At 55.4% G+C, this 57,671-nt stretch carries 44 protein-coding genes, 2 tRNA genes, 1 pseudogene, 1 CRISPR repeat array and 1 riboswitch (2 of these 49 cut by a window edge); of the genes and pseudogenes, 17 read left to right on the top strand and 30 right to left on the bottom strand.

Translation table 11 applies throughout. From position 1 onward, the window contains the following. Both ACYVB2_RS07270 and ACYVB2_RS07265 read right to left on the bottom strand, forming a co-directional pair. On the bottom strand, window positions 1-49 hold the start of the coding sequence (locus ACYVB2_RS07270) for a M14 family metallopeptidase (RefSeq protein WP_382430049.1). It extends 1,649 nt beyond the left edge of the window; the window shows 49 of its 1,698 coding nt (coding positions 1-49); its start codon is at window positions 47-49; its stop codon lies off the left edge, out of view. A gap of 99 nt (window positions 50-148) precedes the next feature. Then, complete coding sequence (locus tag ACYVB2_RS07265) at window positions 149-1,870, bottom strand: DEAD/DEAH box helicase (protein ID WP_382430051.1); 1,722 nt, start codon at window positions 1,868-1,870, stop codon at window positions 149-151. A 245-nt stretch (window positions 1,871-2,115) separates the two neighbouring features. Between ACYVB2_RS07265 and ettA the strand changes: the two genes are divergently transcribed. The 4 genes from ettA to ACYVB2_RS07245 all read left to right on the top strand — a co-directional run bounded on the left by ettA (window position 2,116) and on the right by ACYVB2_RS07245 (window position 7,891). Further along, window positions 2,116-3,777: an energy-dependent translational throttle protein EttA gene (gene ettA / locus ACYVB2_RS07260; RefSeq protein WP_382430053.1), complete on the top strand. Its 1,662-nt coding sequence runs from the start codon at window positions 2,116-2,118 to the stop codon at window positions 3,775-3,777. A gap of 49 nt (window positions 3,778-3,826) precedes the next feature. Continuing rightward, window positions 3,827-5,926, top strand: coding sequence for a DUF1631 family protein (locus tag ACYVB2_RS07255; protein ID WP_382430055.1), 2,100 nt, complete (start codon window positions 3,827-3,829; stop codon window positions 5,924-5,926). A gap of 181 nt (window positions 5,927-6,107) precedes the next feature. Further along, window positions 6,108-6,656, top strand: coding sequence for a phasin family protein (locus ACYVB2_RS07250; protein ID WP_382430057.1), 549 nt, complete (start codon window positions 6,108-6,110; stop codon window positions 6,654-6,656). A 182-nt stretch (window positions 6,657-6,838) separates the two neighbouring features. Beyond that, window positions 6,839-7,891, top strand: a complete 1,053-nt coding sequence (locus tag ACYVB2_RS07245; RefSeq protein ID WP_382430059.1) for an extracellular solute-binding protein — start codon at window positions 6,839-6,841, stop codon at window positions 7,889-7,891. Window positions 7,892-8,151: 260 nt separating this feature from the next. Here ACYVB2_RS07245 and ACYVB2_RS07240 read toward each other — a convergent pair. Then, window positions 8,152-8,606, bottom strand: a pseudogene (locus tag ACYVB2_RS07240) (transposase); the annotation flags it as partial. 157 nt (window positions 8,607-8,763) lie between these two features. Here ACYVB2_RS07240 and ACYVB2_RS07235 point away from each other — a divergent pair. Then, window positions 8,764-10,917 carry an NHL repeat-containing protein gene (locus tag ACYVB2_RS07235; protein WP_382430061.1) on the top strand — a complete coding sequence of 718 codons (2,154 nt, stop codon included), beginning with the start codon at window positions 8,764-8,766 and terminating at the stop codon, window positions 10,915-10,917. Between the two features lie 451 nt (window positions 10,918-11,368). Beyond that, a CRISPR array of direct repeats spans window positions 11,369-18,077; the repeat unit is 28 nt; unit sequence TTTCTAAGCTGCCTGTGCGGCAGAAAAC. Window positions 18,078-18,206: 129 nt separating this feature from the next. Here ACYVB2_RS07235 and cas6f read toward each other — a convergent pair. The 6 genes from cas6f to cas1f form a co-directional block, all read right to left on the bottom strand. After that, complete coding sequence (cas6f, locus tag ACYVB2_RS07230; RefSeq protein ID WP_382430063.1) at window positions 18,207-18,782, bottom strand: type I-F CRISPR-associated endoribonuclease Cas6/Csy4; 576 nt, start codon at window positions 18,780-18,782, stop codon at window positions 18,207-18,209. A 13-nt stretch (window positions 18,783-18,795) separates the two neighbouring features. Further along, window positions 18,796-19,824 carry a type I-F CRISPR-associated protein Csy3 gene (gene csy3, locus ACYVB2_RS07225; RefSeq protein WP_382430065.1) on the bottom strand — a complete coding sequence of 343 codons (1,029 nt, stop codon included), beginning with the start codon at window positions 19,822-19,824 and terminating at the stop codon, window positions 18,796-18,798. Window positions 19,825-19,882: 58 nt separating this feature from the next. Next, the gene (csy2, locus tag ACYVB2_RS07220) at window positions 19,883-20,965 is read right to left on the bottom strand and encodes a type I-F CRISPR-associated protein Csy2 (RefSeq protein WP_382430067.1); all 1,083 of its coding nucleotides are present in this window, start codon (window positions 20,963-20,965) and stop codon (window positions 19,883-19,885) included. Further along, window positions 20,962-22,371, bottom strand: coding sequence for a type I-F CRISPR-associated protein Csy1 (gene csy1, locus ACYVB2_RS07215; RefSeq protein ID WP_382430069.1), 1,410 nt, complete (start codon window positions 22,369-22,371; stop codon window positions 20,962-20,964). The genes csy2 and csy1 overlap by 4 nt, the downstream gene beginning before the upstream one ends. A gap of 168 nt (window positions 22,372-22,539) precedes the next feature. Further along, the gene (gene cas3f / locus ACYVB2_RS07210; RefSeq protein ID WP_382430071.1) at window positions 22,540-26,034 is read right to left on the bottom strand and encodes a type I-F CRISPR-associated helicase Cas3f; all 3,495 of its coding nucleotides are present in this window, start codon (window positions 26,032-26,034) and stop codon (window positions 22,540-22,542) included. After that, window positions 26,031-27,053, bottom strand: coding sequence for a type I-F CRISPR-associated endonuclease Cas1f (cas1f, locus tag ACYVB2_RS07205; RefSeq protein WP_382430073.1), 1,023 nt, complete (start codon window positions 27,051-27,053; stop codon window positions 26,031-26,033). The genes cas3f and cas1f overlap by 4 nt, the downstream gene beginning before the upstream one ends. A gap of 62 nt (window positions 27,054-27,115) precedes the next feature. Here cas1f and ACYVB2_RS07200 point away from each other — a divergent pair, with 62 nt between their 5' ends. From ACYVB2_RS07200 to ACYVB2_RS07165, 8 genes are read left to right on the top strand one after another with little or no spacing between them, the layout of a single operon-like run. Continuing rightward, complete coding sequence (locus ACYVB2_RS07200) at window positions 27,116-30,040, top strand: monovalent cation/H+ antiporter subunit A (protein ID WP_382430075.1); 2,925 nt, start codon at window positions 27,116-27,118, stop codon at window positions 30,038-30,040. Further along, window positions 30,040-30,408 carry a Na+/H+ antiporter subunit C gene (locus ACYVB2_RS07195; protein WP_382430077.1) on the top strand — a complete coding sequence of 123 codons (369 nt, stop codon included), beginning with the start codon at window positions 30,040-30,042 and terminating at the stop codon, window positions 30,406-30,408. The genes ACYVB2_RS07200 and ACYVB2_RS07195 overlap by 1 nt, the downstream gene beginning before the upstream one ends. After that, window positions 30,408-32,138, top strand: a complete 1,731-nt coding sequence (locus ACYVB2_RS07190) for a monovalent cation/H+ antiporter subunit D (RefSeq protein ID WP_382430079.1) — start codon at window positions 30,408-30,410, stop codon at window positions 32,136-32,138. The genes ACYVB2_RS07195 and ACYVB2_RS07190 overlap by 1 nt, the downstream gene beginning before the upstream one ends. Then, window positions 32,135-32,626 (top strand): Na+/H+ antiporter subunit E, encoded by a 492-nt coding sequence (locus ACYVB2_RS07185; RefSeq protein WP_382430081.1) that lies wholly within the window; start codon window positions 32,135-32,137, stop codon window positions 32,624-32,626. Before ACYVB2_RS07190 ends, ACYVB2_RS07185 begins: the two co-directional genes overlap by 4 nt. Then, entirely contained in the window at window positions 32,623-32,907 is a 285-nt protein-coding gene (locus ACYVB2_RS07180) for a K+/H+ antiporter subunit F (protein WP_382430083.1), read from the top strand. The genes ACYVB2_RS07185 and ACYVB2_RS07180 overlap by 4 nt, the downstream gene beginning before the upstream one ends. Further along, complete coding sequence (mnhG, locus tag ACYVB2_RS07175) at window positions 32,904-33,281, top strand: monovalent cation/H(+) antiporter subunit G (protein ID WP_382430085.1); 378 nt, start codon at window positions 32,904-32,906, stop codon at window positions 33,279-33,281. The genes ACYVB2_RS07180 and mnhG overlap by 4 nt, the downstream gene beginning before the upstream one ends. 13 nt (window positions 33,282-33,294) lie before the next feature. Continuing rightward, entirely contained in the window at window positions 33,295-33,684 is a 390-nt protein-coding gene (gene crcB / locus ACYVB2_RS07170) for a fluoride efflux transporter CrcB (RefSeq protein WP_382430087.1), read from the top strand. Window positions 33,685-33,727: 43 nt separating this feature from the next. Beyond that, window positions 33,728-34,597 carry an LOG family protein gene (locus ACYVB2_RS07165; RefSeq protein WP_382430089.1) on the top strand — a complete coding sequence of 290 codons (870 nt, stop codon included), beginning with the start codon at window positions 33,728-33,730 and terminating at the stop codon, window positions 34,595-34,597. A gap of 132 nt (window positions 34,598-34,729) precedes the next feature. On the opposite strand, the gene ACYVB2_RS07160 is transcribed toward ACYVB2_RS07165, so the two are convergent. The 19 genes from ACYVB2_RS07160 to ACYVB2_RS07070 all read right to left on the bottom strand — a co-directional run bounded on the left by ACYVB2_RS07160 (window position 34,730) and on the right by ACYVB2_RS07070 (window position 52,429). After that, on the bottom strand, window positions 34,730-35,365 hold the full coding sequence (locus ACYVB2_RS07160; protein WP_460535877.1) for a DUF2238 domain-containing protein: 636 nt from the start codon (window positions 35,363-35,365) through the stop codon (window positions 34,730-34,732). A 31-nt stretch (window positions 35,366-35,396) separates the two neighbouring features. Continuing rightward, window positions 35,397-36,077, bottom strand: coding sequence for an ABC transporter ATP-binding protein (locus ACYVB2_RS07155; protein ID WP_382430093.1), 681 nt, complete (start codon window positions 36,075-36,077; stop codon window positions 35,397-35,399). Beyond that, window positions 36,070-37,170, bottom strand: coding sequence for an ABC transporter permease (locus ACYVB2_RS07150; RefSeq protein ID WP_382430095.1), 1,101 nt, complete (start codon window positions 37,168-37,170; stop codon window positions 36,070-36,072). Before ACYVB2_RS07150 ends, ACYVB2_RS07155 begins: the two co-directional genes overlap by 8 nt. Before the next feature lie 39 nt (window positions 37,171-37,209). After that, window positions 37,210-38,556, bottom strand: coding sequence for a flagellar basal-body rod protein FlgG (locus ACYVB2_RS07145; protein ID WP_382430097.1), 1,347 nt, complete (start codon window positions 38,554-38,556; stop codon window positions 37,210-37,212). Window positions 38,557-39,128: 572 nt separating this feature from the next. Then, window positions 39,129-39,204: transfer RNA gene (locus tag ACYVB2_RS07140), tRNA-His, on the bottom strand. Window positions 39,205-39,256: 52 nt separating this feature from the next. Then, a complete protein-coding gene (locus ACYVB2_RS07135; RefSeq protein ID WP_382430099.1) occupies window positions 39,257-41,176 on the bottom strand; it encodes a SurA N-terminal domain-containing protein in 1,920 nt (639 codons plus the stop codon). A 514-nt stretch (window positions 41,177-41,690) separates the two neighbouring features. Further along, window positions 41,691-41,861, bottom strand: a complete 171-nt coding sequence (locus tag ACYVB2_RS07130) for a hypothetical protein (protein ID WP_382430101.1) — start codon at window positions 41,859-41,861, stop codon at window positions 41,691-41,693. Window positions 41,862-41,872: 11 nt separating this feature from the next. Continuing rightward, window positions 41,873-41,948 (bottom strand) — tRNA-Val (locus tag ACYVB2_RS07125). Window positions 41,949-41,959: 11 nt separating this feature from the next. Next, window positions 41,960-42,232 (bottom strand): HU family DNA-binding protein, encoded by a 273-nt coding sequence (locus ACYVB2_RS07120; protein WP_382430103.1) that lies wholly within the window; start codon window positions 42,230-42,232, stop codon window positions 41,960-41,962. A gap of 211 nt (window positions 42,233-42,443) precedes the next feature. Beyond that, window positions 42,444-43,502 (bottom strand): aminotransferase class I/II-fold pyridoxal phosphate-dependent enzyme, encoded by a 1,059-nt coding sequence (locus tag ACYVB2_RS07115; RefSeq protein WP_382430105.1) that lies wholly within the window; start codon window positions 43,500-43,502, stop codon window positions 42,444-42,446. Window positions 43,503-43,518: 16 nt separating this feature from the next. Continuing rightward, window positions 43,519-44,532, bottom strand: coding sequence for an adenosylcobinamide-phosphate synthase CbiB (gene cbiB / locus ACYVB2_RS07110; RefSeq protein WP_382430107.1), 1,014 nt, complete (start codon window positions 44,530-44,532; stop codon window positions 43,519-43,521). Continuing rightward, window positions 44,525-45,238: a 5,6-dimethylbenzimidazole synthase gene (gene bluB / locus ACYVB2_RS07105; protein WP_382430109.1), complete on the bottom strand. Its 714-nt coding sequence runs from the start codon at window positions 45,236-45,238 to the stop codon at window positions 44,525-44,527. Before bluB ends, cbiB begins: the two co-directional genes overlap by 8 nt. 4 nt (window positions 45,239-45,242) lie before the next feature. Then, window positions 45,243-45,812: a cob(I)yrinic acid a,c-diamide adenosyltransferase gene (cobO, locus tag ACYVB2_RS07100; protein ID WP_382430111.1), complete on the bottom strand. Its 570-nt coding sequence runs from the start codon at window positions 45,810-45,812 to the stop codon at window positions 45,243-45,245. A 22-nt stretch (window positions 45,813-45,834) separates the two neighbouring features. After that, a complete protein-coding gene (locus ACYVB2_RS07095) occupies window positions 45,835-46,632 on the bottom strand; it encodes an ABC transporter ATP-binding protein (protein ID WP_382430113.1) in 798 nt (265 codons plus the stop codon). Further along, a complete protein-coding gene (locus tag ACYVB2_RS07090; protein WP_382430115.1) occupies window positions 46,629-47,696 on the bottom strand; it encodes a FecCD family ABC transporter permease in 1,068 nt (355 codons plus the stop codon). The genes ACYVB2_RS07095 and ACYVB2_RS07090 overlap by 4 nt, the downstream gene beginning before the upstream one ends. Next, window positions 47,693-48,580, bottom strand: coding sequence for an ABC transporter substrate-binding protein (locus ACYVB2_RS07085; RefSeq protein ID WP_382430117.1), 888 nt, complete (start codon window positions 48,578-48,580; stop codon window positions 47,693-47,695). The genes ACYVB2_RS07090 and ACYVB2_RS07085 overlap by 4 nt, the downstream gene beginning before the upstream one ends. Further along, the gene (locus ACYVB2_RS07080) at window positions 48,556-49,161 is read right to left on the bottom strand and encodes a bifunctional adenosylcobinamide kinase/adenosylcobinamide-phosphate guanylyltransferase (RefSeq protein ID WP_382430119.1); all 606 of its coding nucleotides are present in this window, start codon (window positions 49,159-49,161) and stop codon (window positions 48,556-48,558) included. Before ACYVB2_RS07080 ends, ACYVB2_RS07085 begins: the two co-directional genes overlap by 25 nt. Further along, window positions 49,158-50,507: a cobyrinate a,c-diamide synthase gene (locus ACYVB2_RS07075; protein ID WP_382430121.1), complete on the bottom strand. Its 1,350-nt coding sequence runs from the start codon at window positions 50,505-50,507 to the stop codon at window positions 49,158-49,160. The genes ACYVB2_RS07080 and ACYVB2_RS07075 overlap by 4 nt, the downstream gene beginning before the upstream one ends. Next, window positions 50,504-52,429 carry a TonB-dependent receptor domain-containing protein gene (locus ACYVB2_RS07070; RefSeq protein ID WP_382430123.1) on the bottom strand — a complete coding sequence of 642 codons (1,926 nt, stop codon included), beginning with the start codon at window positions 52,427-52,429 and terminating at the stop codon, window positions 50,504-50,506. Before ACYVB2_RS07070 ends, ACYVB2_RS07075 begins: the two co-directional genes overlap by 4 nt. A gap of 79 nt (window positions 52,430-52,508) precedes the next feature. Next, a riboswitch (cobalamin riboswitch) is annotated at window positions 52,509-52,748 on the bottom strand. Window positions 52,749-52,783: 35 nt separating this feature from the next. Between ACYVB2_RS07070 and ACYVB2_RS07065 the strand changes: the two genes are divergently transcribed. The 3 genes from ACYVB2_RS07065 (at window position 52,784) to ACYVB2_RS07055 (ending at window position 55,029) form a co-directional block, all read left to right on the top strand. After that, the gene (locus tag ACYVB2_RS07065; RefSeq protein ID WP_382430125.1) at window positions 52,784-53,491 is read left to right on the top strand and encodes a hypothetical protein; all 708 of its coding nucleotides are present in this window, start codon (window positions 52,784-52,786) and stop codon (window positions 53,489-53,491) included. 2 nt (window positions 53,492-53,493) lie between these two features. Beyond that, window positions 53,494-53,880, top strand: a complete 387-nt coding sequence (locus ACYVB2_RS07060) for a cell division protein ZapA (protein ID WP_382430502.1) — start codon at window positions 53,494-53,496, stop codon at window positions 53,878-53,880. 333 nt (window positions 53,881-54,213) lie between these two features. Further along, a complete protein-coding gene (locus ACYVB2_RS07055) occupies window positions 54,214-55,029 on the top strand; it encodes a sulfite exporter TauE/SafE family protein (RefSeq protein ID WP_382430127.1) in 816 nt (271 codons plus the stop codon). Window positions 55,030-55,042: 13 nt separating this feature from the next. Here the strand turns inward: ACYVB2_RS07055 and ACYVB2_RS07050 are convergent, their stop codons facing one another. Continuing rightward, window positions 55,043-55,756: a sulfite exporter TauE/SafE family protein gene (locus ACYVB2_RS07050; RefSeq protein ID WP_382430504.1), complete on the bottom strand. Its 714-nt coding sequence runs from the start codon at window positions 55,754-55,756 to the stop codon at window positions 55,043-55,045. A 5-nt stretch (window positions 55,757-55,761) separates the two neighbouring features. Beyond that, window positions 55,762-57,144, bottom strand: a complete 1,383-nt coding sequence (gene hemN, locus ACYVB2_RS07045) for an oxygen-independent coproporphyrinogen III oxidase (protein WP_382430129.1) — start codon at window positions 57,142-57,144, stop codon at window positions 55,762-55,764. Window positions 57,145-57,368: 224 nt separating this feature from the next. Here hemN and fnr point away from each other — a divergent pair, with 224 nt between their 5' ends. After that, on the top strand, window positions 57,369-57,671 hold the 5' end (the start) of the coding sequence (gene fnr, locus ACYVB2_RS07040) for a fumarate/nitrate reduction transcriptional regulator Fnr (protein ID WP_382430131.1). 420 nt of this gene lie beyond the right edge of the window; only the first 303 of its 723 coding nucleotides appear in the window; its start codon is at window positions 57,369-57,371; its stop codon lies beyond the right edge, outside the window.

The following is a 57,671-nucleotide window of genomic DNA, read 5'->3' as shown; positions in this document are numbered from 1 at the left end:
CCGCCAACAGGGTTGCCAGCCACAGGGCTTGTGCTCGCAGTAGGATCATGGTGTGTACAAAGTGGAGCCAGAAAGGGCCTTGTGATATTACTACCGCTTGATGATGGCAATACCCAAGAGGCCGCGTCCTGACCCCTGTGCGAGCACCTCAGCGGTTGAAAGAGCCACCGCGCGAACCACCGCCACCACCACTGCGGGAGCCACCGCGCCCGCCACCACCACCGTAGCCGCCACCATTGCGGAAACCACCGCCACGGCGACCGCGCTCTAGCATGCTGTCCACACTGGTACGCATGGGGTCTGGCTGGCCCGATGGCCCAGAACCACGGCTAGAGGGCATGCTGTGACCACCGTGCGTGCCCAAATGGGCATTCTCTCGTGGCGGCTGGGCATCGCTGTTGAAACGATTGCCACCACCAGTACGGCCACGTCCGGGTGCGGGGCCGCGCCCGCCAGTGTTGGGCTGATGCCCTGCGGCTGGTGCATTGCGTGGCGCCCCACGGCCACCACCGCCTGCATTGCTACGTGGGCCATTGTGGTTGCTATTTCCCGCCTTGCTGCCGCCAGTGCGTTCGCCTTGGGCTACTTTGCTGGCACGCATGCGCTCCATCATCTCCCCTCGGGCTGCCTTGGCTGCCGCCTGCATGACCTCACGGCTTGGTGGTTTGCCTGCTCCTCCCCAAATCGTTTGGCGCCCCATGGCGATGGGTTCAGCTTTCTCGCCCTCTTCGGGGCCAAAGCCCTCTATCACTTGCACCGGAATGGTTTGCTTGGTAAAGCGTTCAATGTCCATCATGAAGCCTTCTTCGTCCATGCAAACCAGGCTCACTGCTTCGCCACTGGCACCAGCACGGCCCGTACGGCCAATGCGGTGAACGTAGTCTTCGGCAACATTCGGAATTTCGTAATTGACTACATGCGGCAAGTCATCAATATCAATGCCGCGTGCTGCAATATCTGTGGCTACCAAGGCTCGGATCTCGCCGCTCTTGAACCCGGCCAGTGCCTGTGTGCGCGCACTTTGGCTTTTATTGCCGTGCAACGCCATCGCACTGACGTTGTGTTTGGTCAGAAACTCTGCCACATTGTTGGCACCGAACTTAGTGCGGGTGAACACCAACACTTGGCTCCAATTGTTCTGTTGGATGATGTGCAACAGCGCCTGCTTTTTCTTGCCGCGTCCTACAGGATGGATCACTTGGGAGATGCGCTGTACGGTGGTGTTGCGCGGCGTGACCTGAATGCTTTGTGGGTCTTTCAGCAACGTTGCTGCCAGCTCGCGGATTTCATCGCTGAAGGTGGCGGAGAACAGCAAACTTTGCTTTTCTTTGGGTACCAACGCCAAAATCTTCTTCACATCGTGGATAAAGCCCATGTCGAGCATTCGATCGGCTTCGTCCAGTACCAACACTTCCACGGTGGACAAATCCAGAAAGCCCTGCTGCTGCAAGTCCAGCAGCCGCCCTGGGGTGGCCACCAACACATCCACACCACGGCGGATACGGTCAATTTGTGGGTTCATGCCCACGCCACCAAACACTACTGTGGAGCTTAAATCCAGGTACTTGCCATACTCGCGCACCGATTCTTCTACTTGCGCGGCCAGCTCGCGGGTGGGTGTCAGTACCAGGGCACGCAGCCCTTTGTTACCAAACTTGCTTTTGGGTGCGCCACCCTGTGCAAGGCGGTGCAATAAGGGCAAAGTGAAGGCTGCTGTTTTGCCAGTGCCCGTTTGGGCACCCGCCAACAAGTCATGTCCTGCCAGTACGGCCGGGATAGCTTGGGCCTGAATAGGCGTGGGGGTATCGTAGCCTTGCTCGTGTACGGCCTTCAGAATGGCCGGGGCCAGGTTCAAATCGTCAAATGTCATGGATGTCAGACGCGCCCATCCGGGCGCCGGGTATCGACCTGTCGTGGCAACCTAAAAGCTGCCGAGCCAGTATCAGGCCGATGAGGTTCAAGGGTGGGAGCCGGCAATGGCTTGCGTCGTCCCCAGCAAACTGCTGATATTGCTCACAACTGGAGTGCGCAACGGCAGCTATTGTCGCATGGGCCGATAATGGAGGTCTGTTCGCAGAAGCTTCTGCGCTTTCTTTTCAGGTTGAACAAGTACCGATGGCCCAATACGTCTATTCCATGAATCATGTCAGCAAGACCGTGCCGCCTAAGCGGCAGATCTTGAAAGACATCTCTCTGTCCTTCTTCCCCGGTGCCAAAATTGGTGTGCTGGGCCTTAACGGGTCGGGCAAATCAACGCTGCTCAAGATCATGGCAGGCGTGGACAAGGAAATCGAAGGCGAAGCTATCCCTATGGCCGGCCTGAAGATTGGTTATCTGCCCCAAGAGCCCCAGCTCAACCCAGAGCACACGGTGCGTGAAAGTGTGGAAGAGGCCATGGGCGAAGTCTTTGCTGCCAAAGCCAAGCTCGAAGAGGTCTACGCCGCCTACGGCGAAGAAGATGCTGATTTTGATGCCTTGGCCGCCGAACAAGCCCGCCTAGAGGCCATCATTGCTACGGCAGGCACCGATTCTGAACACCAACTCGAAATTGCCGCCGATGCCCTGCGCTTGCCACCGTGGGATGCTAAGGTGGGAGTGCTCTCTGGTGGTGAAAAACGCCGCATTGCCCTGTGTCGCCTGTTGTTGTCCAAGCCCGACATGCTGCTGTTGGATGAGCCTACCAACCATTTGGATGCTGAATCGGTGGATTGGTTGGAGCAATTCCTGCAACGCTTCTCAGGCACCGTGGTGGCTATTACCCACGACCGCTACTTCTTAGACAACGCTGCCGAGTGGATTTTGGAACTGGACCGGGGCCACGGCATCCCTTACAAAGGCAACTATTCTGACTGGCTGTTGCAAAAGCAGAACCGCTTGGAAGCCGAACAAAAGGGAGAAGAAGCCCGTGCCAAGGCACTCAAGAAAGAGCTGGAATGGGTGCGCCAAAACGCCAAGGGCCGCCAAGCCAAGAGCAAGGCACGTATTGCGCGCTTTGAAGAACTGAGCGATTACGAATACCAACGCCGCAATGAAACCCAAGAGATCTTCATTCCGGTGGCGGATCGTTTGGGTACACAGGTGTTTGAGTTCAAGAACGTCAGCAAGTCGTTTGGTGACCGTTTGCTGATTGACAACCTGAGCTTCAACATTCCTGCGGGTGCCATCGTAGGCATCATCGGCCCCAATGGCGCTGGTAAGTCCACACTGTTCAAATTGCTGGCGGGCAAAGAGCAACCCGACAGCGGCGAGGTGGTGGTCGGTGCCACCGTCAAAATGGCTTTTGTTGACCAACACCGCGATGCGCTAGCCAATGACAAGACGGTTTGGGAAGACGTCTCCGGCGGCTTGGACATGATCAACATTGGCAAGTTCCAGATGGCTAGCCGGGCCTATTGCGGCCGTTTCAACTTCAATGGGGGTGACCAGCAGAAGAAGGTTGGCATGCTCTCGGGTGGTGAGCGTGGTCGTTTGCACCTTGCCAAGACGCTCATTCAGGGCGGCAACGTGTTGCTGCTAGACGAACCATCCAATGACTTGGACGTTGAAACCCTGCGTGCGCTAGAAGATGCCTTGTTGGAATATGCAGGCACCGTGCTGGTTATCAGCCATGATCGCTGGTTCCTAGACCGTATTGCCACACATATCCTGGCCGCTGAAGGTGACTCCCAGTGGGTATTCTTTGATGGCAATTACCAAGAGTACGAAGCTGACAAAAAGAAACGTCTGGGCGAAGAGGCTGCCCGTCCCCATCGCATGCGTTTCAAGGCATTGAAGTAAAACCCTCTTGCTGCATGTCGGAGTCGTGACTGGAAGTTTGTTACATACCATGTCGGTTCCCGTTTCTAACGCCCAGTCGATTTTGCAAGACTGTGTCATCAAGGCCGTTCGTGAAGGCGAAACCTTGATGGCGCAATTGCTGGCGGCAGCCAGCCAGAGTCTGAACGACCAAGCACAAAGCAGCACACAAGGCCCACAAGAGCGGCAACAGGCGGCTGACGCCTTGCGCTTGCTCTTGCTCCAAGAGTCAGCTTTGCTCAGAGCCTACCCTCTTGCGCTGCTGGAGTGTTTTGCCCAAGACCGCAATGCAGGCAACGACCTGCCCTCACCGCCAAAGGCATCGGGGATCGATTTCGGTAGTCTGTCCTTGGTGGATGAAAAAGAGCAAGAGGCTCAGGTTGAACGGGTGCGTGCCCAACAACAGGTCAGCCATGTGGCGGAGGCTGTGCTGTCAGAACTCAATGCTTTGGTCAGTGCAGCCCAAGGGCTGCACCGCGTACAAGCAGAGCGCAATCCTTTGCGTCCAGAAAACTACATTCGTGCCCTGCAACAGGCGTTGAACCAGCGTGTAGAGGTGCCCGACGCGGTTCGTGCTACTTGGATGCAGCATCTGTTGCCAGTTTTGGGGGCTGCACTGATTCCGGGATACCAACAGGCCGTCCAGACGCTGCGCCAACAAGGCATCGAACCTGTGGGGTATGGTGTGGTGTCGAGCCGACCCTCTCACCTGTCTGCGCACCACAGTGGGATGGCGGCCATGACCCAGAGCCACTACGGTGCTGGACTTGCCTCGGGGCAGGGCCATTTGCACACTGACTGGCCACAGGCTACCGCAACCCATGCGGAGGCTCAAGAAGATGCACTGACGGCCAGCATTCTCCACCAGTTGCTCCAGGGTGGGGTCGATCCCTACAGCGGTCTGCAAGTAGGTTGGGAACCAGCGCCTCCTCCAGCCACCGATGATGGTCTGATGCCTGCCCCTGATGTTGCTTGGCAAGCAGGGGATGTGGTGGCGCGGATGATGGACAACATTGCACAAGACGCCCGTTTGTTGCCTACGGTACGAAAAACGTTGCAAGACATGGGGCCAGCCATCGGTCAATTGGCAGGCCATGACGCTGCGTTCTTTAGCAATCCCCTTCATCCAGCCCGGCGTTTGTTGGACGAAATCACCGAGCGTAGCCTGACCTTTACCACGGAAAACCAGACGGGGTTCAGTCGCTTTATTGGGTTGCTGCATCAACTCAACCACCATCTTCTTCAACAAGATACACGCCAAGCGGCGCCGTTTGCCACCGCACTTCAGCGCCTAGAAACTGTCTGGGCGCAATGGCAACAACAGGAGCAACAGCAGCGCCAAGCGGCAGCCCAGGTGGCAGAGCAGGCTAATTCCCACCAGCATCTGACCTCGGAAATCGCCAGCAATATCCGTAAGCTGCCTGACACTGGACATGTTCCCACCGAAGTGATGGGCTTTGCAACCGGGCTCTGGACTCAAGTGATTGCTCAGGCGCAACTGGAACAGCCAGACAGCGGGGATGGTGATCCGCATGGCTATTTGGCATTGATTCCGCTATTGTTCTGGAGTGTGCGGCCCAACATGCCTCCCGATGAGCGCGAGCAAATTGCCCAAGCTGTGCCACAGATGATCAGTACCCTGCAAAAAGGCTTGCAGGATATTGGGCGGCCACGCATGGAAACAGAGCGTTTTCTTGCCAGATTGCAGCGTTTACACCAGCAAACGCTGGCGGTTGCTCGGCCCGTCTCGGCACCCGTTGCCTCTTCTAGGCCCGCTCTTGCTGCCCATACACAACATCACGAACCTCTTGGTAAACCCGATATTGATTTGGATGCAGGGCCAGATATTGATATCGAACTCGATTCGGTTTATGGCACACCAGCGGAGCTGATGGATGCTACTGCACCCGCCACCACCCCTGTGCTGGCCCATGATGACTTTCCTACGGGTACTTGGGTAGAACTGCATGGCAACCGGAAGGTGGTGCGCACCCAGCTGACTTGGGCTAGCCCAAAAGGCACTCTGTTTTTGTTTACTGCCGCAGATGGCAGCACCCAATCCATGACCCGACGCATGCGCGACCGTTTACTCACAGAAGGTGCAATGCGCATACTGACCGCTGGCCCGTGAATTGGCAATACACCATCAGGACAGACCTATCGCTCTGCTAAATGCCATCTAAAAATAGCACTTGCATTTGCGATCACCTTGCCTAAAATGACCTAGATGCTGCACTGCAACATGGTAGTCAAGCCACATCAGCGCAGATTCATATATTCTTGGCCTTCTGGCCGTCACTATTGGAGACCCTATGTCGCTGACCAACGAACAAATCCTGGCCGCTCATAAAGCCAACATCGAGACCTTGTTTGGCCTTACTAGCAAAGCCTTTGAAGGCGTAGAGAAGCTCGTAGAACTCAATGTCACGGCTTCTCGTGCTGCTCTGAGTGAGGCCGCCAACCACTCCCAAGCCCTGCTCAGCGTGAAAGACGCACAAGAGTTGTTGGCACTGCAAGCGGGGTTGTTCCAGCCGTTGGCAGAAAAGGCTGCTGCCTACAGTCGTCACCTGTATGACATTGCCTCGGGCACCAGTGCAGAATTCACCAAGACTTTTGAGGCCAAGACCGCAGAAGCGCAACTGAACTTTGTGAGCCTGCTTGACAATGCAAGCAAGAATGCGCCTGCCGGTTCTGAACCAGCAGTGGCTGTGATGAAAAATGCTGTTTCTGCCGCGAGCAGTGCTTTTGAATCGGTGCAAAAAGCCGTCAAACAAGCTTCGGAAGCAGCAGAAGCCAATTTCAATGCGGTGACGGCTTCTGCCATTGATGCTGCCAAGTCGGCAGCTCCGCGTAAACGCTAATCTGCACCTGCCCTGCTTTAGGCAGGGCATGGTGGTTGTGGTTGTCTCCTTGGATCTCCTCGAATCCGTTTCAGGAGTCCTTTCAAGCCCGGTCGATGTGCCGGGCTTCTTTTTTGCCCTATCTGATTGCGAATGGTTCGCGTTTGATCTATGATGTGGAATTATCTATCTACAAGATCCCTATGCGACACATTCTCTCTGTTGTAGCGACGGCTTGCTCTGTCTTGCTGACCACCGGCATCGCACAAGCCCAGGAACAGGTTGTCAACCTGTATTCAGCCCGCCACTACAGCACGGACGAGGCGCTGTACAGTGGCTTTACCAAAACTACAGGTATCAAGATCAACCGGGTAGATGCCGACGATACGGGCATCTTGGCACGCCTCAAGGCCGAAGGCGGTGCCTCGCCTGCAGATGTTATTTTGTTGGTGGATGCCGCACGGCTGTACAAAGGTGAGGTAGACGGCCTGTTTAAGCCGATTAAATCCAAGGTGCTGGATGAGCGCATCCCCGCCACCTTGCGCAGTCAGCCTGCAGCCGATGGCAGTACTGCTTGGTTTGGTTTGTCCACCCGTGCTCGTGTGATTGTTTATAACAAGATCAAAGTACAAAAATCTGATATAGATACCTACGAAGAATTGGCCGATCCTAAACACAAAGGAAAGCTGTGTATTCGTTCTGGTTCACACCCCTACAATTTGAGCTTGTTCGGTTCGGTGGTTGAACATTTGGGTGAACAGGCTACAGAAAACTGGCTCAAAGGCTTGGTGGCTAATTTGGCTCGCCCCCCCAAGGGAGGGGATACAGACCAGATCAAGGCGGTAGCATCTGGAGAGTGTGATATTGCTGTCACCAACAGCTATTATCTGGCCCGTTTGCTGCGTTCGAGCAAGCCAGAAGATGTGGCAGTGGCCAACAAAGTGGGAGTGGTTTTTCCTAACCAAAAATCTTGGGGCACACACCTGAACATTGCTGGGGGGGCTGTTGCCCGTCACAGTAAGAATCAGGCCAATGCCATCAAATTTCTGGAATATCTGACCAGTGCTGAAGCGCAGAATTATTTTGCTAATGGTAACAATGAGTGGCCTGCAGCCAAAGATGTGCATGTAGAAAACCCAGCCCTGAAGGCCATGACAGGGGGTATGGCGTTCAAGAGCGAGACTATTCCGATCAGTGCAGTGGGGGCAAACATGCCTAAGGTGCAGCAAATGTTGGATCGAGTTGGTTTTCCTTAATACGTTTGTATTGAAAATGTTTGTTGAAGCCCGATAAATCCGGGCTTTTTAATGATGTATGCACGGTTAAGAATTCAGATAATTTAGAGTTTTGCTTTTTATTGTATTTAATAATTATTATTGTGTTTTTATGTAATTTTTTGAAGATTGCTAATTAATAATTGGTGCTAGACAATATTCGTTTCGCAAATTCATGCCAGCTAACATAACTTATCCACGAAGCGAGAGCAGATGATGGTAGCGGCCAAGTTCAGTAGCGTTTAGTGAATATAAAGTTGCCGCTCGAATCGGATGCGTAACTTGCCAAAGCCCGCAATCCATGCATGCCTACGCTCGACCACCCAGCAGTATTTACCCAGCCGATCACTGCTCTCTATTCCTCTGCGTGCTATGCGGCTGGTAATGCCCCACGCCTTCAAATAATCGCGACAATGGCGTACGTCATACCCTTTGTCGGCATGCAACTTCCGGGGCTTTCGGCGTACTCGGCCCTTCAACCCTCGCACTGCTGGGATGGCTCCAAGCACTGCTCAAACAGTGTCGAACCATGTGTATTGGCATCACTGACCTGCGCTACCAGAGGAACGCCACGCGCATCTACAACGATGTGCCTTTTCGAGCCGCGTTTGCCTCTGTCGGTCGGATTTGGGCCTGTCTCTTACCCCTAGGAGCTAGCCACCGTTGCGCTATCCACACTGGCACGCTCCCAATCGATTTACCTGTGTTCACAGTTGTGTACTGATGGGGCGCGTCTAGCCATAGTGACTAAAGCATAACGCTTGGCGGCCTCCCAACACAAGTTGTGTTAGCCAATCTAAACGTGTAAAGTGTTTCATAGACCAATAAATTCGGATTCTATAAAAGATTTATCCATGAAAATTTATAAAATAAATAAGCCTCTTCAATACATCAGCCTGATTACCACGTTGATTGTTCCCATGCTCACCGCTTGTGGGGGAGATTCGAAGAGTTCAACAGAACTACAACCACCAGTTTCTTCTGCCAATTTGTCACTGTTAGCGGGTTATACCCTCGGTGAGGGCAATCAGGATGGACTGACCAGTACGACTGCCAGTCTCAGCACTAGAGTGGCTGGGATGGCCTTGACCAGTTCGGGGGAAGTAGTTATTGCTGACACTAACAATAACCTGATACGTAAGCTCAGTGCTAACTATGATCAAATTAGTACATTGGCTGGGGGCTTGGTGCCTTCGGGTGCCGTTTCTGGCGCCTTATCCAGCTATTCGGATGGTAATCGCCTTGAGGCACGGTTTTATCGCCCCACTGGAGTTGCCGTAGATGTAGCAGGAAACACCTATGTGGCAGATACTGCAAATCACCTGGTACGTAAAATAAGTGCTACAGGAGCGGTGACTACCTTGGCTGGTCAGCCAGGGGTATGTGCCAACCAAGATGGTATGGGTAGTACGGCTATTCTATGTAACCCCAGCAGCATTGCCGTAGATAAGGCCGGAATTATCTATGTGTCTGAAGCCAATCTCTCTGGTAAAAACGAAACAGGTCGAATCCGCAAGATCACTACCGATGGTGTAGTTAGTACAATCGCTAGCCAAACCAGAGGGAAAAACCCAATTTTAGCCATTGATTCTGCTGGTACGCTCTATGTTGCAGATTCTGGCCTAATCCTGAAGTATGCTGTGAACGGCCAACCCACTGTAGTATCCGGCACCGATGGACAGCTCGGGAACACAATTGTGGCTATCACATTTGACTCGGCAGATCGCCTGTTCGTGTTGGATAAAGAGGTGAACTACTCCCTAATGTTAGGCCCCCCTTCCATACGTTATCTTCGGCTTGGTATTCGTCATGTTGGCAGGGATGGAAGCGTTACGACTCTAATCAGCGCCCCCTCCGATTGTCACAACTACAGCGGTTTGAGCAACGATGATTTATGTCAGGCTATCAGTATGGTAGCTGGAGCCGATGGCCAGTTCTTGGTGGCCGAAGGTAATTACGACACGCGCGAGGGAGTCCAGTTGCGCAACTACACACGTCAGGGTACATACGCTGTGGTTGCAGGGCCTGTCCATCCCAAAGGCTTGAAAGATGGGCAAGGCAATCTAGCTCGCTTTCATAATCCCTCCGCACTAGCATTTGATCCTTCCGGGGCACTATATGTGCGCGATAAAGGCAACCAGACCATCCGTACGGTACAAGCGGATGGTCAAGTAGGCACCTTGGGGCAGCCCGGAGGGCATTGTGTTTCGCTCACAGGCCTAGGCAAGGAAATGCTTTCAAGTGGAATTTTCGGGATTCCCGGATCGGCTTTGGCCACCGATGGAGCTGGCAACCTTTACACCTATATCGATTCACGCATCCTGAAGATGAGCAACTGTGAAGTTGTAGTTTTAGCAGATATAAACCCTTTGCTTGATGTATCAGTCAACAACCCAGTCACCGGTATTGCTGCAGACATTTTAGGTAACGTCTATGCGTCTACATACCAGGGTGTCATCTTCAAAATAGATACCCAAGGAATACCGACACTGTTCGCAGGCAGAGAAGGGACGTGGGGGCACAGGGATGGTCAAGGTGAAACCGCTTTATTTTCTTGGTTGGGCAATATGACTACCGATACAGCAGGTAACCTCTATGTGGTCGACAGTCTTAATTATTTTGAGAGATTAGGCCCAACCATTCGAAAAATCACGCCATCTGGACTCGTTAGCACTTTGGCAGGTAACCCCAACGCTCCTCCTGGCTATGCAGATGGCTCTGGAACCAACGCACTGTTTTCGGTGGATTGGCCAGAGGAGCTAAAGACTGCCAGTCTTGCAGTGGATAAAAAAGGCAACGTGTATGTATCGGATCCAGCAAATAGCGTGATTCGCAAGATTAAACCTGACGGTCAGGTGAGCACCATAGTGGGACAGATGGGGCATCGGGGATTTGTCGCAGGTGATCTACCAGGGAGCATTAACCGTCCCGCAGGCATTGCAATTCGTGATTCCATGCTGTATGTCAGCATTTCGCATGCTGTGATTCAGGTGAAGCTCCCCGATTGATCTCAAGTGCAGATATAGCTGCACCAAGATCAGATGGCAATTTTTTGCCAAATTGGCCCCATGTACGATCAGGCTTGTGGCAGCGCGCTGTGTTGTTTTTCTTTGGAGACTGCCTGCTTCTGGCCAGTTAGGCATGGCTACCCCAATTTTCTCCTCGATAAGGAATGCTTATCCCACTTTTGACTAAAAAATAGGCAGGTTTCAGTAGATTTAGCAGGGGTCACAATGTTGTGGCTCTGCACCATCGGTGGAATCTTTACTACTGATAGTGGGCAAGTTGTGCGCTGTACGGATTCGATAGATGCCGTCCGTCCACACTTGGTGGTTAGAGCGACTAACACAACCCATAAAAATCAGGCTTGCGGTCGAGATGAGGCGTAAGTCAGTGATGAGGCATCGCGGTTGGTGCGGCAGAAAACATTCCGCAAAAAATGCAGGAATCACCATACAATTTCTAAGCTGCCTGTGCGGCAGAAAACGCGGTGAAGGTCGAGGCGCTTCGGGATGAGCTTTTCTAAGCTGCCTGTGCGGCAGAAAACGTGTTGATGGATACGGTAAAGAGTTTCATGGCTTTCTAAGCTGCCTGTGCGGCAGAAAACAATCACGTAGCGGATTGGCTACAGCTTTCCCTTTTCTAAGCTGCCTGTGCGGCAGAAAACGCCATAAGAGAACCCCTACGGCCCTGCGGAAATTTCTAAGCTGCCTGTGCGGCAGAAAACAAGGCGCGGGCTGTGGTTGTGTTTTGCTTGACTTTCTAAGCTGCCTGTGCGGCAGAAAACGTCCGCATGACGCCCAAAACCCTGTTTGTTTTTTTCTAAGCTGCCTGTGCGGCAGAAAACAGGGGTTCTCTTATGGCACGGCGACGAACTAATTTCTAAGCTGCCTGTGCGGCAGAAAACACCGGCGGATTTCCGGGCCATCGTGTCCGAACTTTCTAAGCTGCCTGTGCGGCAGAAAACTGCCAGCGCAGGCGAGTCGCGAGAGCGTGCCTTTTCTAAGCTGCCTGTGCGGCAGAAAACAGGGCGCTTGGCCTGCGGGCGATAAGGCACCATTTCTAAGCTGCCTGTGCGGCAGAAAACGTGGGCCAGTATCAGCCACAACAACGCGCTGCTTTTCTAAGCTGCCTGTGCGGCAGAAAACTTTTCAGCCAACGCGAACAAGAACTCCAACAATTTCTAAGCTGCCTGTGCGGCAGAAAACTGTGTCTCTGCGCGATGAACCTCCGCACCAACTTTCTAAGCTGCCTGTGCGGCAGAAAACGCGTGCCAATGCGGTACGTGCCGCCTCATACGTTTCTAAGCTGCCTGTGCGGCAGAAAACAAATGAAACCAAAATCGTTGGCGGTGTCCGAGTTTTCTAAGCTGCCTGTGCGGCAGAAAACAGCAAGCAACAGTTTTGGCGCAACGCCAGCAATTTCTAAGCTGCCTGTGCGGCAGAAAACAAACATTTGACAGCGTTTCTTCGCTCGGTGCTTTTCTAAGCTGCCTGTGCGGCAGAAAACGGCTGATGCTGAATTTGCACGTGAGCAAGGATTTTCTAAGCTGCCTGTGCGGCAGAAAACATTGAAAACAACATTGTCACTAACGCTGTTGATTTCTAAGCTGCCTGTGCGGCAGAAAACAGAGGCTGAGTTTGATCCAACCGCCTACGCATTTTCTAAGCTGCCTGTGCGGCAGAAAACTTCCAGGGGGCTTTGACTCAGATAAAAACATCTTTCTAAGCTGCCTGTGCGGCAGAAAACTAAATGACTCCCCATAAACGCAATTCACCACGTTTCTAAGCTGCCTGTGCGGCAGAAAACATCAAAGCAAACTCACCGCCAATAGCGGCAGGTTTTCTAAGCTGCCTGTGCGGCAGAAAACATGCCAGAAGCCGTGATATGATTCGCGTCGAATTTCTAAGCTGCCTGTGCGGCAGAAAACAAAGCCAGCACGGTATTTTCCCGTGCGTTTGGCTTTCTAAGCTGCCTGTGCGGCAGAAAACTCTGAGAAAAATCGCATTAGTGATGATGCTCATTTCTAAGCTGCCTGTGCGGCAGAAAACATTATTGTAATATTCCAGAGGTTACTATTCCGTTTCTAAGCTGCCTGTGCGGCAGAAAACAACCGGCGGGTGCTGTTGGTGTTAGTTCTGGTTTTCTAAGCTGCCTGTGCGGCAGAAAACGTTATTCACGCTGATTTTCAAAAACGGCAGGATTTCTAAGCTGCCTGTGCGGCAGAAAACTGACTTGGAGCCGTAGTAAATGTTTTTTGTAATTTCTAAGCTGCCTGTGCGGCAGAAAACGCACAATTAAGCCGATGGCCCGCTCAGTATCATTTCTAAGCTGCCTGTGCGGCAGAAAACTGACCTACGGCGGACAAACTGTGCGAGTCCGTTTTCTAAGCTGCCTGTGCGGCAGAAAACCAATAGCCTGAGCTGTGCGTAAAGCACTCATTTTTCTAAGCTGCCTGTGCGGCAGAAAACTTGCTGCCACTGCCAGCCAAGTTCACATTCCACTTTCTAAGCTGCCTGTGCGGCAGAAAACTTCTCCACGGCCATTCGTTGCGTTTGCGGTGCTTTCTAAGCTGCCTGTGCGGCAGAAAACAAAGAGGTGCAGCGACTGCACGGATTGGTACATTTCTAAGCTGCCTGTGCGGCAGAAAACCTGGGTCTGTACCGGGCGGTGGCGGCGGTGGTTTTCTAAGCTGCCTGTGCGGCAGAAAACCTATTCAGGCCATTTGAGAAAGACCATTGCTATTTCTAAGCTGCCTGTGCGGCAGAAAACGGCCAGCATCGTTCCAACTGTGATAATCCATATTTCTAAGCTGCCTGTGCGGCAGAAAACGATCCGGCGACAAACCCCGGAGGCGGCGCTTTTTTCTAAGCTGCCTGTGCGGCAGAAAACAGATTGTGTCATTGCTACCGGCGCGTCCCGAATTTCTAAGCTGCCTGTGCGGCAGAAAACTTGCACAAAAAGTGCTATAGGAAGGAGTGCCATTTTCTAAGCTGCCTGTGCGGCAGAAAACGATGGTCAAACCGAGATTGGGTTTATCGTTCATTTCTAAGCTGCCTGTGCGGCAGAAAACTCTAGCGGTGGAACGGCGCTATCGCACGCCTTTTTCTAAGCTGCCTGTGCGGCAGAAAACATCACTTTCAATGCTGGCGCTGCTGTCAAGAATTTCTAAGCTGCCTGTGCGGCAGAAAACTGCCGCGAAACAATGCGCCACTGGGCACAGCATTTCTAAGCTGCCTGTGCGGCAGAAAACGTACCCAGCTGATCTTGCATTTTTTTGTTAGATTTCTAAGCTGCCTGTGCGGCAGAAAACGGGTACTCACGCGATGAAGGATGAACATCAGGTTTCTAAGCTGCCTGTGCGGCAGAAAACCATTCGATGCCACTGGCTATGGCGCCGTGACCTTTCTAAGCTGCCTGTGCGGCAGAAAACCTTGGCATCAAATGGCAGCTGGCTCCCGTCGCTTTCTAAGCTGCCTGTGCGGCAGAAAACGCTGTTGGCACCAACTACGTTCCACGCGATATTTTCTAAGCTGCCTGTGCGGCAGAAAACATGGCAGATGCTTGCGCGTTAATAGCTGAAATGTTTCTAAGCTGCCTGTGCGGCAGAAAACATACCAAATCGCCGCATCTCAAGAGATTGACAATTTCTAAGCTGCCTGTGCGGCAGAAAACATCCGTGGAGTAGCGTGCGAGGCGAGTTATGATTTCTAAGCTGCCTGTGCGGCAGAAAACGCTTGATACTCGACTGACATTGCTCGCATTCTTTTCTAAGCTGCCTGTGCGGCAGAAAACTGGCGACAGCACGGCCCCGGTTAGACCATTGATTTTCTAAGCTGCCTGTGCGGCAGAAAACAGAATGCGATCAACGCTCTCGATGACGCTCCCTTTCTAAGCTGCCTGTGCGGCAGAAAACCGGCAGCCGCATGAAAGGCCTCTCGTTCCCGTTTTCTAAGCTGCCTGTGCGGCAGAAAACATTGACGCGCTAGAGTCAGGCATGACAGAAGCTTTTCTAAGCTGCCTGTGCGGCAGAAAACCGGGGTATTGGGTGGTGCCGTGGCCCACTGTAGTTTCTAAGCTGCCTGTGCGGCAGAAAACTCGACATGAACGTCAAAGGAATGATTTAATATTTTCTAAGCTGCCTGTGCGGCAGAAAACGCAGAGCTATCTTGGGCTGTGATGCTATTCTGTTTCTAAGCTGCCTGTGCGGCAGAAAACGAGGGATGGAGTAGCCAAGCGCCAAGCGGCATTTTCTAAGCTGCCTGTGCGGCAGAAAACGTGTTAGGCATTTGTTATGATAAGCGTCATTGTTTTTCTAAGCTGCCTGTGCGGCAGAAAACGGTGTTATTGCATTGGGCAAGCGCCGTGATCTTTTCTAAGCTGCCTGTGCGGCAGAAAACACGTCTAAGCTCTGCAAGTGTTATACGCAGCATTTCTAAGCTGCCTGTGCGGCAGAAAACTGGTCATATCCAAAAGAAGCTTTTGGTAAAAATTTCTAAGCTGCCTGTGCGGCAGAAAACGGGTAGAGTTGCACCCCAGCGCAGACCAATCATTTCTAAGCTGCCTGTGCGGTAGAAAACAATGTACCGCAACCCAGAGACGGGCGAAACATGGTTTCTAAGCTGCCTGTGCGGCAGAAAACGATAGGGTTTCATCTGGGCTGCCGCCCCTCATTTTCTAAGCTGCCTGTGCGGCAGAAAACTCCTGGGTATCGGTTATTAGACGGCATTATGTTTCTAAGCTGCCTGTGCGGCAGAAAACAAATTCGTCAACGCCATTGCTCTCTATGGGTTTTTCTAAGCTGCCTGTGCGGCAGAAAACTCTGTTTGTGCGCTGTGATGGTGAAACCGTCTTTTCTAAGCTGCCTGTGCGGCAGAAAACTCGCTAGGTTCCGCTATATCACAACAAGCAGCTTTCTAAGCTGCCTGTGCGGCAGAAAACAAAAATTACGGATGCAACAAAGCCCCATCGCTTTTCTAAGCTGCCTGTGCGGCAGAAAACGCAGCACGTCATTTGCAGGGATAACAGTAAATTTTCTAAGCTGCCTGTGCGGCAGAAAACAAATACTTTAATGATCACAACGTCCGTGACGTTTTCTAAGCTGCCTGTGCGGCAGAAAACGCAGGTGAGCAAGGCGCTCACAGCCCACGCAATTTTCTAAGCTGCCTGTGCGGCAGAAAACGTTGAGGTCATCTATCAGGAAAAAGCCAGCTCTTTCTAAGCTGCCTGTGCGGCAGAAAACGTCAAGTTGATATTGACTGGCAGCCACACCAATTTCTAAGCTGCCTGTGCGGCAGAAAACGATGCGGTTTGGGCGCTTCTGAAGGAGCTGATTTTCTAAGCTGCCTGTGCGGCAGAAAACTCAATACCGTCATCGGCTATCGGTGCTACTCATTTCTAAGCTGCCTGTGCGGCAGAAAACCCGCCCTGACACCGCACCCGGCAAGCCTATGTTTTCTAAGCTGCCTGTGCGGCAGAAAACACAAAAACCGTAATCTAGGAGAGAACAGCACAGATTTCTAAGCTGCCTGTGCGGCAGAAAACCAGCTCGCTCAAAAGTTTGCTGAAGGCCTGATTTTCTAAGCTGCCTGTGCGGCAGAAAACGCTATCGCAGCGACGCCTATCGCCCCGTCCCCTTTCTAAGCTGCCTGTGCGGCAGAAAACTGACCGAGCGCGATTCGCACTTGGTAGTTGCTTTTCTAAGCTGCCTGTGCGGCAGAAAACGCATCAGCAAACAAGCGTTAGATGCTGCACTACTTTCTAAGCTGCCTGTGCGGCAGAAAACTAGCCCATAAACCGGCCTTAACAGCCTGAATATTTCTAAGCTGCCTGTGCGGCAGAAAACATGCAGACTGACCCATCTAAAGTTTCTAATAAATTTCTAAGCTGCCTGTGCGGCAGAAAACTACTGAAGATTATGTTCTGGCTCGTTTGCCACTTTCTAAGCTGCCTGTGCGGCAGAAAACGTGAAACTCATTGGAATGTTGTTCGCGCTTTTTTTCTAAGCTGCCTGTGCGGCAGAAAACCCATTGATTTTTCGCCATTTTTCGCTCCTTGATTTCTAAGCTGCCTGTGCGGCAGAAAACCTGCTGTTGGTTCTATCTCGCTGCCTGAGCGATTTCTAAGCTGCCTGTGCGGCAGAAAACGTGAAACTCATTGGAATGTTGTTCGCGCTTTTTTTCTAAGCTGCCTGTGCGGCAGAAAACGCTTACATTGCAACAGTAACAGCATAATCTACTTTCTAAGCTGCCTGTGCGGCAGAAAACTACTGAAGATTATGTTCTGGCTCGTTTGCCACTTTCTAAGCTGCCTGTGCGGCAGAAAACATCCATCCGGTAGTCCTGAGCGCCGTTTGGCCCTTTCTAAGCTGCCTGTGCGGCAGAAAACCGAAGAAGGCCGCACTGCGATAGCGCAGCATCTTTCTAAGCTGCCTGTGCGGCAGAAAACAACAGCAACACCAGCTGGATTGCCATCGCCTCTTTCTAAGCTGCCTGTGCGGCAGAAAACCTCGGAATCTTGGAATCCGGTGACTTCAAAAATTTCTAAGCTGCCTGTGCGGCAGAAAACGGGCTGTTCATGATTCAGGTGTTGGGTGCTGTTTTCTAAGCTGCCTGTGCGGCAGAAAACACCTTGGAAACCGCCCAGCTGGTGATTTCTTCTTTCTAAGCTGCCTGTGCGGCAGAAAACGCCAGTCCAATGGCAAACCGAGCAGAAAAATCTTTCTAAGCTGCCTGTGCGGCAGAAAACCCGTAGGCGTGGCGGCTGTTGGTTTTTTTACATTTCTAAGCTGCCTGTGCGGCAGAAAACTCACCGGCTTTGCATTGCGGCAAAAGCTGGGCTTTCTAAGCTGCCTGTGCGGCAGAAAACACACCCGGAGGGTGGGGGTGAAAAACGCATGGTTTCTAAGCTGCCTGTGCGGCAGAAAACCGCGCGCTGCTGGCATGGGGGAAGGTCTACGAGTTTCTAAGCTGCCTGTGCGGCAGAAAACGCCCGCAAGGACGCATCCAAGGCCGTGGAGAATTTCTAAGCTGCCTGTGCGGCAGAAAACCGGCCAGCCCCCCAGGTCTTCGATTACTGCATTTTCTAAGCTGCCTGTGCGGCAGAAAACAATCCGTCAAGCAATGCGGAATTACTGCCTCTTTTCTAAGCTGCCTGTGCGGCAGAAAACTGGAAAAATCCCAGTGTAAGTCTCAGTTTTTAAAGAACATCCTAGCATAACCCTCTATCAACCCCTTTTTTAGCACTCCAATGTAACTTATTGATTTGTATGGAGTTGATGGAGGAGCGCAAAAAAGGGTCAAAACCAAGGGATGCTGGCTCCTCTATCCGCTTGGCCTAGGCCGTAGGTGTTGAAGCTGCCCGGAACAGGGGTTTCGTGTAAAGGGCCGAGCTCAATCCAAAGATAAAACGATTGGCCGCTGCTGTTGCTACGCAGTTGCACATAGGGCAACCTAGGATTGCGTTCTACATGCGACGGAATGGCTATAGCGGCTTGCTCGGCGGTTTCGCCTTTGCGCTGCATTCGGCGGCGGCGTAACCGTTCGGCGCTGGTCTTGAATTGCCGACGCTGCACGATGCGGTGTTGGGCTTGCGAAGGAACCAAGCCGACAGGCGTGATGTCCACATGGTCATACATCCCTTTGAGCCAATCAGTAGCCATAAATTGCTCTAAAGGGGTTGCGTGACCGTGCAAACGCAGCACTTGCCCTAGACTTTGGGAGCGCAACTGGTACTGCGGAAAACTGACCCCAACAGATGAAATGGCTTGTTGTACCAAGGCCCGATGCAGTTTGGCATACAAGGCCCGCCAAAGATGGGCAGGGCTAAACTCTGGGTCGGGTAGTAACCGAATGTCAATGTAATGTGTAGTCATGGCTTAGGCTAAATTAGCTGGCATCACCAAAAACACCACCGCGAATCAGCACGGCCATCAAAAAATGTTGTTGCTCTTCGGTCGGGGTTTTATCATTCAGCAACCAATTGTCTAATAGGGTATAAAAATCCTGTTTTTGTTTAGGTTGGCGATAGGCTTTACCCTGTGTGGTTACAGAGCCATAGGGTTCTACAGCAATTGGGCCTAACTCTTCAGCACCTTCGTACCAATCATCAATAGTGCGGATGGCATTGCCAATTTTTTGCGAGTGAATGGCGGCAATTTCATGGCCTTTTTCGCCTACTTGGTACAGGGTTTTGCTTTTCTTCGTCTTATCCTTGTCTAAAATCAATTCTTGCGATGGAAAAACTTCTTGCCCGGCCCCCATGCGCACAAAGGCAGTGATTTGTAGCAGTACATGGGATACTCCGGCCAAGCCATCGGCCATCAAAGCCGCTAAAGATTGCACTACATCATCTTCGGTATGGGCCGAGCGTAAATGGTATGACAGTGCATCAAAAGTCCATGTGGTTTCAGCTTTGCCGTTTTTCAGCTGGCTGACTTGCACTTGCACGCTTTCTGCACCCACACGGTTACGCCACAAGAAGCGGCCATTCGCTAAGTTGGCGGCATAACGCTGCGCTAATACCGTAAAACCATACTGCTCTACATAACCTTGAATGGTTTGGGCCAATTTAGCTTGGTAGTCGGCATTATTGCAGGCTGATGGTTTGCCAGCACCAGCTAAAACCCGCAGGGTAAATTGCACTTTCAGGGTGTCCGCATCGGCAGGTAAGGCGGCCACATCCACGGTTTGCAGGTTCGGGTTTTCGATGGCAGCATCGAGTTTGGCTGGGTCTTGGTCTTTGGCTTTGAGGCGGTTAGAGATGGTGCCACGTACCGATTTAGTCCGTACCTTGACGGGTGCCCAAGGTGCAGCTGTGTCGCGTTGTTCCCAGCAGCCTGCATGAAATACGGCATCCGAAGGGTCTAATTTACGCTCGAAGGCCAAGACGGAGGCGGTTTCCAGTTTTTTCGACATGGTGAAATCCTTTTAAAAAACGATGGAGAAGCGGGAGGGCACAGGGAATGCGGGAGGCTTAATAAGGAAAGTAATCGTCGTCACTGTGGTCAGTGTCTGGGGGACTAACAGCCATATAGCCATTGCGGCAGCGGTATAAGCCTTGGGCTTGCTGGGTTTCGGTGTGCCACAGCAGTTGTCCCAGATGGTTTAGTCGGTGTGGACTGACCCATTGGCCCAAAGAGTAAATGGCCTCGACAAAGCGCACGGGTATGCGGGTATCACGGGCATGACCGACACTGCCTGCGGGATGTGCCTCAGATAAAGCCGTGTAACCTACCGGAATCGGCACAATCCAACCCTTGCCAGGGCCGCGGCAAGGGTCTTCCCATGTCACTCTCTTTTGAGGGGCTGCATGATCTTCTGGGGCTGGAGTGCCCGGGTCTTCTGTGGGGGTGGGTGCTGTGGGCTGGTAGTTAAAGCGACTGGCGTGTAACCAAGCATCCAGCAAGGTGGCTTGTGGATCTTGGGCTTGTAGGTCTTTTAAACGCTGGGCCAACAGGTCGTCTCGGGCTACCAAGGCGAAACCGGGCAACCATTGTCGCCGCCAGCGTCGCCATTGCGCTGCTTGTTGGGTCGCATCGTCGGGCAGTACGGCCAACCAAGGGCGCAACCGTTGGCCGGGTGTAGCACGCGCTGGCAGTATGCTGCCGCCAGCGATGCGCATCTGTGATAGCACTTGTCCTGCGGCATCGGCCCATTGCTGCATGGCTTCTTCGCTGCCCTGCACCAAAGTGGGCACTGCGGTGGCAGGGATGCTTTCAGAGACGCTAAATACCAAAGTTATCTCTACATGGATGCGGCCTTCTTCCACAATGGCGGCGGTGCTGCCGTCTTTGTCTATCGGGTTGCGGGTCAGGTGAAAGGTATGGACAAAACCGGGGGCTACTTGCTCTTGGTGTTGGTGGCAAATCACCCCTACGCCGTGCAAATGCAATGGGATATGGGCTTGGGCCAGTTGGCGCTCTAGTGCCCACATCAGGCCGGTGAAGGCGGTAATGGCTGGAAAACCATGCGTGAGCGGGCTGGAAATGGCGTTGGCGTTCTGTACGCGCAGGTGTGGGAACACCAAAATGGCTTGTGGCTGCTCAGCAGTACTCATGGCAGTGCTCCGCGTTCTGCTGTCGGGGTGGCGTGGTGGGGGCGAATGGGTATGTAATGCGGCGCATCCAGCCGCTCGCGTTGCTCACGCAGTTGTTGCTTGAAACCATCCTCATCCGTGAGCAAGAGTTTTTGCCATTGCCGGGCTTCGGCATCGCCTACGGGCAATCGGTGTTGGAGTTCATGATTGAGCCAATTGGCAAAGTGTTTACCGACTTGGGCCGGCCAATCCATTTGTAACCATTCTTGGGCAAACTCGGCTTCGGGCGGGAGTTCGGCGCGCAGAGGGTCGAGCCAAAGTTGTTCTGCGCGCGCCAGATTGTCGAAACGGCCTTCGGTGTCTATGCTGGGGCTAGTCCAGCCTACTGGCATGGTTTGCAGTAGCTCGCCAGCCAGGGATACCAGCTCATCCAACAGGGTATCGATATAGGCTTCGCGGCGCTGGCGGGTATCCAGATTGGGGGGTGGGTCAGATTCCAGAAATTGACGTAACTGGCGCAGCGTTTTGCGTACCTCGGGCCGGGCTGGAAATAGGCGCTCAAAGATGGAATGGCTATGCACTGGCGGGCGGGAGGCACTGGCTTGCCATGTGGGGGGCAGTGAGGCTAAGAGGTAATTGGTGCCGTTACGATCAACATTTAATTTTCCGACATTCTGCTGATTGGTACCGCCTATCTTTTGCACTGCCAGTCTCGGATAATCGTGAAAAACTCCATCATGTGCTTGCTGATGGTGGTAGGCTTGTCGGGCAATTTTGTTGGCTTCACCAAAGCGGTGCTCTTGGATTTCTGCATAGACCATATGCACCAAGGACGTGGGAAACAGCGGAGCCAGTAACCCATAGTGGCTATCCACACATGGATTGCTACCAGTAAGCCAGTACAACTGTTTAGCTAAGGGGTGTGAGCTGGGGCCTGCGGCGCGTGGTTGCATCAACCCGACAAAGGCATCACGCAAAGTTTTAGCCTGCACCGGATCATGATGCAGCGCTTGCGTAGCGCCCTCATCTTGGGCCAGCAGAGCGGCAAGCAGGCTGCACCCATTGACTTCTAATTTCAAAAATTTGTAAACATCCAAGGCAGCAGCGTTGCCAACGACATCATTGACAAAGGACTGACCTAGGACATGGCTGCCTAATACATCCAGCGATGACAATTTATCAGGATGCACATAGAGACTGGTACCCTTTGCATCAGAGTGGATACCTTTGATGGAGTGGGTGACAGCCTGAAGTTGTGAGACACGGTGCGCCGCATTTTCAATCCATGTACCGTATTGGTATTTCTCTAGCAGCTCGATACGCTTGGGATCATCGTCCTTGAGCTTTTCCAGCTTGGCATCCAGCCGTTCTTGAATGAAGGCTGCAATGGCTTCATGCCAAAGCAGGCGCTGTTCAGTGAGGGGCATATTGGTTCCTCGGTGGGTGTAGGATGCCAGCTTAATTTAATCCATGATACTTAGAATCTTAAGTTACAATGCAACACAATTTTTCTACTGTGTAAGTAGCTTAGAAAATGATGCTTAGGAACGTTCTTATTCTGTTTTCTGCCGCACAGGCAGCACAAGCCAAGCCATTTACTTGGCTGCCGTAAACCCCAGCAATTCATGCCAGCACCAGCCCTGTGTGTTGTCTGGCAAGGTGGCGGTGGCGTAGTGCTGCGCACATTTTTGGAGCGCCCCATCTTGGTCTTGGGCTAGGCCACGCAGTTCTTCTAGCAGATCCACCCGAATCCACGGTGTGATGCTGCCTTGCATTGGCAAGTGCGTACGCTGCAATAGGTTTTCTGCACGGGGATATAACTTGTCGCCACGCCGAGGGCCATCGGCCACGCGGTGCAAAGTGAGATGCTCGTCATCCTCGTCGGGTAAAAACACCACTTCTGTCTGTGGCACAGGGTCGTAACGAAAACGTTGATACTGTGGCAGCACCCCGGTGAGCCATAGCTTTTCACTGCTGGCCCAATGCAGACTGGCAGCACGCTCTATGCTGGTGACAGCAGTGGTGCTGTTGGGCAACATGGCCTCGCGCATACGGGCGTGTTCTAAGTCCACCAAATTGGTTCTGGGTTGTAATTTGTCGGCGGCAGCAATGCGCGGGCGGGCATCTATCGGCCAAGCCATTGGCCCTTGGAGTGCCGCTGGTAGTAAGTCTTGCAAACGGTGCGATTGCAAATGAAAGTAATACGCTACATCCGTTTTTACCTGGACTGCTTGCATCTCAAACCCCGGTTTGCAAAATGCAGCTTGGCCTGGTTGTTCATAAGCGCGCAAATTGCTATCCAATAGCAGGATGTTTGGCCCATCCACCGCACCGCTACGATGGCGACGTACCCGGCCTGCCAGTTGGATAAAGGAACGCATAGAGGATGGCTCGACCACTGCCCAGTCATAGTCATGATCGCGGCCCACTTCGGTCACGGGGCTGCCCAGCACAATCAACAGTTGGTCTTTTTCTGGATAGGCGTCCACCAATGCCCGAACAGCAGGCCGCTGCAAAATGGGGTCAGGGCTGCCAGCAGCTGTACGGCGGTTGAGCAGGGTATCGAGTTGGCGCTCTATGCCAGAGCGCATCAGCAAGGGAAATTGGGAGTGATACACGCACAAATGCACCCGTACCCCGGCCACTGTCATGCCCTGTTGGTACATGGCCGATGCCACTTCCACCAGCGGCTCGATATTCGGCATACGAATCAATCCCACGCTGATACGCTTGCCGCTGGTGGCATCTAGGCTGTGGTTGTGTGGCTGTTGGTGCAACTGCCATGCAGATTGCAGCACCAAGCGGGCTAACTCGGTGCGGCGCAATGCCTTGTCCATGCTCTTTTCTTGCCAGTGGGTGGGCAAGGGTGCAATCTGGGCGCGGCGGCGTATTTCGGCTTTAGCTAATTGGGCGCTGCGTTGTTGCACATATTTGTGATGGGCAACCTGAAAAGCCCCACGGTCTGGACAATCCAAGGCGGTTTGTTGAAATTCATCTATCCACAAACAGCATATCTGGGGGGATTCGGTGGGGCGTTCGCTGCGGTGCTGTTGAAACACGCTGCGCCCGGCTTGGTAAGCTAAAAAGAGCCCTTCCACCAGTGCCGGTGGCAAGGTAGCCGAGGACAACAACACCCGCGCCCCCAGCAGCCCAGCCCAATGCACCAAGCGCGACAGGGCGGGCAAGTCGGCCATGTCGAAATCGTCGGGCTCGTCCAGCACCAAATCGCCCGTCATGAGGCGCAACATGGGGGCAATCTGGCGGCCTCCGCGCAGGCTTTCGGTGGCCGGGGTCAGGTGGTCGACGGTACACACCAGCAAGGGTGCGGCAATCAAGGAGCGCACTTGGGCATCGTGGCTCAGGCGCTCCAGCAGGGGGTGGTGTTTATGGCCCTCAAACAAAACCTGTCCGCCTTCATCCAGCAGGGCTTGGCTAGAGGCCGAGCCGCTGGCTTCGGCTTGGGTCTCATAGTGTTCAAACAGGGCACGGTTGGCAGCGCCCCCCACTTGGATGGCTAATTGTTCATCGCTTAAGCCCAAGTCGTGCTGAAACACGCGCCCGGTTTGTAAAGTCAGGGTGCGTAAACCCATAGCAAAGGCACAGCGCAGGCCTTGCTGCGGATCGGCCAGTGCATTCATGATGCGGGCATTGCCCAAAGTTTTGCCGCAGCCGGTAGAGGCCATATTGACAATGAAAGCCCCGTGGGCCCCACTGCGCTGGCGCACGCTGGCAGCCATGTCGGCGGCTTTGTCCTGCCATTGAAAACGCGCCTCGGCACTGCGTTTTTTCAGGCCTCGGTGGTTTTGTAGGCTAGGCAAACTGCGTACCAACGAGGGCAGAGAATGCGCTACCAGCGTGGCATGGGCTTGCACGCCCAGCAAGTGCTCATCCAGTGTTTGGTTAAAAATGGACGCACCCGGTGGCTTTGGTTTTTGGCGGGTGTTGGCATACAGCGGATAGCCGGGTTGCAAATAGGGCTGGCGGCGCTCTGTGTCTTCGATGCTGGAATAGTGGTGGTCGGCCAGCATCAGGCACAGACGCGACAGGTGCATGGCAAAGGGATCTGCGAACACCTGTATCTGGCCGGGCTGTTGCGACAGCGCCAGTAATTTTTGGGCATAACGTGCGGCTTGCTTGCGCCAAGGCAGTGTGACGACTGGCAAGCCATGCGGAAAAGTCCAATGTGCGCGCACGGTGGCATCGTTGCTGCCGTTGTTACCCGTTTCGTGCGGTTCGTTCCAGTCGGCATTGATACGCTGCAACAGGGCTTGCAGGTCGCGCTGGTTTACCGAGCGAGGGTGTGCCCCAAACCGGCGGTATGGGTATTGCGGCTGGTCGATGTCCTCGTCACTGCTACCGTCTGCTTTTTTAATGGGCAGACAAGGCAGGCGGTGGTGGGTAAGCACCAGCCATGCTACAGCTTGCGCCAACGGTGGCAGGCTGGCAAATGGATTGTTCTGCTGTAGCAGTGCCGCTGTGTCCAGCGTATCGCGCAACAAGCGCCCGTTTTGGTGGTCTAGCCACAGGGCTTCAAAGGCTGAGGCATCGACCGCCGCATCGCCACCAGCGGCCAAGCGTTGCAGCCAGCCTGTATCGTCATCGTTGCCCACAAAAGCCTGAAACAGCCGCACCGAGACCCATTCATGCCGATACAGATTGCGTTCGCGCAGGGTGGGTTGCCGTAGTCGTTGCTGAAACGCTTGGGTCGCTTTGCCCAAGTCATGCAGCAACGCAGCCAAGGCACTCAAGGCCGTGATGAATGGCAAATGATGCCAAGTGTTTTCATCGGCAGCCCGCAATACATCGTGGGCGGTGGTGTTGGTAGGCACGGCACCTTCGGGATTGAACTGGCGGCCATCGCCCACCACCCAGAGCAGCTCACTGTGGTCTTTGCCATGTATCCAGTGGCAGGCCACAGCGGTATTTTTGCGGGCAGTTTGGCGCAGCAGTTTGCGCACAGTGTCTAAACCGGCTTGGGTGATGGGTGTTTGCCACGTTCTATCGCCCCGGCGTTCGGCAAACTGGTCTAGGATGCGCCGGGTTTCGGTCAAGGCCCGCTTGCTGCATTGTGAAATAAACAGCACATTCATGGCGTGTCTCCCGCCGTACTGGTTGAGGTTGCGGTTGGCTGGGCCAGTCGTGCGGTGTCGGTGGCAATCTGCTGGAGCGATTCGATGATGAAGTCCAACGCTTCGGTGCGGGTCAGGGCTTCGATGCAATGGCGACGGAAAGTTTGCTCATCGTCACCCCGCATGGCCGAGAGGAAGGCTTGCGGCAAAATCACTGCGTCCTTCACCAAGTCGGCGGCATCAAAAACCAAGCCGCCCCGGCGCGTTTTGCCATGCAATACCGCTAAACCATGTGGCAACCCCAGCACCCAAGTGGCCGTGGCACCTAAACCATAGGCCAAATAATTGCCGTGGTCTAAAAAACGGTTGGCTGGGTCGGTGCCTGTGCCGCGTTTGGCGCGGGTAAAGTCGCCATAGCCGGTGGCTTCTACGGCCAACTTAAACAGGGCTTTGGTCAGACGTGCCTCGTCAGTAAGCAAGGCCGTGACATCGGGGGCATGGGTGATGAGCTGTCGAAACTGTTGCGCTAGCTTTTGCAAGTGCTGGGTATCTGCCGCGAAGCCTGCCTCACGCAGCGCACGGGCATCCCATGCGTGTAGCAAACGCTCTAGCCGCAACAGTTGCAATTGCTTGGCAGCGGCCAAGCGCAAATCATCATCAAACCAGAACTGTACCCAAGATTGCAGGTACTGGGTGGGGCGGTATTCACTTTGGGGTAACAGCCAGGCCACTTCCACATCTACTTCATTGGCTGTGAACAAAGGTGTGCCGCCACCGCCACAAAACCCTACCAACACGCCTGCCTTGGCCAGTTCACGCATGGCCGCTTGGGTGATGGAAGTGCCAGTGCCCAACAAAATACTGGTGGTGTTGGCGATGGGGATGTTCCAGTACAGGCTGCGCTGGCCCGCGTCTGTCACATATTCCACCCGACCACCGTTGACCAATACGCGGCAGTGCTCTAGGTAGTAAAGATTGGCCCGTTTGGAATGCAAGATGGTTTTTAGGTCGGTGGAACGGATTTCTTCTGCGCCAGACATGTCTATTTCCTTTCACAACGCAAGGATAGGGTGTCACAGCTACCCCGTAGAATGTTTAGCGCATGTCATTGATTCTCCTGATATTTCTCCCATTTTTGGCCAGCGCACTGGCCGCTGTGCTGCCTTCTAATGCACGCAACACCGAGTCCACTCTAGCGGGGGCTGTGGCTGTGTTTTGCTGCATACAAACGGCACTGTATTTCCCACAGATTGCCCAAGGTGGAGTGGTGCGTGAAGAAATAGCGTGGCTGCCTTCGCTGGGGCTCAATTTGGTGTTGCGCCTAGATGGCTTTGCCTGGATGTTCTGCATGTTGGTGCTGGGCATTGGCGCATTGGTGGTGCTGTATGCACGCTACTACATGTCGCCTGCCGATCCAGTGCCGCGTTTCTTTGCCTTTTTCTTGGCCTTCATGGGGGCTATGACGGGGGTGGTGCTGTCGGGTAACCTCATCCAATTGGCGTTGTTTTGGGAGCTGACCAGCCTGTTCTCTTTTTTATTGATTGGCTACTGGCACCACCGCAAAGACGCTCGGCGTGGTGCCCGTATGGCGCTCACAGTCACCGGTAGCGGTGGCTTGTGCATGTTGGCTGGCATGTTGGTGCTGGGCCATATCGTCGGCAGTTACGATTTGGATCATGTTTTGGTAGCAGGCCAGTTGGTGCGTGACCACCCACTTTACCTGACAGCACTGGTGCTGATTTTGCTGGGGGCTTTGAGCAAAAGCGCGCAGTTTCCTTTCCATTTTTGGCTCCCCCACGCTATGGCAGCGCCCACGCCCGTGTCTGCCTATTTGCATTCGGCCACGATGGTCAAAGCAGGGGTGTTTTTGCTAGCGCGGTTGTGGCCGGTACTCAGTGGCACTGAAGAATGGTTTTGGTTGGTCGGTGGCGCTGGAGCCTGTACCCTGCTGCTGGGGGCTTATGTGGCCATGTTCCAAAACGACCTCAAGGGCTTGCTGGCCTATTCGACCATCTCGCACTTGGGGTTGATTACGTTGCTCTTGGGCCTCAACAGCCCATTGGCAGCCGTGGCGGCCGTGTTTCATATTTTGAATCATGCCACCTTCAAGGCCTCATTGTTTATGGCGGTCGGCATTGTTGACCATGAGAGTGGCACGCGTGACATTCAGCGCCTGTCTGGGCTACGCACCATGATGCCTGTGACAGCTACGCTGGCTACTGTGGCTGCCGCAGCAATGGCTGGCGTGCCTTTGCTCAATGGGTTTTTGTCCAAAGAGATGTTTTTCGCCGAAACGGTGTTTATCGATGGCAGCACACTGATCAACTACTTTTTGCCCATAGCTGCCACTGTGGCTGGGATTTTCAGCGTGGCTTACTCATTGCGCTTTACGGTGGATGTGTTTTGGGGGCCACCGGCTACTGATTTGCCCCGACAACCCCATGAACCGCCCCATTGGATGCGGGTACCAGTGGAGTTGTTGGTCTGTGCCTGTCTGGTGGTGGGCGTATTGCCTGCATGGGCCGTGGGCCAATATCTTCAGGCGGCAGCACTGCCTGTGGTCGGTGGGGTTTTGCCAGCATTCAGTTTGGCGGTTTGGCATGGGTTCAACACGCCATTTGTCATGAGTCTGGTGGCTTTGCTGGGCGGCACCTTGCTGTATGGGGTGTTGCGCTGGCGGCGTGCTCGCACCACACTGGAAGCCCCTCCAGGGTTGCAGGGCGTGGATGCCAAACGTATGTTTGAACATCTGTTGGCCCAACTGTCCCTGATGGGGCGCCAAGGGCGGCGTTTATGGAGTACCCATCGGTTGCAATGGCAAATGTTTTGGCTTTGTCTCATGACTTTGCTGGTAGCCACGGTGCCATTGTGGAGCCGTGGGTTGCACATTGGTAACCGCTCGACCATGCCAGTGTCATTGGCTTTTGTCGGGCTCTGGGTGGCGGGCATGGCCTGTGCAGTGGGCGCTGCATGGCAGGCCAAATACCATCGTATGGCAGCCTTGACGCTTATGGGGGGGGCTGGGCTGTGTACCAGCATCACCTTTCTGTGGTTTTCTGCACCCGATTTGGCCCTGACACAATTGATGGTGGAAATTGTGACTACCGTGTTGATTCTGCTGGGGCTGCGCTGGTTACCTCGGCGTGAGCAAGACATTCCGCCTGCTAGCACAGCACGCCTGCGCACCCAAGGACGGCGCTTACGTGATCTATTGATCGCGTTGGCCGCTGGGGTGGGCATGGCAGCCTTGGCGTTGGCTATGCTCAGTCGGCCTTTCCCAGAAAGCACGTCCACCTTTTTTCTAGAAAATGCCCTCATTGGCGGTGGTGGTAGCAACGTAGTCAATGTGATGCTGGTGGATTTTCGGGGGTTTGATACCTTTGGTGAGATCGTGGTGCTGTGTATCGTTGCACTCACGGTCTATGCCCTGTTGCGGCGTTTCCGGCCTGCCCCCGAAACCATGGATTTGCCCGTACAGCAACGTGCGCTGCCAGCGGATTTGCATACCGATCTGATCAATCCACGACAAGCCACCGACACTGCTGTCGGCTACTTGATGGTGCCTGCGGTGCTGGTGCGACTGCTGCTGCCGTTCACCATTGTGGTGGCGGTACACCTGTTTATGCGGGGCCACAATGAGCCAGGTGGTGGTTTTGTTGCCGGTCTGGTGTTCTCCGTGGGTTTGCTACTGCAATATATTGTGTCTGGCACCCAGTGGGTAGAAGCCCATATGCCCTTGACGCCTCGGCGCTGGATGGCTACTGGCTTGCTGTTTGCGCTGGCTACCGGGCTGGGGGCACTGTATTGGGGCTACCCGTTCTTGACCACCCACAGCGTCCATGTGCATTGGCCGTTGTTGGGTGAATTACACCTTGCCAGCGCCCTGTTTTTTGATTTGGGCGTTTTCACGTTGGTGGTTGGAGCCACTTTGGTGATTTTGACTTCTATTGCCCACCAGTCGGTGCGCGGCCATCGTTTCCACGCCCGAATTGCAGAAGAAGCTGCCCAGCAGTCAGGAGAGCATTGATGGAAATGACCTTGGCATTGGCCATTGGCGTATTGACTGGCTCAGGCGTTTGGCTGTTGCTGCGTCCACGTACTTTTCAGGTGATTATGGGGCTGTCACTGCTGTCGTATGCCGTCAATCTTTTCATCTTCAGTATGGGGCGACTCGGACTGTCCACCGGAATGGAGCCAGTGCTGCGCTCAGGGGTGGCCCAAGACTTGGCACACTATGCCGACCCTTTGCCACAGGCACTGGTATTGACCGCCATCGTCATTGGTTTTGCCATGACTGCATTGTTCTTGGTGGTGTTGCTGGCCTCACGCGGACTGGCAGGCAATGACCATGTGGATGGCCGTGATCCTGGTCAGCATCCAGAGGAGAACACTTGATGCAAGCCCTGCTGCTATCGCTGGCGCAGGCTACTATGCCCCACCTGATGTTGGCACCCATTGCCTTGCCATTGGTCACTGCCGCACTGATGCTGATATTGCGTGAAGAGCAGCAGCGCCTCAAGGTCACACTCAATCTGTTGTCGACCGCACTTGGTTTGTTGATTGCGCTGGTACTGCTGTTTTGGAGCAACCAGCAGGGGTTGCCTACCAGTCTGGGCGTGTACCTGCCAGGCAACTGGCCTGCGCCCTTTGGCATTGTGTTGGCACTCGATAGGCTTGCGGCGCTCATGCTTGTGCTCACCAGCACTGTGGCGTTGGCCTCCGTGCTGTTTGCCAGTGCCCGCTGGCACCGTGCGGGTGTGCATTACCACCCACTCTTTCAGTTCCAGTTGATGGGTTTGAGTGGTGCCTTTCTGACCGCAGACCTGTTCAACCTCTTTGTCTTTTTCGAAATCATGCTGGCAGCCTCTTATGGTTTGCTCTTGCATGGTTCGGGTCGGGCGCGGGTGCAGTCGGGCCTGCATTACATTGCCATCAATCTGGCGGCCTCCGCACTCTTTTTGATTGGGGTGTCCATGCTCTACGGCATCACTGGCACCCTCAACATGGCCGATTTGGCTCGCAGTATGCCTGCGGTTGCCCCCAACGACCGGGGGTTGCTTCATGCAGCTGCGGCCATACTGGCCACGGCTTTCTTGATCAAGGCAGCGGCTTGGCCGCTGAACTTCTGGTTGGTGCCCGCCTACAGTGCGGCCACTGCTCCAGTGGGTGCCTTGTTTGCCCTCATGACCAAAGTAGGCATTTATGCCTTGCTGCGCCTGTGGACGCTGTTGTTTGGCACGGAGTCTGGTGCATCGGCTTGGTTTGGTAGCCTGTGGCTGCTCAGTGGTGGTCTGTTGACCATGGCCTTTGGTGCTATTGGTATGCTTGGCTCACAACGTTTGGGTCATTTGGCGGGTTATGCTGCGGTGCTGTCTTCAGGCACCTTGCTGGCAGCCATGGGTTTTGGTCACAACTTGCTCACTGGCAGCCTGCTCTACTACTTGCCTGGTTCCACATTAGCGGTCAGTGCCCTGTTTTTGCTAAGTGACCTCATTGACCGCTGGCGCACCGAAGGCAGCGGCACCATGCCCTACGAACCCTTGGCCGATGAGGCTCCCTTTCTTGATGCCGAGCTGGTGCCCGCTGCAGGCATGAACCTTGATGACGATGAGGAAGTGTTGGTGGGTCGGGTCATTCCTGCGGCAGCAGCCTTTATGGGCATATCTTTTTTGGGCTGCACCTTGATGGTGGCCGGACTACCACCATTGGCTAGCTTTGTTGGCAAGTTTGCCATGCTCACAGCGGTACTCAACCCCTTGGGTATGGGGGCATCAGCAGGGCATCAGCCAGGCTGGTATGGCTGGAGTTTTTTGGCGCTGCTGATTGCCTCCGGACTGCTGGCCCTGATTGCCTTGACACGGGTGGGGATCCGGCATTTTTGGGCTGCGCATGACCGCCCGCCCCCCCAATTGCGCTGGGCAGAGGGGTTGCCGATTGCCGGATTGTTGCTGACTTGCGTGCTGCTGTCGGTGGTGGCGGAGCCTGTGTTGCGTTACACCCAGGCCACTGCCGATGCTCTGCACTCGCCCGGTACCTATATACGGGCCGTGATGTCAGCGGTGCCCACACCATCGCCCGTCTATATGTCCCCTGAAAAGCAGCAACCCTTGGAGGATGGGCCATGAAAAACCTGTTGCCCATGCCTCTGCTGTCACTGGCTTTGCTGCTACTGTGGTTATTGCTCAACCGCAGTCTGAGTGCAGGCCATCTGCTGATGGCCTCGTTGCTGGCGCTGTTCATTCCACTGCTCACGCAGGGGCTGCGTCCATTGCCTGTGCAAGTGCGCAGGCCCGGCGCGATGGGGCGTTTGTTGTGCAGAGTTGCGCTGGACTCCATCCAATCCAACATCACCGTGATGCGATTTTTGTTGTGGCCCAGCCGTAGACGCCATCCGGCAGGTTTTGTCTATGTGCCTCTGGATGTCCGCGACCCCAATGCCTTGGCCGTATTGGCCATGATTGTGTGTATTACACCTGGCACTGCTTGGGCCGAACTGGCGCTAGACCGGAGCGTATTGCTGTTGCATGTGCTCGAGTTGGACGATGCCGAGGCCATTGCCGCACATATCAAGCAACAGTACGAACGCCCCTTGATGGAGATTTTTGAATCATGACCACCACGCCAATTCTGTCGTGGGCAGTTCCTCTGGCCCTGCTGATATTGGTGCTGGCCATGGCCTGCACCTTGGTACGTGTGTTGATTGGCCCCACAGCCCAAGACCGGGTGTTGGCACTGGACTGCATGTACCTCAATGGCATGTTGGCAATGTTGGTGCTGGGCTTACGCTACGACAGCCCACACTACTTTGAGGCCGCTTTGTTGGTGGCCTTGCTCGGGTTTGTCAGTTCTACGGCGATGGCCAAGTTTTTGTTGCGGGGCGAGGTGATTGAGTGAGTACCACCGTGTTGTTGCCCCTGTGGGCAGAAATAGCCATTGCTGCACTGCTGTTGTGTGGTGCTGCCATCGCGTTGTTGGGTTCTACAGGTTTACTGCGTTTGCCCAGTTTTTTTGAACGGGTGCATGCCCCAGCCATGATTTCTACCTTGGGTTGTTGGTGCATTGTGGGCGGTGCTGGGCTGTATTTTTCACTGCGTTCAGGACAATTGGCATTGCATATCTTGTTGATTGCCATTTTTTTGGCGATTACGGTACCTATCACCACCATCTTTTTGATGCGGGCAGGGCTGTTTCGTGCCCGGCAGGCCAGGCGCAAAGACATTCCCCCCACCCTGAGCCGCATCACCCCTTCGCGCCCCAGTAAATCCTGAGACACCTTGTTTGATGACGCCTATACACATAGTGAGTATCTGCTGCGGAGCCAGTCTGGGGGCGCTGGCCCGCTGGCGTTTGGGCCTTTGGCTCAGTACCGATGCCATTTTGCCTTGGGGCACGCTGGCAGCCAATTTGGTGGGGGGGTACTTGATCGGTGTGCTGGTAGGCGTCTTTCAAGTGATGCCACAGCTCGATCCGGTTTGGCGCTTGGCTTTGATCACAGGATTTTTGGGTGCATTGACCACTTTTTCGAGTTTTTCTGTGGAAGTGGTGGGGCTGTTGCAACAACAGCGTTATCTAACCGCGTTAGGCTGGAGCGCGCTGCATCTGTTGGGGTCTTTGCTCATGACTGCCGCAGGCTTGCAGACTACGTCGCTGTGGCTGGGGTTGCGCACCTGATTCCACCCCGGTCTCAAGTTTTGGCCTCTCTTTTTTGGACACCATGGACACCAATACCCGACTGAACCAACGCCGCCTGGCCGATGCTTGGGCTGAACTGCACACCGATGCCCACCAAGGCAATCCTTTACATGCCGATGCCCACCGCATGGCTTTTGCGGACCCAGAATTCATGTTTCGGCGTGAAACCCGTGGTATTCGCTTCCAATTGGAAATGCTCAAACCCGACCTAGGCCAGACCGAGCAAGGTATTGATAATACCGTGGTTGTGTATGGTAGCGCCCGATTTGTTTCACCCAAACAGGCTGCCAAACAACTCAACCAAGCCAAGGCAAAAGGAAATAGCCATCATATTGCAGAAGCAGAGCGGGCTGTGCGCAATGCTGAATATTATGCCCAAGCCCGAAAATTTGGCAGGTTGGTGGCTGAACATAGCAAAACCCAAAAACCAGAAAATAGATTGTATATTTGCACTGGAGGTGGCCCCGGCATCATGGAGGCAGCTAACCGGGGTGCCCACGATGCCGGAGCGCCCAATGTGGGATTGAGTATTGCCTTACCCCATGAGCAAGGAGGCAACCGTTATATCTCGCCATCATTGAGTTTTAAGTTTCACTATTTTGCATTGCGCAAAATGCACTTTATGATTCGGGCGAAGGCCTTAGTGGCGTTCCCGGGGGGGTTTGGTACGCTAGACGAGTTGTTTGAAGTGCTCACTTTGGTGCAAACCAAGAAGGCCAAACCCGTGCCAATTATATTGTTTGGTAGCAACTACTGGAAGCGGTTGATCAATTGGGAGTTTCTTATGGAAGAAGGAACTATATCGGCCCATGATCTTAAATTATTTCACATGACCGATGATGCTGCCGAAGCCTGGGCCATGATTCGGGATTTTTACAAGTTGGAACGTTAACATCCAATGTTTTGGTATTGAGGAAAAAGAATTCTCGTGAATATTGTGCTGATGTTGGCTATAAAATAAATATATCCCTCATGTCCTCGTTCAGGGGAATGTGAGGGATATATTTATAAAATTGTTGGATTTTTAATCGGATTGAATGGTGGTGGGTGTGATGATTATATAAGGCGTTGCCTTGTTGGATCGATGCTTGTGTGCCAAAGAATGAAGAAAAGCAAAACTGCATGAGCTGAGAAAATTGGCAATCAAATCTTGCATGTTATTGTCATAGCCACCAACTCCATGATGGGGTACAGTCAAAACAACTAAATATTCAACAATTTCTACCAATGCACCTAGCCCCATGACTACCAATACTACAAATATGCGATTAACCCGCGTTAGTGCAATGTGTTGTATATGAAATAGCCTGCTAATTAAAATGCTGATAGAAAAAGCATTGATAAAATGAACGTATTTGTCGTAGCGTATGTTAAAAATATAGGCGTCATACAATCTGCTGCCTTCTATTTGAATAAAGGCACCGCTAAAGTGCATCAAAATACCGCATTGAACCAACAATAAAAGTAAAGAATTGAATTCGTAATTGCGAAATACCCACCACAAAGCAACGATGCCGATTAATATAAAGATGGCATAAATAAAAAACTCTTCAACATGTGCGCTGCCCCGGTATTCTATAAATCTGGCGTAATACCTAAAAATGCACAGAAACAAGAAAAGCAGAGTGTTGAAAATGATAAAAACATCTATTTTTTTCATGGAATGCTGCCTTTCTAGTGAGATGGCCGCTTTATGGGGTGTTTGAAATCAATTGACCATCCCGCAAGGCCATGCACCGATGGGCGGTGCGGGAGATTTCAGGGTTGTGTGTGGCAATCAGCACCAAAGCACCCGTCAATTTGGCATGTTGGGTCAGTAGATCTACCACCCGTTCTCCGTTGCGGGTGTCAAGATTGCCGGTAGGTTCGTCAGCCAAGATCAATGCGGGGCGATTGGCCAAAGCCCGTGCGACCGCAGCCCGTTGACGTTCTCCCCCGGAAACATGCGCAGGTAAAAAAGCAGCCCGATGGGCTAACCCCATTTGTTCCAACAACTCTGCTGCCTGTTTTTGCCGTGTCTTGCGGTCTGTGCCCAAGGCCAACATTGGAGCCTCGATGTTCTCTTGCAGTGTCATGGTTGGCACCATGTGGTGGAACTGGAAGACAAAGCCTATATGTCGGGCGCGGAACTGGGGGACTTGTCGTATCGATGACAGGTTTTGCCCTAACAAAGTAATGTGCCCGCTGGTGGGGTGATCCAATAAGCCAATCAGAGACAACAGGGTGCTTTTGCCACAACCGGAGGGGCCAGTCAGTGCCACGACCTCACCACGACAAGCATCAAAGGAGATATCTTGGAGCGCAGGTGCCTCGCTGCGGTGGTAGCGGTGGCACAGTTGGACAACCTGTAGCAGGGGCAAGGCATCATTCATGGCGAAGGGCATGCAAGGGTTGGATGCGCCACAGCACAATGGCTGGCCACAACAGCGAGAACAGGGCTACGACAAAGCTCATTGCTGCGGCATCGGCCATGACTGACCATGAGAGTTTGACAGGAATCCACCCATAACCCACCGACTCCATCCGGTTGAGTAGGTGCAGCAATAACAAAGCCAATCCTTGGCCTGCTGCGGCGCCCAAACTGCACAGCAGCAGGCTCTCGGCCATCAGCATGCGCAACACCCGCCAAGGAGTCCAACCTACGGTCATTAAGATGCCAATCTCTCGCGTACGTTCAGCTACCGCCATGACCAAAGTGTTGGTGACCACTAGCACAGTGCCTATCAATACCAGTATGGAAATAGCCGTGACAAAGGCATTGACCACCCGGAGCAGGCGCAGTGAGCCTGCAAACTCAGTCCCAGGAACTGCACGCAATTGTGGGAAATGCTCGGCCACTTCTTGTAAAAAACGTTCGCGGGCTTGGGGATTGGTGGTTTGCAGTAACGCCAAGGTGTAGCGCCCTTCTTCACCCGGACGGGTCAACATTTGTTGCACATCCGTAATACTGCCCATCACTCCCCCATCCAGCAGCCTACTGCCAGTGCGGTAGATACCCGTGATAAGGTAGTCTTGTCCATCCAGCATGATGCGTTTCCCCGGTGCCAGCTGGAGGCGCTGTGCATTGATCTCGCCTACCATGACTTCGGGTTGGCCCGCAGTAAAGTGCTGCCCTGCTACCAATGGAATGCGCCGGGAAAAATCGGCCCCTGCTCCCACTACCAAGGCGTAGGCATTCCATTTCTCATTGAGTGAACCCAACACCATCGGGGTCAAGGCTGAACCAAAACGGGCAGACAACGCTGCCATTTGGGCCTGTGTAATGCGCGAAGAGAAGGCTGAAGTAGCCCGGCGCTCGTAGACGACTACTTCGAGGTTATAGGCACTGACGGCATGGGCAATTTGTGTGCGCAGATCGGCAGTAATCGTGCTGATCGCTACAAACAACGCCACACCACCGGCAACCCCCAGCAGTGTGAGCAAGCTGCGCACAGGAGCGCGCAGCACATTGCGCAGAAAGATCATGGACGGGGTAGTTTGCTGCTACATGGGCTTGCACAATCTTTATGGATTGCAGGCAGGCGCAGAGGTCACAGCTTCTCCGTTGACTGTCATGGCCGCTTGCAGCTTGGAGCCCGGCACAATGGTCGCGACAGAGGTAGAGTTGGCTGCGCCTGTCATTGTCACAATGCCGGAAACATAGTCTCCAGAATCGTTGGTAATGATGGGGGCTGTCGTGGTCAGATCGAAGTATTGACCGTTAGAGCGGTATCCCCGACCGGTGATAGAGATTTGCTCGCCACCGTCTGTCCGCTTGAAGGTTGTCATCGTGTAGTTGGTTTGTCGGTAAGTTTTTTGCGTTAGCCGGTTAACCACTGCAATCTCATCGGCTTGTAGCCGGTCGGGCTGGTTCGCTGTGGCATCACCACCCGGCACACCCGGTGTATAGACATAGTTGGTAAAACGCACAGTTTGGGAGTCAACCACAGCACCGGCTGCATTTTTCTTTTCCATGCTGATGCCATCGGCACTGTGGGCTGCCAGTTGGGTGGTGATGGGCCCATTGGCTGTAGGAGTGGCTCTGTTGGTAAATGACATGCGACCGTTGTAATAGGTCTTGCTGCCAGTGTCAGAGTCCTGTGTGCAATAGTTGTCGAACACGCGGGTGGCGGTGGTCACCCCGTTGGCATGTGTGTAGTCAGGAAAGCTGATGCGACCACCACAACTCCCCAGCTTGTCGGCAGGGGGCGTACTGGTATAGGTTGCCATAGAACGCGAACCGCTGCCGGAACCCAGCGAGCGTGCGGCCATGGCTGCGTGGATAGCACGCTCGAAAGATGCTGATCCGCTGGCGGTGTTGTTGGCAGAGCTGAGGCCAGAAACCGGGCTACAAACGGTCAGGAAAGAGGCCAGTTCTGCACTGCCGTTGTTTACCGCGGCCACATCGAAAGTGGCAGGCGCAGGGCCACAAGTTTCGGGAAAGATAGAACAGGAGTAATCAGCCAAGTCTCCTAGCGCAACCCATTGTGGATTGTTGGACAGTGCATTGACCAAACCCACCACAGACGTGCCATTGACACCCAAGGCTACATTGGTGCTTGCATAGTAGCGGAAGGTATAGGTTTCGTAGGTGAGTGTGGGGGGACGAGGGCCAGGCAAGACTACAGGATAGGTCGACTCAGCCCAATTGAACAACTCATCGGCTGTAGGCATACGCACATTAGCCAAAGACACCGACAGGCCCACGGTGCTTTTCAGGGTGGAGATGGCTGCTCCTTGAGGCTGCTCCAACGCTTTGGCCTGACTAAAGGCCGAGCCATTAAAGGCGGGAGGAGAGTCGCTGGAACCACAGGCAGCTACCAACAAGGCAGCAATTGCCGTGATGCCGAACAAAGACGGGTTAGGTACCATTGGACGCCTCCGCAAAGCAAGTGGGATAAGGCATTGGACGCCACTGCCAGGGGTAAAAACTTGATCTAGATCAAGAGTTCATGGGTTGCATGTCTTGTGGCCCTTGGGGTATCACTCAAGGGCATCAGGGTGTAGGAACCATGAAAGCCCAGAGTTAGCGGAAAACCGAAGAAAAAGCGCAGTTAACCATCTCTTGTATTGGTTGTGCGATGGGTCTCGGTTCGTTAATCAGTGGTGTGGGCTGCTCTAAGCGAAATCTCATCGAGTCCCCCGATGTGATCGCCACCATCCTTGGGTTTGGCCTGCTGTGACTTCGACCCTGCCAGCTTGGGCATGGCCGCCCAACTACCCCAGTGGCAGAGGATGCCGTTTTTAGCGGAAGAAATGCTTGGAAGAGCCGCGCGCAAAGCCCATCAGGTGCCACCTCTATGCGGATCAGGTTGATCAATGGGGGAACGCCTGACGTTAGACAACCATTTGATGATTGAGCAGTCTTGGGCTTTTTTGAAAAATTTGCAGCGTAAATAGGCAAAAAAAAGCCACATCCGAAGAAGTGGCTTTTTTGTTTTATTTGGGGTGGCTGATGGGACTCGAACCCACGACGACAGGAATCACAATCCTGGACTCTACCAACTGAGCTACAGCCACCGTAGTGTAGATTTGAATTATAACATCAAAATTTGATTACCAAGAGAAGTGGTTAATTCTTTTCGGTGGATGTTGTTGGGCGGGGCACTTTGATCTGTGCTTTGAAGCGGGTTTTCAGGAACTCATAGTAGGCTTGGCTTTCTGCCGAGGCCAACCACTGCACATACTGTTGCTGCCGTTGTGTTTCCAGCGAGGCGTCGGTGGTTTCACGCGGCACAATGCGATTGATCCGTGCCAGCACATAGCCGTTGTCGTTCAGATCGACACCAACCCAAGTGGGCAGTTTGTCGGTTTTAGTGGAGAGTACGGCATCTACCAGTGCTGTAGTCTGGTTTTGTCGTTGGTCACGGGAGAGCACCAGTGGGGCACTCAGACCAGTCGCTGCTTCAGGTTTGACTTGCCAAGCTGCCAACCGTGCCTCGCCTTCTTTGCGTGCCAGTTCTGCAGATTCTTCACTGACATACAGCTTCTGTACCTGTTCACGTACTTCATTGAAAGCCAGGGTCGACGCCCCTTGATAAGCCGTGATGCGAGCAGCCACCAATTGATTGCTGCCAATTTCCAGTGCCTCGGTATTGCGCTTTTGCGCTATAGAGTCTTCAGAAAACAAGGCTGTGAGGAGTTTTTCATTGGCCAGTACGCCTGTAGTGCCTGGCGCAGGTTTGCGCTGTACCTTCATGGCCGTTTGGACTTTCAAGCCCAATTTTTCTGCCACGGGTTGCAGGCTTTCCGCTTGTTCATAGACGGTGTTGCTGAACGTCTCGGCGACTTCAGCAAACTTGCGCTGGGCTTGTTGTTGGCGCATTTCCGCTTCTAGGCGGGGGCGCAGTTCCTCAAAGCTGGGCTGGCGAGGTGTCTTGATTTCTGTCAGTTGGATGATGTGATAGCCGAATTCACTTTCAACCACATCGCTGATTTCGCCTTTCTTCAGAGCGAAGGCTGTATCTTCAAAGGGTTTGACCATGGCTCCGCGGGCAAAGAAACCCAAATCACCACCTTGGGTGGCTGAGCCAGTGTCTTGTGAAGATTTTTTGGCCAAGTCTGCAAAGTGACCGGGGGCTTTACGTGCTTGTTCTAGGAGCTCTTGGGCGCGGGCTTTGGCTTTGTCACGTTCTGCTGCGGGGGCATCTTTCGCAGCGGTGATCAGAATATGGCTAGCACGGCGTTCTTCTTTGCCTGCAAGACGGTCTATATTCTCTTGGTAATAGGTGCGTAGATCTGCTTCGTTCAGGCTGATGCTAGCGGCTACGCTGGTCAAGTCCAAGAGTACATATTCGATGCTGGCTTGCTCGGGTTGTTGAAACTTGGCGGGGTTGGCTTTGTAATACGCTTCCAGCAGCTCGGGGCTTTGTGCCACTTTGGCAGTAAAGTGGGCTGGTTTGAATTCCAGCAGTTGCACTTCTCGTCTTTGCAACAACGCGTCTACCGTGACTTTGGTTTGGGCGGGCGTGCTGAAGGCCGTGGCATTGATATTGCCTAGCACTTGGTTCACGGCCAGTTCATTGCGCACGGCAGCTTCAAAACCCTCAGGTGTCAAACCTTGGGTGGCTACCAATGCTTTGTAGCCCTCAATGTCCAGTGTGCCATCGGCCCGCCGTAGGGCGGCAATTTGCGGAATCTCGCTCAGGTGGCGGGCCAGTTGTCCATCACTGGTCACAAGGTGGGCTTTGTGGACGGCTGTTTGCAATACCCGCTCACGCACCAGGCGCTCTAGCGTGGCATAGCGTGCCTCGGGCGTATCCAGCAAAGCTGCGTTGATATTGGGTTGCTGTGCCCGGATACGGTCAGATTCCTGTCGATGGGCATTGTCCCAGTCGGTCTGGGTGATCTCATGACCATTCACCAGTGCCACTACGGGACTGCTGCCTGAAAAATACGTGGAATCTATGCCTACCAGGATGAAGGACGGAATGATCAGCAAGAACAGCAAGAACATCGCAATCTTGGAGTGCTTGCGGATAGATTCAAACATGGTCAATCTTTCAGTGACAAAAAAAGCGAACTTGCGTTCGCCTTTATATGGATGGTGATTGGGGTTGGCAGGATGGAATCGCGGACTCAAGTGTTGCGAGGGGTTGCCTGTTGCTTATAAATCAATGGGTTGCATCGATTATTACCCGTATACCACCCGAAATCGGGGAACGATGCCAATTTTACCTGTTTAGCGTACCCCACATCTGAGCGATGGCCTCTTTGCCACTTGTAAGGGGAAACCCAGTCATTTTTATGTGGCTTATCGTTACGCGATGTCACATACTGTTGCTACAGTGGGCTCGGGTGAAAAATGCCCATGTGTTTGCTGTGGCCGATGTTGGATAGACCATAACGCGCAAGTATTGGAAGGAGCAGGCGGATGGAGCGGGTGATCATCATGGGAGGTACTGTTCTTGCGTGTATTTGTTACATGAACACAGTGCCTTATGGTTTGAGTGCACGAAGGGTGGGCCAATGAAGTTTTATATCGTTCGTATGGCCAGTGGTGTGCACTACATCGCCTCGGTGGTCAGTTCTTGTGCTGCATTCATGCAGGCCCAGGATGTTTTGGGGGAATTTGCCAGCAGTGCAAGACCGGTATGAGGCGGTTGCCGTGACTGGGAGACGGCGACAACGTCGCTGTGTGAAATGAAAAAAGCCACCTTTAAGGTGGCTTTTTTCATGGGTTTGGTGGTGGTGGGTGCTAACGGGGTCGAACCGCTGACCTACGCCTTGTAAGGGCGCCGCTCTACCAACTGAGCTAAGCACCCCACCGATGTCGTTAGTTTACAGCATCTTTGAGTGCTTTGCCAGGACGAAACTTAGGAATTGTGGCGGATTTGATGTTGATGGCCGCGCCAGTACGTGGATTACGGCCTGTGCGGGCTGCGCGTTGGCCCACTGCAAAGGTGCCAAACCCCACCAACGACACTGTGCCACCCTTCTTCAGGGTGGTCTTGACCGCATCAATGGTGCCTTCCAAAGCGCGGGCTGCAGCAGCTTTGGAGATGTCGGCGTGGTTGGCGATGTGCTCGATCAGTTCAGTTTTGTTCACAGGAACCTCTTGTTAGCAGAAGAGTAGTTTGGGGTGGCTTGGACTACCTGCCAATGGGGCATCCCACATGCAGACAGGTTGGGAGAAGTAGGAGATGGAATGGCGCCAAACACCTTGGAGGTGACATGATGGCGGCTATTCGCATGCAGAAAGCTGATGGCCTGACCAGACGGTGGCATCGGCCGCGGTTCTAGTCGTAATTGCTAATGCGTTATGTTGGATGGGGTACGGGTTGCATGTTGAGCCATGCTTGATGCAGGGCTTGTTGTGCTTGCGGTGGCAATACGCCCAGCCGCAGCCAGCCAGGCAGTCCGAAGGAGGTGCAGTCGCGTAATTGCACATCCTGCGCCCGCAGGTGGGTGAGCGCGGTGTGTAGTGTGTGAGTGGGTGGCCGAGCTACGAAATAGTTGGCCCTGCTGCCAGGCTCAATCTGCCAGCCCAATGTGGCACAAAGTGTTTGTTGGCTTTTTTTCCAATGACGCAGGGTGATCAAACTAGATGCCAACCAGTGCTGCGTGGTGGGCTGTGCCCAAGCGTGGAGCAGGGCGACACCGTGGGCACCCACGGGCCAAGAGGGGGCCAAAGCGATCAGCCGGGCCGCATCTTCTGCGCTGTGCAATGGTGCAATGGCATAGGCTGCCCGCACACCCGTCAAACCCAAGGCTTTGTTGGGTGTCCACAGCTGCCAGAGGTGATCCATGGGGGCGGGAGGTGGTGGGCAATGCAGCTGTAAGGGGCGATAGGCACAGTCCAGCACCCACCAGCGTCCAGACAGGGGCTGCGCTGTTTGTAGCATGGGGTCGGTCAATCCTTGTGGGCTGGATGGTTCGCACATCCAGTGCAGGTCTGCCGTTGTGGTATGGATATCTGTGCTGTTTGTCCAGTGTGTTGGGCGATGGTGAATGGACAAGCCCCAAGCCCGTGCAGCCTGTGCGTAATCACCATAACTGTGGGTGGGCAAAGAGACGGCTGTGGCACCGCACCGGGCGGCTAAAGTGGTAATGCGCCAGATGAATTCACTGGCACTGGCTGCCAGTACGATACGTTCGGGCCTGACTTGATGAAATTCGGCCAGTACTGTACGCAATGCGGTGTAACTGGGGTCTGGATAACGACTGGCATCGGCCTGTTGCACAGCCGCTAAGGCCTCAGGGCAAGGGCCACAGGCATTGCTGTTGGTAGAAAAATCCCAACGGGCGGGGCCACGGGCATCGGGACCGCCGTGGGGCGGAGGCTCCGCCAGAAAAGAAACAGGCAAAGAAGCGTTCACAGACAAGGCCTTCAATTTAGCAAATCAGCAACCACAGCAGTGCCAGCAGGCAGGGCACTGCAACGGCTACAGAGGCCAAGGTGCAGGCACGGAGGGTGTCGATAGCACTGGCGGCCTGGCCGCTGGCGTGGAGCTGGTAGACCCCAGGTTTGCCCAGCCGGATATGCAGCGCCAGCGCCATTGCGGCCATAGGCCAGCCGCTGTTGGGCGATGGGGTTTGCCGTGCTTCTCGTGCCAATGTCCGCAGGGGCAGACCACCAGCAGCCAAGGCGAATAAAGTCGCTGTTAGGCGTGCGGGCAGCCAAGAAAGCACATCATCCGCACGGGCAGCCCATTTGCCTGCCCATTGCCAATAACGGGCAGCAGGCCCCGTGCCGCGCAGGCCGGGGTAGCCCCACATGGCATCGGCGGTATTGGCCAGCCGGTACAGTGCGGCTCCGGGCAAGCCTGCCACCACAAACCAAAATAGCGGTGCGATGACTGAGTCGCTGAGGTTTTCTGCCAAGGACTCTATGGCCGATTCGCGCACCTGCACTGCATCCAAGGTGGTCACATCGCGGCTTACCAGCCAAGCCAATCGGGCACGACCTGCATCGAGCGATTGGCCCAAGGCCGCTTCGACGGCCTGCACTTCGTGGCGCAGCATTCGCCAAGACAGCAACGGCTTGAGCCACAGGCCCAGCAATGCCCCTGTGAGCAGGGGGGCGGCCGAACTATCGCGCAAAAAATGGAGGGTTGCCCATTGCAGCAGTGCATAACTGCCGCTAGCAACCGTGGCTAGCACACACCAAAGGATGGCAAACAACCAAAAGGAGCGCCAATCTGGCCCTACAGTGGCGGCGGTGGGTGCCAGCCGACGGCTGGCCCAACCCAGAGCGTGGCCCATCCAGACCACTGGATGCCAGCGTGCTGGAGGTTCTCCCCAGCAGTGGTCCACGACCAAAGCCACCAGCAGTGCCCAAAGAGCGATGTGGCTGCCGTTGTGACCGCTGGCCCACAACGGCCCCCACAGCCAATTTGCTTCAGGCATCCGCGTCTTTCAGGCCGTTGGAGAACAGTGCCGAGGGCGTATTCCATTGGTCATCAAATACCAACGAAGCCAGTGGCGCACGTTGCGCCCAACGCTCGCGTTGCAGCATCGGTTCGTGGTAGAACTCCTGCACTGGCCCTAAGCACAGCAGGGCGATGACTTCAGCCCCTAGAGGCAGTCCGAGCAACTGACCCAAGGCTGCTGGATCAAAGATTGAGACCCAGCCCATGCCCAACCCTTCGGCCCGTGCTGCCAGCCACAGGTTTTGAATGGCACAACTGGCCGAGGCCAAATCCATCTGGGGCATGGTGCGTCGGCCAAAAACGTGCTGCTCTCGGCCATCGGCCAGTGCTACCACCAGGAGTTCGGCGGCATCCAAGATGCCCTGCACCTTGAGGCGCATAAATTCTTCTTGGCGTTGCCCTAGGGCTTGGGCGGTCAGGATGCGTTCTTGCTCTACCAAATCATGCAGTGGCTGGCGCAGTGCAGCTTGGGTAATGCGGATAAAGCGCCACGGCTGCATAAAGCCCACGCTGGGGGCATGGTGTGCTGCTTGTAGCAGGCGCAGCAACACCTCAGGGGCTACATGGCCACCACAGAAGTGGCGCATATCGCGCCGCTCATGGATGGCACGGTACACCGCCAGCCGTTCGGCTTCGGTAAAAGCCTGTGCGTTGGGCATGGCTTCTGTGGTCGATTGCGGCATGGGTTTAATCCTCAATGCCACGCTGGGCAGGGATACCGGCTTGAAAGGCGTGTTTGATAAGTTTCATTTCGGTGACGGTGTCGGCCAGTTCCATGATTTCTGTGGGGCAGCGGCGGCCTGTGAGCACCACATGCACGTCTTGGGGGCGTTGGCGCAGGGTCTCGAGTACGCCGTCCAGTGGCAGCCAACCGTAAATCAGTGGGTAGGTGATTTCATCGAGCACCACCATGAAGTAATCCCCCGAAAGGATGGCGCTACGGGCTTTTTCCCAGCCATCACGGGCCAATTGCGCCGAATGCTCCAGATCTTGACTCTTCCAGCTAAAGCCATCGCCTAGCCCTTCGATAGGCAAGCCAATTTGCTCAAACATGCGGTGTTCGCCAAAGCGGGCGCTGGGCACCTTCATGAACTGGAAGATCTTGACGGCTTTGCCTCGGCCATGTGCGCGCAGCGCAAGGCCAAAGGCCGCAGTGCTTTTGCCTTTGCCATCGCCAGTGTGGACGATGGTCAGGCCTCGGCGCTCGCCGCTGGGTTTTTCGTAGCGTTTTTCGGTGGGAGGGGTTTCGAGTTGCATACAGTGCTCCAATCCAGAAAAATTAAAGGGCCAGCGTGCGCCGCTCCAAACAGGGCAGGGCTACCCACATGCCTGCTGCTTGCTGGATGTGGATGCGTTGGTCAAAGACTTGTTCTAAGGCTCTGTGGGTTGTGCTGTCGCTGGCGCTGCCGTGGTGGTGCAGGCGGCCATCGGCCACGATAGCGATGTCGTCTGCTTGCAGCGCCAGTGAGACCTCGTGCAGCACACTGACCACGGTATGGCCTTGGGCCACCAGATCACGCACCAACAACAGCCAATCGGCTTGGTGTGGTGGGTCTAGGTTGGCCAGCGGCTCATCCATCAGCAGTACTGGGGCTTGCACTGCCAAAGCGCGGGCTAACAACACCCGTTGGCGCTCGCCACCGGAGAGTTGGCCCAAGGCGCGCCCGCGCCAGTCCCATGCTTGGGTAGCGCGCAGGGCTTGCTCTACAGCGGTATGGTCGGCGGCACTGGGGGCGGCCAGCCATGCTTGGTGTGGCAAGCGGCCTAGCATAGCCACGTCATAAACGCTGAGGTCATCTGCTGCTGCCTCGTTTTGGCCCAGCCATGACAGGGTGCGAGCGCGTTCGCGCCGGGGCCAGTGGTGCAGTGGGCGGCCTAGCAGTTGCACTTGGCCCGAGCAGGGCAGCAAGCCAGCCAAAGCCCGCAACAGGGTGGATTTGCCCGCGCCATTGGGGCCAACCATGCTGGTCCACCGCCCGGCTGCCAACGATAGATTCAGGTCGTGCAAGATGGCACGTTGCCCGATTTGTACCCCTACGGCTTGGGCGTGCAAGGCGCAGAGAGGTGGTGTGCTCATCCCAGTCCTCCAGTGCGTCGGTGCATGAGCCAGAGCAAGTAAACCCCGCCCAATACAGCGGTGAGCACACCCACCGGCAGCTCTTGCGGTGCCATCAGACCACGGGCTAGCAAATCGGCACCGGCCAGCAGTACCGCCCCCATAGCACTGGCTAGCACCATCAGCCGGCCGTGGGGTACGGGAGCCACTGCCCGCACCAAGTGTGGTGCTGCCAAGCCCACAAAGGCGATCAATCCGGTTTGGGCTACGGCGGTGCCCGTTGCCAGCGCCAACACACCCACCAATGCAGCCCGCAAGGGGGCCAGCGGCAAGCCCAAACTGTGGGCTGTGGATTCGCCCAAAGCCAGCCCATCCAGCACCCGCGACAACGCCCAAGCGGCTAGCAGGCACAGCAGCCAAGTACCGGCCATGAGCAGACATGCCGTCCAGCCGACAAAGCCGGTAGAACCCAACAAAAAGGCTTGCATCGCTTGCATCGAATCGGGCGAGAGCAGCAAGATGAGTGAGGTCAGCGCCCCCAGCACAACACCAACAATTACCCCAGCCAACAACAGCCGCAAGGTGTGTTGTACCCCTCGTGCCAGCACCAGCGTGAGCACCACCGCCAGCACTGCTCCGGCAAAGGCGGCCCCGGTCAGGCCCAAGCGCACCAGCCAGTGCCCAGAAAACACCGACACCGCATAGCTGCCCATGCCCGTCCCTGCCATGCCGATACCCGATCCCATCAACGCCAAAGCCAAGGCCACCCCCAGTGATGCCCCTGAGGCACTGCCCAACAGATAGGGGTCGGCCAGCGGGTTGCGAAACAAGCCCTGGGCTACAGCACCCGCCAGCCCCAGCAAAGCCCCAGCGCACCACGCCCCCAGCGTACGGGGCAGGCGAATGTCCCAAATGATTTGCCAAGCCATGGTACGGCTGGCGGTGTCGGACTCATTGCCCCAGAGAGTGGGCCAAAGATTCTCTAGCCCAGTGCTGCCCACGGCAGTGCCCAATGGCAATAACAATAGGCTAGAACACAGCAGCGCCAGTGCCAACCAGCGCCCACGCGACGGCGGCGCACTCATCGGGTGGTGGCCTTGTCCGTCAGGCAACGGGCCATGAGGCGAGCACCTTCGGCCATGCGTGGGCCGGGGCGGATCAGCATATCAAACTCGGGTGGCGTAAAAACGCACAGACGTTGCTGTTGCAGTGCCTGCATGGCTTGCCAGCCGGGGCGTTGCGCCAGTCCTTCCACACTGCGTGCCCCCACCATGATCAAGTCGGGGTTGGCACGCACCACATATTCTGGATTGAGTTTAGGAAATGGTCCCAGCGCGGCGGGCAGGATGTTGCGTGCGCCCAAGCGGGTCAGGGTTTCGCCAATAAAGGATTGCATACCCGCACCATACGGCCCCCGGTTGACCTCAAAATAGACCCGCGCGTTGCGGGCCGCAACGGGCACCGATTGTGCTGCGGCCTGCACGCCAGCATCAATCACCCGCCACAGCCGTTGGGCATCGGGCACGGCCAGCACTTGACCAATTTTGCCCAGTACGCGCTGCACGTCGGCATGGCTTTTAGGCTCCAGTGCCACTACGGGCACTCCCAGCGATTCGAGCCGTGCTGCGCCACGCGAGGACGTAGCCATGAGAACAACATCGGGGCGCAGCGCCACAATGGCCTCAATGTTGGGGTCGAGACCACCGCCCACCTTGGGCAGTTTTTGTACGCTGGCAGGCCAGTCGGAGTAGCGATCTACGCCCACCAGCCGGTGGCATTGTTCTAGCGCGCAAACGGTTTCCGTCAGCGAGGGCAGCAAACTGACAATGCGTTGTGGGGGCCGAGCCAGCGTCACCGCATGGCCCCGATCATCTGTCAATGCAATCGGCTGGGCCTGCACACTGAGCACCGCTGCGCTCCAAGCCAACACCGCAGATAGTCGGGTCAAACTGCGTGGCAACCACTGCATGGCGTATCCTTGAGGGTCAGTGGCAAGCCTGCGGCCATGAGCGTGACGCGCTGGCAGGTTTGGGCCACTTGCTGGTTGAGCAGCCCCAGTGCATCGACAAAAGCCCGCACCTCGTGGCCCAGTGGGATTACGCCCAAGCCGATTTCATTGCCCACCAGTACTACTGGGCCGGGGGCTTGTGCCAGTGCAGCACCAAAAGCGGTGGCCTGTTCTTGCCAGGTTCCCAACGGGGCGGTGTCTGATGAAGCATCATGGGCGGGCATCAGCCAGTGGGTGAGCCAGAGGGTGAGGCAATCCACCACAATGAGCGTTTCTGGGCTGCTGTGTTGTTGCAGGGCTTGTGCCAGGTAGCGGGGCTCTTCGAGCGTGGTCATGCCCGGTACGCGTATGGCCCGATCTTGCTGGTGGCGCTGGATGCGCTCTTGCATTTCTGTATCCCACGCTTGGGCGGTGGCCAGCATGAGGGCATGGTGCAGGGGGGATTGATCCAGCCAATGGCGGGCCAATAGCTCGGCACGGCGGGATTTTCCGCTTTTTTGTCCTCCCAAGATTAGCTCGCTGCGGGCGATGGACAAGCTCATAAGTCCACCCCACCCAGCCAGCGGGCCACAGTGCGTGGGCTGGAGGCAAACCAAGCATGAAAATAGCTGGCGTGCAGGCTACCGTGTTGGTACAGGGCTTCGCCTTTGCTTTCCTCCACAGCTTGGCCGGGGCGGCTGCTGCGCGTGAGTACTGGCGCTGGACTGTCCAACCGCGAATAGTGAAAGGTGTGCCCACGCAGCACCCCTGTGTCAGTCGCCAGTTGCTGCATACCCAGCCCTGCCAGCCGTTTTTGCAACACGGCCTTACCGGGCAACAGCCCCCACAGAGGGGCAAACTGGCCATCGTGGCCGGTAATGCCTTCACACAGGGCCACCATGCCGCCACACTCGGCCCAGATGGGCTTGCCTGCGCCCCAGTGGGCGCGCAAGTCCTCTTGCACGGCATGATTGGCCATCAAGGCCGCAGCGTGCAGTTCGGGGTAGCCACCGGGCAGCCACACCGCATCGCAGGGTGGCAAGCCCTCTCCGGCCAAAGGGGAGAAAAACACCAGTTGCCCGCCCATCGCACGCAGGCAGTCCAGATTGGCTGGGTAAATAAAGCTGAATGCCGCATCGCGTGCCACGGCCACAGTGCAGCCTTGCAGCCAAGTCTGTACCTCTTCTGGCGCTGGCTTGGCGGCTGGCGCAGCAAAATCCGCCGCCCATGCTTGCCATTGTTCCCAGCTACGCTGGCCCAACGGCGTCTGTGCCAGTGCATCGGCCACGGCATCGAGCCGTTGCAGCGCATCGCCCAATTCATGGGCGGCCACCAAGCCCAAATGGCGTTCGGGCAGCAGCGAGCTGTCTCCTGCCGGGGTGACTTTTTGCAAAGCCCCTTGCCACAAGGCAGGGTCGCGCAGCCCCGCTCGGAGCAAATCAGCATGGTGTTCCGTAGCGACGCGATTGGCCAGCACCCCGGCCCAGCGCAAGCCCGGCTGGTAATGCACTAAACCATAGACCAAGGCGCCAAAAGTGGTGGACATGGCTCCCGCATCTAGCACCGCCAGCACCGGAATATTCAGCCGCTGTGCCAATTCGGCGGCGCTGGGGCTGCCATCAAACAAGCCCATCACCCCTTCAATCAAGATCAGATCGGCCTCTTGGGCGGCGTCATGGAGCCGGGCCGCCACATCTTCGGGGCCAGTCATCCAACCATCGAGTGAATGCACGGGGGCACCACTGGCGAGCTCATGCCAGTGCGGATCGAGAAAGTCTGGCCCACACTTGAACACGCGCACTTTGCGCCCCTGGCGGCTGTGCAAACGTGCCAAAGCGGCAGTGAGGGTGGTTTTGCCCTGCCCCGAGGCTGGGGCAGCTATCAACAGTGCGGGGCAGCGGGTGCTCATTGGGGCGTCCATTTCAGGCCTACATACAGGCTACGCCCTGGGGTGGCATAGCTGCGGGCAAGCTGGTAATCTTTGTCGGCCAAGTTGTCAATGCGTGCCAGCAAAGTGAAGTTGCGTGCCATGCGCGTGCTGGCATACAGGTTCCAGAGGGTGTAGCCCCCCAGTCGGGTAGTGTTGGCAATGGTGTCAAATCGCTGGCCCGAGGCTTGCATTTCTGCGCCCAGATTCCAGCCTGCCCATAGGGTATCGGCGCCCAAGGTGGCATGGCGTTTGGCCCGGCGTGCCAGCTGTTTGCCGGTGTCTAAATCACGGGGGTTTTGCCAGTCCACTGAGCCGCGCCACTGCACCCCAGCCAGCCGGTAGGAGCCTGCCACCGTCACGCCTTCGTATTGGGCGCGGGCGGTGTTGGCGTAGCAGCCAAAATCAGAAGCACAAGCACCCGTCCCTACGAAGGAGATCAAATTGCGTACCCGGTTGCGGTAGGCCGTCACTGAGAAAGTGCTGCTTTTTTCAGCCCAACGCAGGCCAATTTCGGCGTTGCGGCTTTTTTCTGGTTGCAGTGTGGCGACACCGTACTCGCTAAAACGCTGGTACAGAGTGGGCGCCCGAAACGCTGTGCCCACCGAGGCTGTGGCTCGCCATTGGGGGGTGAGGGCATAGCCATAGGCCAAACTCCCTGTGTTCTGACCCCCAAATTCACTGTCGTTGTCGTGGCGGGCATTGAGCTGTACGGTATGCCCCCCTGCGTTGTAGCCATAACCCAGTGCAACCCCATCCTGTGAACGTTGGCGGTCTAGCGTGACCCCCCAAGCATCCAAAGCTGGGTTGTAGAGCTGGTCTTCGCGGCGCTCGAGGGCTGCGTTAAAGCGATGTGCGCCCCATTGGTAATCGTGCTGCCATAGGTAGCCACGCAGTGTGGTTTCTGTCAGGTAGGGCGAAGGCGTGGTTTCGTAGCGGCTGGCCGCCTCCGTCACAGAGAGACGCGTGCGGTACGCCTCACTCCATTGCGCCTGCCAGCTCAAACCCGCCGTGCGCAGGCGATGCAAATTGCGGTCATCGGCAGGCGCAGCAGGGGTGTAGCTGAAAGCGTCGTAATCAGAGTGGAGCCGTTGCGCCAGCAGGGTGGCATCCAAACGGTGTTGCGTGTTGATGCGCAGGCCTAGGCGGGCATTGGCCGATGTGCTGCGGTAGCCATCGCGGTCTGGGTGGTGGCTGCCGCTGGTTTTGGTATCAAAACCATCGCTAGTGGTACGGTGCAGGCCCAGTGCATAGTCCAAGGCACCATCGGTGCCAGTGCTGCCACTGATGCCCGCCTCTATTTTGCGTGTGCCTTGGCTGCCCAAACCTACCCCAACCATGGGTTGGGCTGGGCCTTCGCCCTTGCGGGTAAATAATTGGATCACGCCAGCAATAGCGTCTGAGCCATACACGGCCGCTGCCGGGCCACGCAATACCTCAATGCGCTCCATCTGTGCCAACGGAATCTGTTCCCATTGTGCGCCACCCGTCGATTGGGAGTCCACCCGTACGCCGTCGATATAGACCGCTGTGAAGCGCGATTCAGCCCCACGCACAAACACACTGCTGGCATTGCCAGGGCCACCATTGCGCGAGATTTCTAAGCCCGGCAGCCGGGCCAGCACATCCGCCAACACACTGGCACCACTAGATTCAAGCGTTTCGCGATCCACAATGGAGACGTCGGCCACCAAGTCGGCCAAAGGTTGTGGCGTGCGGGTTGCCGTGACCACCACATCAGACAGCGAGGGTGTGTGCAGGTTCTGTGCCAATAGCAGTGGGCCTGGGGCATCTGAGGTTTGTTGTGCGTGTGCAGACAGTGCAGACAACAGGGCACAGGCCCAAACCACAGGGCGCACATTCAGGGCAACGCTGGGGCAGCCTGGGACGGTAGAGATCTTCATGGGAACACAATCAGAATGCAACCCGTGCTGGCTTCCCCGCCAGCGTTGGGTGATACAGCCACACTAGCCACCAAGGCTATGTGCGACCACCGTGTTGGCCGGTATCCGGGCTGGCGGAGCACCCTTCAGCGCCTTCCCAGTGCTTGTTCAAGGCATCCAGTGGCGTGTGGCTGAAGAGAGAGTGGCATGGACTCGTCCGCTGACCGTTGCGGGGGCAGCGCAGGCTCGGCAGCCCCCTTGATGGGGGCTTTCCTCCCTGCTTCCCGTTGAACTTCGGCATGTGAACCACACCAAGAGCACCAACGGCGCGGATTCTACGGCGCTTTGGCCACTGGCAACCCTACAATTGCAGGCATGGCCCCCTTGCAAACCATCGATCTCATCACCGCGCGTGTGGAGCACCTGCTCCAACGCCTGACCCAGTCTCAGCAGACTCAGCAGCAGCAGGCGCAACAGCTGGCCGATTTGGCCCGTGATCGACAGGCGCTGGAAAAGATACGCGAGCAACAAGCTGAACAGATAGTGCGGCTACTGGAAGAGCACGATATGCTCGTCCAGGCCCATACGGCCCTGCAAGAGGATGGACTGCGGCAAGAGGCCAAGAGCCTACATCTGGAGCAGGAGCGCGATGCCTTGCAGAAAGTCCACGCCGCCCAAACAGAACAATTGGTCGCCTTGACCCGTCAGCATGAAGAATTGCTGCGCAATACGGCACCCCAAACAGAAAAACTGGCGGCTTTGCACAAGGAGCATGCCGCCTTGCAGCAGGCCCATGCGGCCTTGCAGCAGACCAGCACCGAGCAGGCCACCCAAGTGACTGCCTTGCGCCAAGAGTGCCAAACCTTGCAACAGGCAGGGCAGGCACAACTGGCACAAATTGCTGCCCTTACCCAGGAGCGCGACACCTTGCAACAAACCAGCACTGGGCAGGCCGAGCAGATCAGCGCCCTCACCCGTGAGCATGACATGCTCAAATCCCGCCTGCAAACGGCCCGCTCCCGCATGGATGCTTTGATGGAAACCTTGCCAGCCAGTCCCGCAGAGAAAGAGGGTGGCGCATGATGATGAAGAAAATCGAGGTGCAGATCATGCAGCAGAGCCTGCTGCTGAGTTGCCCTGAAGGTGGCGAAGCCTACCTGCGGGAAGCCGCCGCACGGGTAGACAAGGCCATGACCCAGATCCGTGACGGTGGCAAGGTGCGGTTGCGTGAACAAATTGCTGTGCAGGCGGCTATCAATCTGGCTTTTGAGATGGTCAAGGCGGCGGTAGCCGAAAAGACGGCCCTGACGCGCGCTGAACAGGCAGAAGCTGCTGCGGCCAATGCACTGGTGCAAGCCCAAGAGGCGGCTATCTTGGCACAAAGCGTCTCTGGCCCCGAAATGCAGGCCAAGTGCCAGGCCTTGTTGGAGCGCCTCGATACGGCACTGCAAGACGGCACCACACCCGGTTGAGGTGTGGTGGCTGTGGTGGGCCAGCGCCTATGGCCGCCCAGTACCGCTACAATCGGCCTGTCTGCGGTGCTGCTGGGCTTTATATTTCCTTGAACCAATGCTCATTGAGCCTGGGCTTGGTACATTGCCCGGTGAGCGTGATCGTCTCGCGTCAGATGAACCCAACACCTGGCTGCCCTTGCCCCCCTGAACCCCCGGTTCAGGATGCAGGTTCGGTGGCACTGGCAGACACCTTCATTGTCTTGCCCTCCCCAGTCTGTATCGTGTCTGGGGCACTCCCAGCAGCCTCTGGTCAGGCGGGCCTGCTCCCCTTGATCCCCCCCCCCACCATTTATGTTCGATACCCTGCTAATTGTTGAGTTGGCCTTGCTGGGCCTGTGTACGGGCTTTTTTGCCGGACTGCTCGGTATTGGTGGCGGCATGATGTTGGTGCCTTTTCTGACCTATTTTCTGACTGAGCGGGCTGTATCTCCTGATTTGGCCGTCAAGATGGCCATTGCCACGGCGATGGCTACTATTTTGTTTACATCTATCTCCAGTGTGCGTGCGCACCACCGCCGTGGTGCTGTGCGTTGGGATTTGGTTCAGCGGTTGGCCCCCGGTATCGCTTTGGGAGGGATGGCGGCCAGCTTGGGGGTGTTCTCCTTGCTTAAAGGGTCTTTTTTGGCACTGTTTTTTGGGGTCTTTGTGGGTTTTTCTGCATTGCAGATGTTCCGTGACCGCAAACCAGCACCATCCCGACAAATGCCAGGGGTGGCAGGACAGGTAGCCGCTGGCAGTGGCATTGGTTTTTTGGCTGGGTTGGTGGGGGCTGGGGGGGGGTTTATCAGCGTGCCCTTCATGACTTGGTGCAACGTGCCCATCCACAATGCTGTGGCTACCAGCGCCGCCTTGGGTTTTCCGATTGCAGTGTTCAACGTGGCTGGTTATGTGCTGGGGGGCTTTTCGGTGCCCGGTCTACCTGCACATTCCATGGGTTATGTGTGGTTGCCAGCTTTGGGCGTAATTGCCGCGTGCAGTGTATTCACGGCCCCTCTGGGCGCTCGTGCGGCCCACAGTTTGCCTGTGCGCCAACTCAAGCGGGTTTTTGCCAGCTTATTGCTGGTGCTGGCGGTTTATATGTTTTGGAAGGGATATGCCGCGTTGTAACGCAACCGGGCCATCAACTGCACCACAGTTCTGGCCCATGGGTGGCATCAAGCCACAGTGCCCATAAGGCCACACCACAGAGCAAAATGCCTGCCAGTCGTGTGCCACGGTCGCCATGCACCTTGAGGCGCTGGCGTAAACGCAGCCACAGCCACGGCCCTGCCACCAGCCACAGGCCACTGCCCACGGCAAACAGGGCCATAGTGATGGCACCCGACACTGCACTGCCACTGAGAGAGGCCACTAACAAGGCCGAGTAAAGCAGACCGCAGGGCATCAAGGCCCACAGAAAACCTGTTGCAAACACGCCCCCCGGTTTAGCCACCACAGGCCGCACCCGCTGCCAGAGGCTCCGTCCGGTTTGTTCTACCCAAGCGGGTTGGCGAGCCAACACCACCATCATCAACCCCCAAGCCAGCACGCCCACATGCAGCATCGTCCAAGCCGGGCGCAAGGCCGCACTTTGCACTGTGAGCCAAGCCAAACTTTGCATTGCTACTGCGGCCAGAGCGCCCACAGCGGCATAGCCGAGCAGACGGCCAAGGTGGTAAGCCCATACACGCCGCTGGTGTTGTGGTGGAGCGCCCTGCCAATGCACGGGCTGTTCGGGGGGGGTGTTGGTGCCTGCACCCACCACGGCACCGCAAGGGGCTGCGCACATAGCCAAACAATGCGGCCCACCGACCAGCCCCATGAGCAAGGCCGTCCAGGCCACTGAAAAAAGCATCATCTTCAGATGATGCGGGAAAACCGTGTTCGGTTCCGGTCGGCCTGCAAATACCGGTCAAAAGTCATGGCAATACCTCGTACAAAGTACCAGCCCATCTCTGTGACTTGCACCCCATCGGCGTTGAAAATCACCAACCCTTGGCCGGCCATTTCTTGTAGCACGCCTAGCTCGACGGCAAAATACTGGCGAAAATCAATCAGCCAAGCGGCTTCTAAGGGCTCAAACAGCAGCTCGCCTTGGCACATCAAGGCCATGATGACAGCACGGCGCACCAAGTCGTCGCGTGTCAAGGCTAAGCCTCGCACGATGGGCAGACGACCTTGGTTCAGGTGGTCGTAGTATTCGTCCAGAGTTTTGGCATTTTGGCTGTAGGTGGCACCCACACGCCCAATGGCCGATACGCCCAGTGCAATCAGATCGCAGTCGGGTTGGGTGCTGTAGCCCTGAAAATTGCGGTGCAGGCGTCCTTGGCGCTTGGCTACGGCCAACGCATCATCGGGCAACGCAAAATGATCCATGCCCACATACACATAGCCCGCTGCACTAAAAGCCTCTAATGAGCGTGCCAACATGGCGACCTTGGCAGAGGCCATTGGCAAATCGGCCCATACGATGCGCCGCTGTGGCTTGAAGCGTTCGGGCAGGTGGGCATAAGCATACAGCGCGATGCGATCGGGGCGCAACTGCGCCACTTGGGCCAAGGTGCGCTCAAACGATGCAGGTGTTTGGCGTGGCAGGCCGTAAATCAGGTCGATGTTGATGGAGGCGAAACCCAAGGCGCGTGCCGCATCTACCAGTGCAAACACCTGTTCGGCAGGTTGGATGCGGTGTACGGCCTTTTGGACTTCGGGGTCAAAGTCTTGCACGCCAAAGCTCAGGCGGTTAAAGCCCAGTTCGGCCAGCAAGGCCAGCCGCCCGGCATCTACTGTGCGCGGGTCAATCTCGATGGAGTACTCCCCATCGGGAGCCAACGTAAAGTGGCTGCGCAACATCGCCATCAGTTCGCGCAGACCTTCATCTGACAAGAAGGTGGGCGAGCCACCGCCCAGATGCAGCTGGCTCACTACTTGGCCTTTGCCACAATGGGCGGTATGCAGTTCTACCTCACGGCTGAGGTAGCGCAGATAGACTTCCGCCCGGTCGTGGTGCCGGGTGATAATTTTGTTGCAGGCGCAGTAGTAGCACAGCGATTCACAAAAAGGGATGTGCACATACAACGACAGTGGCAGCGCCTTGGCCGATGTTCCCACGCTGCGTTGTTGCAACGCGAGCACATAGTCGTTGGCACCAAAAGCCTCCACAAAGCGATCTGCCGTTGGGTAAGAGGTGTAACGCGGTCCGGGCACATCAAACCGGGTCAGCAATTCGGGGGAAACAACGGTCATGGGAAAATTCCTTAAGTGCCAATGCACTGTGCCGTAAATGGGCCAGACAGGCGTTGACGTCTGTCAAGAGCAAACACCAAAGGCGCACTGTGTTGGCAGCAGTGGGGGATGGGCGATAATTTGAACATGTCCACTATCTTTCCCGCCCCAGCAATGCCTTACTGCGCAATCGGGTCAAGGGGATGGCAGTGTGGCTGATTTATCTGAAGTAGCTCCGAGTCGCCATGAATCCACACACCATCAAAGTCGCCTGTTCCAACTGCAACTTGCGCGAGCTTTGCATGCCGCTGGGATTGACGGATGCACAAATACAACGCATTGACGAAGTAGTGGCTACCCGGCGCAAAATCAAGCGTGGTGGCACTTTGTTTCGCAATGGCGAGGCATTTACCTCGCTGTATGCCATTCGCACAGGGTTTTTCAAAACCTGTGTGGCTACCGAGGACGGGCGCGATCAGGTCACTGGCTTTCAGATGGCAGGCGAAGTCATCGGTCTGGATGGCATCGTCAATGACCGACATACCTGC

The organism is Giesbergeria giesbergeri (genome assembly GCF_054779375.1).
The sequence above is the reverse complement of the archived record's forward strand: the minus strand, read 5'-3'. Positions and strand labels throughout refer to the sequence as shown.

Excerpts from the sequence above, each read along its gene's own strand:
- ACYVB2_RS07250 (WP_382430057.1), top strand. The coding sequence starts at position 6,108 with ATGTCGCTGACCAACGAACAAATCCTGGCCGCTCATAAAGCCAACATC.
- ACYVB2_RS07055 (WP_382430127.1), top strand. The coding sequence starts at position 54,214 with ATGTTCGATACCCTGCTAATTGTTGAGTTGGCCTTGCTGGGCCTGTGT.
- ACYVB2_RS07180 (WP_382430083.1), top strand. The coding sequence starts at position 32,623 with ATGACCACCACGCCAATTCTGTCGTGGGCAGTTCCTCTGGCCCTGCTG.
- ACYVB2_RS07095 (WP_382430113.1), bottom strand. The coding sequence starts at position 46,632 with ATGAGCACACCACCTCTCTGCGCCTTGCACGCCCAAGCCGTAGGGGTA.
- ACYVB2_RS07245 (WP_382430059.1), top strand. The coding sequence starts at position 6,839 with ATGCGACACATTCTCTCTGTTGTAGCGACGGCTTGCTCTGTCTTGCTG.
- ACYVB2_RS07190 (WP_382430079.1), top strand. The coding sequence starts at position 30,408 with ATGCAAGCCCTGCTGCTATCGCTGGCGCAGGCTACTATGCCCCACCTG.
- ettA (WP_382430053.1), top strand. The coding sequence starts at position 2,116 with ATGGCCCAATACGTCTATTCCATGAATCATGTCAGCAAGACCGTGCCG.
- ACYVB2_RS07075 (WP_382430121.1), bottom strand. The coding sequence starts at position 50,507 with ATGAGCACCCGCTGCCCCGCACTGTTGATAGCTGCCCCAGCCTCGGGG.
- cbiB (WP_382430107.1), bottom strand. The coding sequence starts at position 44,532 with ATGCCTGAAGCAAATTGGCTGTGGGGGCCGTTGTGGGCCAGCGGTCAC.
- csy1 (WP_382430069.1), bottom strand. The coding sequence starts at position 22,371 with ATGCCCCTCACTGAACAGCGCCTGCTTTGGCATGAAGCCATTGCAGCC.
- ACYVB2_RS07195 (WP_382430077.1), top strand. The coding sequence starts at position 30,040 with ATGGAAATGACCTTGGCATTGGCCATTGGCGTATTGACTGGCTCAGGC.
- bluB (WP_382430109.1), bottom strand. The coding sequence starts at position 45,238 with ATGCCGCAATCGACCACAGAAGCCATGCCCAACGCACAGGCTTTTACC.
- ACYVB2_RS07135 (WP_382430099.1), bottom strand. The coding sequence starts at position 41,176 with ATGTTTGAATCTATCCGCAAGCACTCCAAGATTGCGATGTTCTTGCTG.
- ACYVB2_RS07065 (WP_382430125.1), top strand. The coding sequence starts at position 52,784 with ATGGCCCCCTTGCAAACCATCGATCTCATCACCGCGCGTGTGGAGCAC.
- ACYVB2_RS07060 (WP_382430502.1), top strand. The coding sequence starts at position 53,494 with ATGAAGAAAATCGAGGTGCAGATCATGCAGCAGAGCCTGCTGCTGAGT.
- ACYVB2_RS07185 (WP_382430081.1), top strand. The coding sequence starts at position 32,135 with ATGAAAAACCTGTTGCCCATGCCTCTGCTGTCACTGGCTTTGCTGCTA.
- ACYVB2_RS07255 (WP_382430055.1), top strand. The coding sequence starts at position 3,827 with ATGTCGGTTCCCGTTTCTAACGCCCAGTCGATTTTGCAAGACTGTGTC.
- ACYVB2_RS07200 (WP_382430075.1), top strand. The coding sequence starts at position 27,116 with ATGTCATTGATTCTCCTGATATTTCTCCCATTTTTGGCCAGCGCACTG.
- ACYVB2_RS07130 (WP_382430101.1), bottom strand. The coding sequence starts at position 41,861 with ATGAAAAAAGCCACCTTAAAGGTGGCTTTTTTCATTTCACACAGCGAC.
- ACYVB2_RS07155 (WP_382430093.1), bottom strand. The coding sequence starts at position 36,077 with ATGAATGATGCCTTGCCCCTGCTACAGGTTGTCCAACTGTGCCACCGC.
- csy2 (WP_382430067.1), bottom strand. The coding sequence starts at position 20,965 with ATGAGTACTGCTGAGCAGCCACAAGCCATTTTGGTGTTCCCACACCTG.
- ACYVB2_RS07235 (WP_382430061.1), top strand. The coding sequence starts at position 8,764 with ATGAAAATTTATAAAATAAATAAGCCTCTTCAATACATCAGCCTGATT.
- crcB (WP_382430087.1), top strand. The coding sequence starts at position 33,295 with ATGACGCCTATACACATAGTGAGTATCTGCTGCGGAGCCAGTCTGGGG.
- ACYVB2_RS07050 (WP_382430504.1), bottom strand. The coding sequence starts at position 55,756 with ATGCTTTTTTCAGTGGCCTGGACGGCCTTGCTCATGGGGCTGGTCGGT.
- ACYVB2_RS07150 (WP_382430095.1), bottom strand. The coding sequence starts at position 37,170 with ATGATCTTTCTGCGCAATGTGCTGCGCGCTCCTGTGCGCAGCTTGCTC.
- cas6f (WP_382430063.1), bottom strand. The coding sequence starts at position 18,782 with ATGACTACACATTACATTGACATTCGGTTACTACCCGACCCAGAGTTT.
- ACYVB2_RS07160 (WP_460535877.1), bottom strand. The coding sequence starts at position 35,365 with ATGAAAAAAATAGATGTTTTTATCATTTTCAACACTCTGCTTTTCTTG.
- ACYVB2_RS07085 (WP_382430117.1), bottom strand. The coding sequence starts at position 48,580 with ATGCAGTGGTTGCCACGCAGTTTGACCCGACTATCTGCGGTGTTGGCT.
- cobO (WP_382430111.1), bottom strand. The coding sequence starts at position 45,812 with ATGCAACTCGAAACCCCTCCCACCGAAAAACGCTACGAAAAACCCAGC.
- ACYVB2_RS07165 (WP_382430089.1), top strand. The coding sequence starts at position 33,728 with ATGGACACCAATACCCGACTGAACCAACGCCGCCTGGCCGATGCTTGG.
- cas1f (WP_382430073.1), bottom strand. The coding sequence starts at position 27,053 with ATGTCTGGCGCAGAAGAAATCCGTTCCACCGACCTAAAAACCATCTTG.
- ACYVB2_RS07080 (WP_382430119.1), bottom strand. The coding sequence starts at position 49,161 with ATGAGCTTGTCCATCGCCCGCAGCGAGCTAATCTTGGGAGGACAAAAA.
- ACYVB2_RS07090 (WP_382430115.1), bottom strand. The coding sequence starts at position 47,696 with ATGAGTGCGCCGCCGTCGCGTGGGCGCTGGTTGGCACTGGCGCTGCTG.
- csy3 (WP_382430065.1), bottom strand. The coding sequence starts at position 19,824 with ATGTCGAAAAAACTGGAAACCGCCTCCGTCTTGGCCTTCGAGCGTAAA.
- cas3f (WP_382430071.1), bottom strand. The coding sequence starts at position 26,034 with ATGAATGTGCTGTTTATTTCACAATGCAGCAAGCGGGCCTTGACCGAA.
- hemN (WP_382430129.1), bottom strand. The coding sequence starts at position 57,144 with ATGACCGTTGTTTCCCCCGAATTGCTGACCCGGTTTGATGTGCCCGGA.
- ACYVB2_RS07145 (WP_382430097.1), bottom strand. The coding sequence starts at position 38,556 with ATGGTACCTAACCCGTCTTTGTTCGGCATCACGGCAATTGCTGCCTTG.
- ACYVB2_RS07070 (WP_382430123.1), bottom strand. The coding sequence starts at position 52,429 with ATGAAGATCTCTACCGTCCCAGGCTGCCCCAGCGTTGCCCTGAATGTG.
- ACYVB2_RS07265 (WP_382430051.1), bottom strand. The coding sequence starts at position 1,870 with ATGACATTTGACGATTTGAACCTGGCCCCGGCCATTCTGAAGGCCGTA.